The sequence below is a fragment of the Nitrobacter sp. genome, from assembly GCF_051535235.1.
Lineage (GTDB): Bacteria > Pseudomonadota > Alphaproteobacteria > Rhizobiales > Xanthobacteraceae > Nitrobacter.
In genome coordinates this window covers 1-56,242 of record NZ_JBPPLZ010000010.1, presented here as the reverse complement: position 1 = coordinate 56,242, position 56,242 = coordinate 1, and the positions used below count along the sequence as shown (strand labels likewise).

The window sequence follows — 56,242 nt, the reverse complement described above, 5'->3', positions numbered from 1 at the left end:
CGACGGGATCAGTTAGGCGTTGTCGCGATCAGAAGATCGACCATCCGTGGCTTCCCGCCACCGCGCCGAAGACGGTCACCAGACTGAGCCCGAGCAGGATCCAGTGCGCCCGGTGCAGCCTTGCAAAAGCGGCTTCCGGCCGCTCGGTTGCGAACCGATGGAAGTAACGATGCAAGATGAAGGGCTCGCCGATGAAGAGCACGAAGGCGAACAACAGCCAAAGTCCCACCATGGCGTCCATCCACCAGAACGACAGCATCCTGAACCGATCCCAAAGATCGAGCTTCCACGTCATGTAGAAACCGCTCAGGCCAACGATGATGACTGAGGTGCGGGCTTGCCAGATGAAACGGCGCTCGATCGCTTCGAACGCCTTCAGCCGGTTCTGCCCGAGGTCGCCGCGCCGGATCGCCGGCAGCGCCACCGTCGTCGCCATCGAGACGCCGCCGATCCAGACGATCACGGCAAGGACATGGAGCGCACGCGCGACGACGATATCTTCCATGAAGCACCTGCATGCCTTGGCTGTTTGTATTTCCAAGTATAGGGCAGCGCCAATCGATGGGATTGCGCAAACGCAATTCACTATGATTTTCGGCAAGCCGGGATTACTCTCCCACGGATGAGCAAGGCTCCCCCTTTGTCTCGTCAGACTCTTTCAAACCTCGAGCTGTTTCGAGGTTTGCCGACGGCAGCGCTGGACGACGTCCTCGCCTCCGCCACGACGCGTTCCTTTGCCCGCGATTTTCGTGTGTTCAACCAGGGCGAAACGCGCGTGCGCGCGCATGTTCTCCTCAATGGCTGGATCAGGATTTCCCAATCCGGCAGCGACGGAGCACAGATCGTCGTGCGCTTTATCGGCCCCGGCGATATTTTCGGCGCGATCTCCCTGTTCACGGATCGACGCTATCCGGCCGATGCCGATACGTTGACGGAGGCAACCGAGGTCAGCTGGAGCGACAGAGCCTTGCTCGATCTGATGAACAACCATCCCCAGATCGCCATCAACGCCGTCCGCATCGTTGGCCAGCGGCTTCAGGAGGCGCAGCACCGGGTTCGCGAACTTGCCACCCAGCGCGCCGAGCGGCGCGTGGCTCATGCGTTATTGCGACTGCTGCGCCAGGTCGGCACCATGACGTCCCGAGGCATCGTCATCCGCTTTCCGCTTCGGCGAAGGGATGTCGCCGATATCGCCGGAACGACGCTTTATTCCGCGAGCCGCATCCTGAGCGCCTGGGAAAGAGCGGGCTGGCTGAAGACGCTCGACCGGCGCATTGCGGTCGAAAGTCTCTCGGAGCTGATGCGGATTGCCGAGGACGAGAGCGGAAGCGACATCACGCCACTCCCCTGAACAATCGAGGATGTTGTTGCGCCGGCCTGGCGCCGCATGGTCTGCGGACCTTGCCGCCGGCTTCGACGGTTGTGACTCGAAGAAGGTTTGGCCGCACCGGCAGACGTCTGATTTTCCGGAGGAAATGCCATTCTCTTCGACGAAAGTGACATTGACAGACATGTGACGAAGGGGACTTGTAGTGACGGTACCCTGGTCGGCGCCGGTTAACGAGCGCGCGAGCTTGTCTGTCAGATTCGGCGATGAGTTGAGCCTGCACACAACATTTTTGGGAGGAGCATGCCCGATGAAGAAGAATTTTGAGCAGGAATTGAATGCGGCGGTATCGCGCCGCTCCCTGTTGCAGGGCGGCGCGGCCCTGATCGGCGGCGTGATGCTGCCGGGCGGACTGATTGTGCCGGCCTTCGCCGATGACAAGCCGCCGATCGGCACCTGGCCGGCGGGCTCGTCCGGTTCGTCGGTGTCCATCGGCGTTGCGGTGCCGCGCACCGGCACCTACGCCGTGCAGGGTGAGGACGAACTCAAGGGCTGGGAGCTCGCGGTCGAGCATCTCAATTCCGGCCACGAGTTGATGAAGAAGCTGTCGCCGAAAACCAAGAAGGGCGTGCTCGGCAAGGAAGTGAAGCTGGTGGTCGCCGATTCCGGCGCCAAGCCGAACGAAGCCGTGCAGGCGGAGCAGCGCTTCATCACCGAGAACAAGGTTGTGCTGATGACCGGCTCGACCTCGAGCGCGGTTGCCGTCGCTCTCAACAAGCTGGCGCAGCGCGAGCACGTGCTCTACGTCGCCGGGATCTCCGGCTCCAACGACACCACCGGCAAGGATTGCGTGCGCTACGGATTCCGGCAGGGCTTCTACGGCCAGACGGCGGCCGCCGCCATCGCGCCGGTGCTGATCAAGCAGTTCGGCAAGAATAAAAAAGTCGCCTACATGACGCCGGACTACACCTACGGTCACACCGTGACCAAGTCGATGCAGGACATGACCAAGGATGCCGGCTGGACCACCGTGACCAACCAGGTCTCGCCGCTTGGTGCGCCGGACTATTCGTCCTACCTGCTCAACGTCGCCAACTCGGGCGCGGACCTTCTGATCAACGTCAACTGGGGCCATGATGCCGTGCTGTCGATCCAGCAGGCCAAGCAGTTCGGTGTGCTCGACAAGATGAAGCTCGTGGTTCCCTACCAGGTGCCGTTCCTGGCGCGCGAAGTCGGCGGCGGTCTGATGGCCGGCGTCTATGCCGCGACCGACTATTGGTGGACGGTCGAGGACAAGTATCCGCTGGCCAAGATGTTCAACGAATCGTTTAACAAGAAATACGGCTACAATCCGGAGTGGGGCGCGGAAAACGCCTATGTCAGCTTCGCGCACTGGGCGCGCATGGTCGAGGAGGCCGGCACCTTCTATCCGCCTGATGTCATCAAGACCTGGGAGAAGGGCGAAACCATTCCCTCCCTTCTCGGCGACGTCCACTACCGGGCGGAAGACCATCAGTGCGTTCGCCCCGTCATCATCGTCAAGGGCAAGGATCCCAAGGCGATGAAGAACAAGGAAGACTACTACGACATCGTCGAGATCGTCCCGGGCGAGGGCATCATCCAGAAGCCGGACGCCTTCGGCTGCAAGCTCGGCGACTACACCTGATCGAAGACAGACGACGGCGCCGCGGATGGTCACGCACCGCCCGCGGCGCCGGTTTCGCATCCCTGATGCGTCTCCGTGAATAGTTCCTTTCCAACCGTTTTTGGCGACAGCGCCGCATGATCAACTGGCCAAATTTCGTCTCGCAACTTTTCAACGGGCTGGCGCTCGGCGCCTTGCTGGCGCTGATCAGTTCGGGTCTGACCATCATCTACGGGACGCTCGGCGTGCTGAACCTCGCGCACGGCGCCATGTTCATGCTCGGCGGCTATGCCGGTTATGTCGCGTACACCTATACCGACTCGTTTATTGTCGCCGTTATCGGAGGGTCGCTCTTCGTCATGATCCTCGGTATCGTGATGGAGCGGGTGATCATCCGGCATTTCTATAACCGACCCCATGAGGATCAGCTTCTGGTGACGTTCGGTCTCGGTATCTGTTTCGTCGAAATCGTCCGGTTCATTTTTTCAAGCCAGTCGCTGGTCGTGCCCCCGCCGCCGCTGCTCCAGGGCATCACCTCGCTCGGATTCATGTTCTATCCGACCTATCGCCTGGCGGTCGTCGGCATCGTCGCCGTCGCGCTGGCCGCCCTGTTCATCGTGCTCTATCGCACGCGGCTGGGTATGATCGTGCGGGCCGGCATTGAAGATTCCGTCATGGTGGATTCGCTCGGGATCAACGTCTACCGGGTGTTCATGATCGTGTTCGGGATCGGCGCGATGGCGGCTGGCTTCGCCGGCATCATCAATGCGCCGGTGGTGTCGCTGACGCCCGGCATCGGCGACGACATCCTGGTCCAGACATTCGTGGTGGTGGTGATTGGCGGCGTCGGATCGTTTCCAGGCGCCATTCTGGGCGGGCTGATCGCCGGCGAGATCATCAGCATCACCTCGATGATCAATCCCGGTTATGCCTACGTCATGCTGTTTGTCGCCATGACGCTCGTGCTGGTGTTGCGCCCCCATGGCCTGCTCGGCGCCCAAGGACGCGATTGACCGCGATGTTGAAGCAACGTCGTTTTCTGATTGAAATCCTGACGGCGATCGGACTGATCGCCGCGCCGTTCGTGCTGCCGCATCTCGGCTTCGCGCCCAACACGGTGAACCGCATCCTGGTTTGGGGCCTGTTCGGCCTCGGCTTCGACATCCTGTTCGGGTTTACCGGCCTGCTGTCGTTCGGGCAGTCGGCATTCTACGGCACCGGCGGCTTCGTGGCGGCCTACCTGCTGACCCGGGCCGGATTCCCGAATGTCTTTCTTGCGCTGGTGATCGGCATGATCGCGGCTGCCGTGACCGGCTATTTCATCGGCCTGATCGCGCTGCGCAGGACCGGTATCTATTTCGCCATGATCACGGTGGCGATCGCGGAAGTCTTCTACTTCGTCGAGTTCAATCCGTTGGCGGAATGGACCGGCGGCGAGAACGGATTGCCCGGCGTTCCGACACCGAGCTTCAATCTCGGCTTCACCACGCTCCATTTCACCACCGGCTGGTCGCTCTACCAGTTTCTGGCGGCGTGTTATTTCGTCGGGGTGGTGATTGCGCTGCGGATCGTGCGCTCGCCGGTCGGCGCGATCTTCTCCGCGATCCGCGACAATCCGCTGCGCGCCACCGCGGTCGGCCACAATATTCACGGATATAAGCTGACCGCGTTCGTCATCGCCGCCGCCTATGCCGGTTTTGCCGGCGGGCTGCTCGGCGTGATGCAGGCGTTCATGCCGCCGGACGCGTTCATGTTCGAGACGTCCGGTCAACTTATCATGCAGACCGCGATCGGTGGTCCCGGAACGCTGTTCGGCCCGCTGGTCGGCGCTGCGGTCTGGCTGTTTCTGCAGGATTTCCTGCAGTCGGCTCTTGGTCTTGGGGCTGCGTGGAAACTGGTGCTCGGCGCCGTGTTCGTGTTGCTCGTCTGCTTCCTGCGGCGAGGCATCATCGGCGGCCTCGTCGATCTTTACCACTTTGCCTTCGGTAAGCGCGGTCATCGGGAACCGGCTGCAACGTCAGCGAAGGCTTTGACCGCCGAGGAAGAACAAGCGATTGCGGAGGCTACCGTCGCAAAGCAGCCGGATCCGCCGCCGATGGCCCCGCTGAATCGAGCGGGCGACGGTTATGCCGGTCCGATCCTGCAGGCGACCGGGCTGACCAAGCGTTACGGCGGTCTCCTGGCCAATAGCGATATCGATTTCACCGTCAACCATGGCGAACTGCGCGGCATCATCGGCCCCAACGGTGCCGGCAAGTCGACGTTTTTCAAGATGCTGACCTGCGAGGTCAAGCCGACATCGGGCAAGATCGTGTTCGAGGGGCTCGATATCACCGGCATGAACGTCACCGACGTCTGCCAACTCGGCCTGACCAAGAGCTATCAGGTCAATCAGTTGTTTTCGGGATTGACCGTGCGCGAGAACCTGACCATCGCGGCGCTCTCGGAACTGCGCGGCAAGTTCCGCCTCGACATGTTCCGCAGCCTTCAAAGCATTCCGGGTTTGTCGGAGCAGGTCGAGCGCACGCTGGAACTCGTCAATCTGACCTCGCGGCCGGACACGCCGGTGTCCGAGCTTGCCTACGGCGAAAAGCGAAGGCTGGAAATCGGGCTGGCGCTGGCGACCTCGCCGAGCCTGCTGCTGCTCGACGAGCCGCTCGCCGGCATGAGCCCGCGCGAGCGCGTGGAAACGGTCAAATTGCTGAAGTCTATCAGCAAGGGCCGTACCATGATCATCATCGACCACGACATGGATTCCTTGTTCGAACTCGTCGAGCGCGTCACGGTGCTGCAGGAAGGCCGGGTGCTGGTCGAGGGAACGCCGGACGAGATCAAGAACAACGCCGTGGTCCAGGAAGCCTATCTCGGGGGCGTGCACGGAGTGCTCGACGCATGAGCCTGCTCGAGGTCAAGGGTCTGAACAGCTATTACGGGGATTCCCATATCCTCTTCGACGTCTCGATGCGTGTCGAGCGCAACGAGGTCGTGGCGCTGCTGGGGCGCAACGGCGCCGGCAAGAGCACCACGCTGAAGAGCCTGATGGGCGTGATCACGCCGCGCAGCGGCAGCGTGATCTTCGACGGCACAGATGTCGCGGGCCGCAAGAGCCACAAGATCGCGCAGGCCGGAATGCAGCTCGTACATGAGGAGCGCCGTATCTTCGGCAGCCTCAGCGTCGAGGAAAACATCGTGCTCGCGGGACTGACGGCCTCCAAACGCTGGCCGCTCGGTCGCATCTACGAGATGTTCCCGCGGCTGAAGGAGCGGCGGAATAACCGTGGCAACGAGTTGTCCGGCGGTGAGCAGCAGATGCTGGCGATTGCGCGCGCGCTGATCCGCGACCCCAAGATCGTCCTGCTCGACGAGCCGTTCGAGGGGCTCGCGCCGGTGATCGTGAAAGATCTGATGAAAGCCTGCCGCGACCTGGCCGCCGCCGGCCAGACCATCGTGCTGGTGGAGCAGAACCTTGCGGCGACGCTCGCGCTCGCCCAGCGCATCTATATCATCAACAACGGCCATATCGTGCATGAGGGGCCGGCCCGCGAGCTCAAGGCGCAGCCCGACATCCTGCAACGCTATCTCGGCGTGTAGGGCATTTTCAATTTTGATGGAAATGCTTCTCCCGTGGGGAGAGGGTTGGGGTGAGGGCGTACGGACTCTCGATACTGAAATCGCCGAACAGCGGATTCCGTGCAAATATGAACCGCTCCGAGGCGGCAGGATCGGGAAGCTAGTTGCGTCAGCCGCCGAGCGCAGCGATCAGCCGGGCCGCGTGATCCTCCAACACCTTGACGTCCTCTTTCCGGCTCTGGGGCGGCAGCAATTGGACGCCCGACTTCATCGGCATGACGTGCATATGCAGATGAAACACCACCTGTCCGCTGGCGGCTTCGCTGAACTGCTGGACGATGATGCCGTCCGCATCGAAGGCCTTCATGGCGGCGATCGCGATGGTCTTCGCGGTTCGCGCGACTTCGGCGAAATCGTCCGGTGAAATGTCGAGGATTCCGCGGGCAGGGGCCTTCGGGATCACCAGAGTGTGGCCCGGCACGCGCGGCATGATGTCGAGAAAGGCGAATGTGCGCGCGTTTTCGTAGACCTTGAAGCACGGTATCTCGCCGCGCAGGATTTTCGCGAAAATATTCTGATCGTCGTAGACCGGCACTTCCACCATCCTCTCCGTTTCGCGACGCTACTCCCCGCCGCGGGACCGCTCCGGCTTCGTGGTCAGGCCTAGCTGGCTGATCCGTTCGCGCGTGAGCTGGTCCCGCGCGCCTTCCTCGATCAGCAGGTCAATGAACGCCCGCCGCTTCGATTCGTCCGTCGCCTCGGCCAGCAGATCCCGATAGCGCTTGTAGTCGTATCCCTTGTTCGGCTTGTCCATCTATGCGTCTCGCGGCCTTTCCGTCATTGCGGCTATTCTACGTGGAGGTTCGCAATCGCGCCACGTGTCATACATGGGGGTTCGGGTGGCCAGCGCCGTCAGTCGCAGGGATGTCTCCGGCCATCCTGTCCCCGATAGGAGGCGGCGCTCTGCTTGCAGCGCACGGCCGCCGGTCCGTCGTAATAGACGAAGGGCTGGTCAGGCGTGATCGCGGGCCCGTAGTTGTGAAGGTAGATATCGGTCTCGGTGGAGTGATGTCGGTCATAACCATGGTGATAATGGTGCCGGTGGTGATGAGACCGCGCCAGCGCGGGCACCGAGAGGGCCATCGATGCCGCCGCGGCCGCTGCGAGTATCCTGAACGTTATCATCGGGCCGATCTCCTGTGTTGCCGGATCGCGTGGCGGGTAGCCTTGCGTGTGAATTGATCCGGAACTGCGGTGGGTTCGTTCCATGTTCGGGCGGGCTCCGGCCGCTGTCAATGGCTGTTGTCAGCCTCCTTTTGATCGCCGGCGTCTTCAGGCGGGGACGCTTTTTGCGTGGGCCAGGCTGTCAAACGCGCTGCCGCTTTGGGGCGGTTGCCGGCAGGGGTATTGCCCGCTTTCTGGAGCATTGACGGATGCGCCAGAGCGCGGGACAAGGCTGCCGGATAATGATATTCGATCCTGCGTTCCGATCGGAAGTTCGTCCCATTTCGTGGCATTTTCCTGCGAGCGGGGGATTTCGAAGGATATCGGCAAGTTCATGATTCGAGTGTGGTTTGGAACAGGTGATCGCTCCGACAGACGTCGAGACGGGAAGCGACTTTCTAAAATCACAGTGACACCACAAGATCCCTCCGGAAAGGACTCCAGATGACGCTGCACACAGGACGGCATTTTCTCCAGATTCCAGGCCCCACCAACGTGCCGGACCGCGTGCTGCGCGCCATCGATATGCCTGTTCTGGATCATCGCGGCCCGGAATTCGCGGTGCTCGGCTTCGAGGTGCTGGCCGCAATCCAGCGGATTTTCCGCACCAAGCAGCCGGTCATCATCTATCCGTCTTCAGGCACCGGCGCCTGGGAAGCCGCGATCGTCAACACGCTGTCGCCGGGCGATAAAGTGCTGATGGCGGAGACCGGCCAGTTCGCGACCTTGTGGCTCGCGATGGCCGGGAAGTTCAAGCTCGATGTCGATGTGCTGCCGACCGACTGGCGCCGCGGCGCGCCTGTGGATCTGATCGAGGAGCGGCTCGAGGCGGACCGGGAGCACAAGATCAAGGCCGTCATGATCGTGCACAACGAAACCTCGACGAGCTGCGTGACCCATCCGCTCGAGGTCCGCAAGGTTCTCGATCGCGCCAAACATCCGGCGCTGCTGATGGTCGATACGATTTCCGGCCTCGGTTCGCTCGAATACGAACACGACGCCTGGGGCATCGACGTGTCGATCGCCGGTTCCCAAAAAGGCATGATGCTGCCGCCCGGTCTCGGTTTCAATGCGTTGTCGGAAAAATCGCTGGCGGCCTCGAAGGCGAATACGTCGACGCGGGCCTACTGGGACTGGCACGCCATGATCGCCAACAACAAGGAAGGCTCGTTTCCGTTCACGCCGGCCACCAATCTCCTTTACGGTTTGAAGGTTGCGATCGAGATGATGGAGGAGGAAGGGCTGGAGAACGTCTGGGCTCGCCACAAGCGTCTCGGCGCTGCGACCCGCGCTGCCGTGAAGGCCTGGGGGCTGGATCTCGTCTGTCAGGATCCGCACGCCTATTCGCCGGCTCTGACCGCCGTGATGGTTCCTGGCGGACACGATGCCGATGCCTTCCGCAAGGTCGTGCTCGACAATTTCGACATGTCGCTCGGCGCAGGCCTCAACAAGATCAAGGGCAAGGCGTTCCGCATCGGACATCTCGGTCATATGAACGATCTGACGCTGATGGGAGCGCTGGCCGGAATCGAGATGAGCCTCGACATCGCCAAGATGCCGCATCGCGCCGGCGGTGTCGCGGCCGCCATGGAGGTGATCAAGGGACGAGACGTTGCCGCAGCGCCCAAGGCCGCGGTCGCCTGAGTTCTGCAAGCGCCGGGACACCGATGAGCCTCACCGAGGCCTGCGAAAGCCGCCTTCAAGTCGGCGCAAGGGAAACACGGGGGCGCAGTTCCATCCGCCGCTTCGCGGCGCCAGTTCAGTCGGAAGGCATGGCAGCCGGCTGCTTGCGGGTCTTCGAAATCATGCCGGCGGCAACGCCGACGCCGATCACGTAGATCCAGCCCTCGACGTAATCGGAGAGGTGCGAATTGAACAGCGAGTCGAAGATATTCTGGCTCACCACGATGATCCCGAGCCAGGATATCCAGCGCGTTTCCGTGAACATCAGAAAATGCGTGATCCACATCGCATAGAGCAGAATCACTCCCAGCACGCCCCATTCGATCGCGAAATAGAGCGTCTGGTTGTGCGGGTTGGCGACGATCTGCTCATCGGTCACGGTCTTGCCAACGGCTTCGCGCTCGAAAAGAGTCTTTATCGAGCCCGTGCCGTGACCGATCAGCGGAGCATCGCTGATGAACTTGCGCGCGTGGGACCAGTATTCGAGCCGAAGACCAACGGAGGTCGTCTGGCTGTTACCCAGCGAGTATTCCTGCTGGATGCTGTCGATGCGCTGCCGCAGGTTGGGCGCAAGGAACCAGGTGAGCACCGCGACAGTGGCGATCGTCAGGTTGAGCGCGATCGCACGACGCCAACCGATATATCTCAAGGTTGAAATCAGCAGGAGGACCGGAAGCGAGACGAGGGATGTCCGTGACGAGGCGACAAACGCCATGTTGAGCAGGAATGCGAATGCGAGCGCGGCGAAGCCCAGCGCGGCATGGCGCCGTTGTTTTCGCCACATGACAACCGCAAGCGCGGCAGCGCCGAAGATGCACAGCACGAATTCGACGCCCTGCGTGATCCAGTTCTTGACGGGGACACCGAGGGGCCGATCCGCAGGCGGCAGCACCGTTTGCGGGTCGAGCCAGTTGAGCCAGGACAACGCAAGCAGCGCCGTACATGATGCGAGGAAACCAAGAAAGATCCTGATCCCGTTCTCCGAGCGTTCGAACTGGTAGATCAACAGCGGAATGGCCAGCAGCTTGGCCATCGTCGCTGCGGCATGAGTCCGGGCTCCCAAAGACGCATCGGCCCACGCCATTCCGGCGACCGCAAGGCAAAACAGGGCGACGGGCAGCCAACTGGAAGGGCGGCGAAGCTGCTTCCCGAACTGGGGGATATCAATCAGGGTCGCCAGGGTGATCAGCCAAAGCGCGGTAAAGACGCCCAGGATGGTGGTCGACCAGGGCAACGATATCGCCATCAACGTCGCGAACTGATCCGCCATCCGGGATCTGCGCGAAACGCTGGCCCAATTGCCCGTGAACCGGTTCACGCCCATCTCTTTTCCTGCCGCGGTATTGGCGTTCCTGATCTCGGTTGCGGCTCGGCCCGTATCATGCCGGCATCGAGGGGCGCGAGGAGGTTCGTCGCCGAGAAGCGCCGCGTCAGCGGTGCAGTGACGGGCGGCGCATCCCGCTACCTCGCGATGCGGTCAGTAGCATCAAATCAACTCAAGCGTGCGCCTGAAGTAGGCGATGGTTTCCTTCAACCCTTCATCGAGCGCAACTTTTGGCTCCCAGTCCAGCAAAGCTTTGGCTTTCGCAAGCTCGGGCCGCCGCTGTTTTGGATCATCCTCAGGCGACGGCTTGAAGACCAGTTGTGAACGTGAATCCGTGAACTTGATGATCTTCTCGGCGAGTTCGCGTATCGTGAATTCGGAACTGTTGCCCACGTTGATCGGACCGGTCACCGTTTCATCGGTCAGCATGAGCTTGGCGATAGCTTCGACGAGATCATCAACATAGCAGAATGAGCGGGTCTGCCTGCCGTCGCCGAACACGGTGATCGGATCACCTTTAAGCGCCTGAACGATAAAGGATGATACTACACGGCCGTCGCCGGGCTGCATCCGCGGGCCATAGGTGTTGAAGATGCGCGCGACCTTGATCGGCAATTGGTGTTGGCGCCAATAATCGAAAAACAGCGTTTCCGCGCAACGCTTGCCTTCGTCATAGCAGGATCGGATTCCGATCGGGTTGACGTTGCCCCAATATTCTTCCGGCTGCGGATGGACCAGCGGATCGCCATAGACCTCGCTGGTGGAAGCCTGAAAAATTCGGGCACCCAGCCGCTTGGCGAGCCCAAGCATGTTGATCGCGCCGTGAACGCTGGTCTTGGTGGTTTGCACGGGATCGCGTTGATAATGGATCGGGGAGGCCGGACAGGCGAGATTAAAAATCGCATCGACCTCGACATAGAGCGGAAACGTCACGTCATGACGCATCGCCTCGAAGAGGGGATTGGACAGCAGGTGGGCGATGTTGCGCCTGCTGCCGGTGAAGTAATTGTCTACGCAAATCACCTCGGCGCCTTCGGCCAACAGCTTCTCGCATAAATGAGAGCCGATGAAACCCGCGCCGCCGGTAACCAGAATCCTGTTGTTCGCGTAGGTTCGCTCAAGGGGCATTGTCGTTTCCAAAACCGTTGTATGGGCCGCCGTGGTGCGACGGATCGCGTTCTGTGGCAACGCCATGGCCGCTGATCGAGATTATTGGAACGGGCGTCCCGATCTTTCCGGCCGCAGCCGCAAGCGAGTCGATGTTTTTGTCACGAGTCGTCCTTGATTGCCATCGGTCTTGGCGCCGGTTCTGCCATTCTTCACAGCCGGACGTGAAATCGTCTGACCCATCAGAGCTATTATCCGGAATTGTTTGAGTTCAAAACTTCCGCCGCTTCAGCCACGCCCGAGCGCTCCAATGGGCAAAGCACCAGGCGGATTTGACCGGCGAAAGCTGTTCCACGTTGCGGTAGATGTGCCAGACCCAACCAGCGGAGCGCAGCGGGCGGCTGGAGACCGAGACGCCCCTGACGCGGTAGCGCGCCAGATCCTCGTTGAGGCCATGGGCGATGTGTCCTGCCTTGAGAATGCTCAGCCACAGGCAGAAATCGTCATAGGGCTCGGTCTTGATGGCGATATTGCCGGCGATGTCGCGGTCAACCAGCGCGGTCAGCGTCGCGATCGACGTGTTCTTCAAAAGCTGTTCGTAGGTGAGGAAGTTCGGCACCGGGATCAGCCGTCCCGTCATCGAGCCGTTTTCGTTGATGCGGCGGAAAGCCGTGAAACTCAGTGCCGCGCGGCGCTCCCGGGCAAAGGCGATCTGCCGCTCCAGCTTTGACGGCAGCCACAAGTCATCGCTGTCCAGAAAAGCAATGAATCGGCCGCCGGCCTGCTCGATCGCAGCCTGACGCGCCAATGCTGGCCCGCCGTTGCGGGGCTGGCGGATCAGTCTGATTCGTGGATCTTTCTGCGCAAAGCTGTCGATCACCGCCGCTGTATTGTCTTTCGAGCAGTCGTCCGCGATCAGAAGCTCCCAGTCGCCGAACGTCTGAGCCTGTACTGACTTGATCGTCTCGCCGATCAGGTTCTCGACATTCCACGACGGGGTGATGATCGAAACCATGGGCATCGGCCGAGTCCTTCAGGATACAGACTGCGGGTCGGCGACCGCCGCAAGCAGCGATGCCGCGAACGTGTCGAGCCGCTGCGGATCGTCGGTATAAAGATCGCCGGGAAACGATCGGCGCCACGCCGTCTCGAAATAGGGCGCGGCCATCGCCGGATCGAAGCCCCGCGAATCCAGCGCCTCGCGCAGCCGCTGCGGCACGTCTTTAAGGCGCTCGGCGGCAAAGACGAGCGGGCAGGAACGATAGAAGGCGTCGCCCATGACAACAACCGGCTTGCCGAGCAGTACTGCCTCCGCGCCGGATTTGCTATTGACGGATACCACGGCATCGGCTCGCGCCAGCACAGCATAATTATTGATCTGCGGCGGCAGCAGGATGAAATTGTCGAAGCGCCGGGCAAGCTCGAACAGCCGGTTGGCCGGAATCGCGCCGATCTGCGCCGGATGCTCCTTCACGACAAGGACATGAGTGTCCGGAATCGTGCGCAGGAGAAAATCGATGGTCGCGACCTGGTCGAGATATTCCGGCGAGCGCAGGGTTAGCGCCATGTCGGCCGGAACGTGAAGCGGGTAGTAGACGAACGAACCGTCCGGCATCGGGCGATAGATTTTTCGCAGCCGCGCGGCACCAAACGCCATGGCGGCATGCATGCGCGCATGCCGGAGGTTATGACCGAACTCCTGATGCTTGCCGAGCGCGAACTGGTCCCAAAGCTTTTCGACCAGACGGCGCGCGTTCCGCGCATTGGCAATCTTCCTGAAGGCCGCCGAATATTGATGTTGGTCTTTCAGGGGGATGACGATAGCGCGCTGGCGCAGCGTGTCATCGAGGTAGGCCCGCACATCGGCCGAAACCGCATCGGCCGGTACAGGCATCGTGTCGGGCGCGCCGAAGCTGTCAGGCGTGTAGTAAAGCCTGCCGCGGAAGAAGGACGGCTCGATGAACCAGTTGCGGACGCCACGCCTTCTTGCTGCGTAGAAGCATGCGATGACGGACAGAAATCCGCCGAGTTCCTGTACCGCTATCACGCGCTTTCCTTCGGCCGTCAACCGGTCGAGCACGGCTTCCATCGCATTGGTGTAGATCATGAACCGCCGCCGCAATACGGCGGTGTCGCGAATGCCGAACGTGACGCGTTCGTGACTGAACAGGAAGTTCGTTCCGTCCAGGCCGTAGCCGGCGACCCGCGCCGCAAAGGCGCGTTCGTCGTCGACAGGCGCGCCGCCCTGCAGGCCGCTGCGGTACATGTTGACGACAGGCACGCCTGCTTTCTCAGCCATCTCCGCGCTGCGGTCGTCGAACGCGAGCAGGTGCACGTCGCGTCCGGCGTTGCCCAGCCGCTGCGCCACAGGGATCCAGAATCGGGTCTGGTATGCCGCGAGCGCCGTGATCAGGATCGTTTCGGACGCGCAGATCATGCGGGCTCGCGGCGTTTTTCGATGGCGATGCTGGCGAGCGGCATGCCGGTGACCTTGCACCGCGCGCGCGTTGCGCAGAACAGCGAAGGGTCGCGCCCGTCGTGAATGGCGATCCGCTTGAGCAGGGCGGCGACGGAAGCGGGCGCGATCCGCTTGTCGCGCCGGGCCGGGCTGCTCAGGGTGCGCAGCTTCTCGGTCACGGCCGATCCCAACAGCAAGCTCGCGGTGCCCTTGGCGATTTGTCCCGGGCTCGGGTTCGGCCGCGTGCCCCGAAGCGCGCTGGAGAGCGAGACAAAGGGATCGCGCGAACGCTCGGCGCCGACCAGAATGTCGGCAATCCGCTCGGCGGCCGCCCCGTCGTTTCGATGAAAGAAAGCATCGACGTTGGCGGCATGAATACCGGCGAAATCGAACTTTGCGGTTTCCGCGTCGAGGTCATCGATTATGGCGAGCAGGTCGTCAAATGACAGCGCGGCGCGGCTTACGCGTGCGGGCAGCCGCGCATGTCCGGCCGTGGTCGGCGTGTTGAGATATTCGAGTTGGATCGGAAGCGTGGCGAGCAGAACCGCCTCGATCGCGGTGCCGCAATTGAGGTGAATGACAGCCGCGGCGTTTTGAATCATATCAAGCACGCTGCCGGTGCCGTCGATAATGACATTGGAATGCCGGCCGAGCGCGTCTCGGTAGACCTCCTCGCTCTCGAAAGGGTGGGGCCGCACCAGGATCGTGCGATCCGGTCGCGCGGCCGCAAGGCGGCCGACCTCGACGAGATAGTTGGCGAAGACGATCTTGAGATCGGCCAGGAAGCGGTCGAGGTAAGCGCCATCCCATCCGGCACGGACCATGGCCTCACGCTCGGCGCCCGGAGTGCTGGAAAAGCGGGAGTTCACCAGCGGGAAATTGGCGTTGACGAGGAGATAGCCGCGTCGTTTGCCGTCGAGCAGCGCCCGCCAGCGCGGGGCGGCGAAGTCGAAACGCGGGCATCCGGTGAGGTGAAGCTGTTCGGGCTTCATGGTTTCGTTGTCGTTGAACGCCTGGTGCAGCTTCCCGCCCCAAAAGAAGTATCCCGACAGGATATCCGCGTAACCGCTGTTGCGGATATGGGCGGCCATCGCCGGCGGCGAATTGCCGCCCTTTTCCGCCAGCACGCCGCCTTCGGTGTCGAGGACATAGAGCGCAAGACCTGCTTTGGCAAAACTCCGCATCAGGTCGAGATTGGCGGCGCGCGCGTAATTGGCCACCAGCGCATCCAGTCCGAGCCGCGGCACGTCGACGCCCTGTTCATACATCGGTACGATCACGACCGACGCGCCGCGCAACGCCAGTTGATAGGCAGCCAGAACGCTTCCGGCCAAGTCACGCTTGGGGTGATCCACCACCCATCCGATACGCACGATCTTCGGCTCCCCGGAATTCCGGTTCAGAGGCGCATGACGGCGCGTTCGATATCGCTCAAGGGTCCGGTGGTCCGGAAACGGGCGGGCGGTTCCGGATACATCCGCGGCGGCTGGATATAGGTGGCCGTGTAGAGCAGGCGGGTGCGATCGGACTGGATGCGGCTGCCCATATGCAGGCAGCGCGCCGTATTGACGATGAACGACGACAGCTTCGGCGCGATGATTTCCTTGACGGCGGACCGATCCACTTTGGTGAAAACCTTGTCGTCGGTCATGTGGCTCTTGATGGTGTTGCGGAACGGCTTCGACGACGGGGCCGGGATGAACGTCAGCGGGCCGTCCTTGGTGTCGCGCACGTCAGTCAGATAGATGAAAAGCTTGCAGACCCGTTTGTCGTCATGATCGAGGTGCCACAGTTGAGAATAGCTCAATGGCTTGTTCTCGCTGGGCAACGACTGCGTCAAAAGAACGTCCGACAATTGCGGAAGCTCGTGCATGAAGTCACCCAGGATCCGCAGGATGCCCGGCTGCAACGCATAGCGCACGAAGGGATGATCGGTTGCGAAGGCGCCGTCTACCAAATCCTCGTCAAGCAGGCTCACCCAAAATGACTTGTGACCGAGCTGCTGCTTGCCTTTGAGTTCGGCAAGCCGTCTGACCTTGTCGTCACCGACCGCGGCGACGGCTTGCGCGAGGCTACGATCGACGATCGATGTCACATCGACATACCCATCGTCGCGGAGCTTGCGGCTGGCTTCGCTCCATTCCGGTGCGACCGGAAGCGTATTGAGTATTTCGATCCGCTTGGCGCGGGCGCCCAGTTGCATGCCGGTCAGGGCTGTCTTCGTCACCCAGCCCAGATCGGTTCTGTTCACGTGCCAAAGCAGGCGACGAAACTGGCTGATTCTCGGTTTCCTGGTGGCTGGCGCGGCGGGTGCGCTGTTGGTCATGGTCATATCGGCTCCCAGCAATACAGAAACCCGTCATTGTTGATCGTCGGCGCAAACGGCATGCGTTCGCGCGCGATGATGCGAATCCTTTTTTCGCGTTCGAGCTGGTCGAGGATCGAGAACAGCTGCGTCTGGTAATCCACCGAACGGATGTAGACGAGACTGACGAGATCGCGGGGATGGGTCAGGTCGAGCAGCTCGGTCGTCGGCTCGATGTTGATGACGCGCTTTGGTTTGGCGGCGATGATATTTTCCACCACCTTCCGCACGTCGTACGGAATCTGTTCGATGCAGAAATAGGTGAAGGCGGTCTGGCCCGCGATGGCGGAAAGGTTAGGGTCGTCGGCTTTGGTCAGGTCGATTCGGTCCAGCGAAATCTTGTCAGACAGGCCGAAATGGTCGGCAATCTCGCGTCCGGTGGCGATGCCATTCGGAGCGATATCGAAGCCCTTGAAGGTAAGGTCAGGGTGGTGCAGGTGAAGCGAAAACAGATTGTACCCATAGCCGCAGCCCAGTTCCACGATCTGCCGCGCGTCGCCCGCGTGGCGCATGATCAATTGGCTCAACGCGGCGGTGCGATACCGGCAATAGCGCTGGCCGTCGATCCGCAAAATTTTGTTGTCGACCTTGCGCAGGCTTTCGGTCGAGTCGATCGGCGCGAGGAATTCAGCGAGATCAGTTGCGCTGAGCCAGTTCTTGCTGGCGAGTATTTTCTGCCAGGTCTGCTGGTTGTATTCCGTGTCCACGACATCGGCGGTGCGTTTCACCCGGACCACCATCAGGCGGTACAGGCTTTTTGCCAGGACGACGCTATAGGTGATCGCACGGTCCGCCAGCGATGCCGGAGAAATCGATTCCAACATGTCGTTCGCGCCGGTCGTATTCATTCCCTAGATCCAGTCAGCGTTCGGTGAGTTGCTTTTTGGGCGTCAGCCCCATCAAGCGGCCGATTGCGGGAAAAACGGCGCGATGCCTTTCGTCCAGGACGAGGAAATACTGCGCAACCCAGCTGGTAAGGCAGAACGTTGCTGCTACCAAAGCCAATTTTACCAGACTGTCAACCCGGATGTAACGGGCAGAAATCCACAGCAGAATACTGCCGATCATCAGGATCGCGGCCTGGGTTCCTATAGCTTTCAGGAAGCTTTCGGGCTTCAAATTCAGGGCGCGGCGTAGCGTTCCGATCTGCCACGGCAGCACCAGAAGGCTTCCGAAAACCTGGCCGAGAATGAATGCGCGCTCGGCAAAAACAGACACCGTTGCGGCGGAGAGACCTGCCCAGATCAGCAGTTGCATGCCCATCAGCAAGTTGAGCCGTGCCTGGATCTCGGTGCGTGTCAGGAATATGATGTTGCCGATCGCCAAGTATTGCGTACACATCGGAATCACAAAGCTGAGGCCCATCCAGAAGGCATAGGGTGCGAGAAGCGGACCGATCCACAGTTGCATGATCTCGGGCGAGAGGATTGCAGCCGCGGCGAACGGCGGCATCGTGAACATCGGCAGCATGATGAGACCGAGTTCTCCGAGACGCTGGAATGTCGTCGAACTGCCGCGCTCGTCCAGACGGCTGGCAACCGGCAGCAGGGCCGATGTGAGGAGGCTGACCACGATCTTGGATACGCGCGCCAGCCGGACCAGCGTATCGTAAATGCCAACGGCGGTCGGTCCAAACAGAAGTCCGACCAGGAAGGGCTGAATAGGCCCCGTGATGCCGCCGATCAGCTTGCCCTGCAGCAGCAGCAGGCAGCGATACGATAATTCCCGACGAATGGGCGCGGTCCATGCCCCGAATTTTGCGCGCTTCTTTATCAGCGCCGCGGTCGCGGCGACCAGTACCGCCAGCGCCCGCGCCACCAGAGTGGCGAGATAGATATAGGCGACGATTTCGAACGAGACGGCGGCCGTGGATGCCCAAACAGTCAGGCCCACATAGGCCAGCGTCGACGTGAACTCGGACAGGCGCAGAAGGTTATAGCGCTCGAACCCCTTGACCGTTCCTTCCCAGACCAGCGCCGGAACCAGCACGACATTCGCCAGCGCCGTATAATGCAAAATGTCGATGAAGCGATCGACATGGACGGCGTCGACCTTCATGATGACGGTGAGGTAAGGCGCGCCCAGCCAGATCGAAACGCTCAACGCTAGCGCCAGCAGGATCGATACGGCAGTCAGAAACGAAAGCTGGCGGCCGACGCGGTCCCAGTCGCGATGTTCCCTGGCGCGTGCCACCACCTGGGTCGCGACCTCCGACAGGCCGAAGTCCAGCACGGCCATCATGCCGGACGGCAGCAGCAGTCGCGTGATGACGATGAGGCCGAACTCCGTCACGCCCCAGGTCCGGATGATCACCGGGATAACGATCAGGCCAAGAATTGCGGCGGCGCCAAACGCGACGGTCGAAATGACCGTGTTCTGGATCAGTCGCTTGATCATGGAAATCGCGTCACCACGCGCTCAGGCCGCCGTCGACGACGATATTCTGTCCGGTGACATAGGATGCGGCATCGGACACGAGGAACAGCATCGCGCCGACCATTTCGTCCGCGCGCGCCATCCGCCCGAGCGGAACACGCGCACCATAGCGCTGCTTGAACGTATCGTTCTGCCCGCTCTCGATGCCGCCCGGGGTCAGAGTGTTGACGCGAACGCCCTGTGCGCCCCAATAGGTCGCAAGGTGCTTGGTCAGCCCGATCACGCCGGCCTTTGACGCGGTGTAGACGGCGGGCGTGTTGATCGCGCGTCCGAGATATTCCGAACCCTCATAAATGCGCTGGTCCGGCGCCATCAGGCCGTAGATCGACGCGGTCTGCACGATGCTGCCGTAGCCGCGTTCGGCCATAAGGGTTCCAAACACCTGGGCGACATTGAACATGCCGTCGAGATTGACGGCCATGATCTCGCGCCAGGTTTCCAGGGAGAATGACTCAACCGGTGCGAAGAATGCGTCGATGTCGCGGGTCTTGCTTGCGGCATTGTTGAGCAGGATTGAGACCGGACCAAGGTCGGCTTCGACCAGATCGGCCACGCGGCGAACGGACTCAGGTTGCGTGACGTCGCAGACATAACCCTTTGCCAGACTCGCATGGCGTGAGGATAGTTCGGACGCAGCCGCTTGCGTGGCCTGCTGGTCGAGATCGAGCAACGCCACTTTGGCGCCAAATTCGGCGAGGCCGTCGCTGAAGCGACGCCCTAGAATTCCGCATCCCCCTGTAATAACCGCGGTGCGGCCGCTGAGATCAAACAGGTCCCTGAATCCCGTCATGAACCTGTTCCCACCGACTGCCGCTTTTGCAGCAAAAGTTCCACCAATGCGTAGTCAAGTTCAGAATCGATATCGACGGAACGTTCTTGCGGCATCTCGAACAGTCGCGTGTCGGGATAGAACACCGATGGATTTTCCAGAAACGCGGCGACGCGCCAGACATAGATCGACGCATTCATATCGAAACAGGGCGGCGCATCCTGTCGCCGCACGATCGGCGGCTCTGCGATTTTCGACAGGCCGACAGTACCGTCAGGACGCGCTTCGACCAAGTTAAAGTAGGGCGAGCGATGCGCGGGCGCACCGGTGATGACGTTGCGGGCGCCCGATCTTCTCAGCAATGCAACCGCATCCGAAATGTCCGACGGCAACCGCAACGGCGAAGTCACGTCCAGATCGACAAAAACATCAGGCGTGGTTCCGGTGCGGGCAATGGCCTGTTCGAGACAGTGACGTATCGCTGGCAGCTTCGGCGCGACATCGGTCGCCATCTCGTCCGGCCGCTTGACGGTAATATCCGCGCCCGCCTTAAGAGCATGTTCCAGCAGTTGATCGGAATCGCTGCTGAAGGCGATCGCAGCAAACAGGCGTGTCGCTCGGGCCTGCTCGATGGTCCACGCCAATAGCGGTTTGCCGAGCAGATCGCGGCTATTTTTGCCTGCCACGCCCTTGGAGCCGCCGCGCGCGCAAATCGTGCAGATCAGGGACATGCCGATATCCAGCCCCGCGATTGCAAGGCGCGCTCGCTGGCCTCGATCAGGTTCATCACGGCGAGGCCCTCTCGCAGGGTGCAGATCGGGTCCCAGCCTTCGATCGCGGCAAGATGCATCGCCTTGTAGCTTCGATCGCGTTCATTCGCATAAGTGCTGCTTTCGCGATTGATGCTGAAGTGTCCGCCCATGAGATCGGCTTCGAGCGTCTCGTCCTCCAGATTGATTCGTATTTTGCGTATTCCCGGCCTGTCCAGATAATCCATGTGAACCTGCACGGCCTTGGACCTGTCCATCTCCAGAAGCAGGCTGATGTGATCGTCCACGTCGATTTCTCGGGTCCCGGACGCCCCCCCCAACGCGGCCACGCGGTGCCACGGGCCGAACAGCCATAGCAGATAATCCAGTTCATGGCTGAGGTCGCGCAGCACGCCCCCTCCGGCGTCCCTGGTCGCGGATGCAGTGGCGCGATGGTCCCGTCCCGGGCGCCAGTCACGGATGTCCTGGCCGACATAGGCTGAGACCGTGATCGCCTGCCGTCCTTGCATCCTGTCGGCAAGCGCCGTCATGACGGGATGAAAGCGCAGATTATAACCGACCGAGAGCCGGGCAAAGGGATAATCGATACGGGGTTCGACGCGCGCGAAAATCGGCTTCTCAACCAGGACCGATCCGCGGAAGCCGGCATCGGCAAGTTCCCGCAGAGAAGCTGCATGGGCAGCCGTCTCGGTCGCGATAACCGCATAGTCCGGATGCGCATGCGCAAATGCGCTTGCAATTGTCGTGTAATCACCGCCGCCACGACGACTCACGGTGAAAGTGCGGCAGCCCAGCTCCTGCAAGACGCGCGCATGCCGTTGCCCGATCGAGCCGAGACCGACGACCATTGCATCCGGCAGCGTCACGAGAAGACCTCGTTGAATTCCGCATGGGCCTGTTCGAAATCCTCCATCCGGCCAATATCAAGCCAGTATTCGCGGATCGGATAAACCGCGACGCGGCCCTTGTCGGCGACGATACGCTCCAGCACCGTTGGCATATCGACGGGCTCGCCGCGCTTGATGTGCTCGAATGCGGGACGTCCGACCACATAGATGCCAGCACTCACGAACCAGGATTCCGTCGGCTTTTCACGGATTGCCTGCAGATACCCTTCCGACTCCGTGATGACGCCGTAGGGCACATGCACCTTGTGTTCGCGCACCGTCATCGTAGCGTCGGCAGGCGTGCCATTGTGGAAATCGAGCAGCGCGCCGTAATTGATGGTCGTGAGGATGTCGCCATTCGTGACGATCACCGGCAGATCGGGAGGCCCCGGCAGCAGCCCCAGTGCACCCGCCGTTCCCAACCGCTCCGTCTCATGAATATACTGGATTGCGGCGCCGATCGCCGCGCCATCGCCGAAATGATCGAAGATCATCTCCGCCTTGTAGTTCACCGAGATGAAGATATTCTTGAATCCCTGCTGCACGACGTTGCGGATGATCGTTTCGAGCAGCGGCCGTCCTCCGACATTCAGCATCGGCTTCGGCCGGTCTCGCGTCAACGCGCCGAGCCGTTCACCAAGTCCGCCTGCCATGATGAGGACGGGATTGGGGTAAGCGGGAGCTTCGATCAACTCATCGAAGGTTTCGATCCCGACAAGCTGACCGGCATCATCGAGCAACGGAAGCTGCTTGACGACCTTTTGCCGCATCAAATGCAGCCGCTCTTCGCGCGGCAAGGTCGCGGATACGGCAACAGGATTTGAACTCATCAGATCGGTGGCAAGTCCGGAAAGGGCAATGCCGCGCAGCAGGCCTCGCCTGATGTCGCCATCGGTAACGACGCCAAGTAGCCGATTGGAGGCATCCACCACGAGAGCGATCTGAATGCTGCCGTTTTCGATCGCAGCAATGGCTTCGCCCACAGTCGCCTGCGTCCCGATGACGGCTTTGCGCCAGGATTTCATGGTTGTTTCGCCCCGTGTTCGCTACTCAGGCGCTCGACGGTTGAATCGGCTGTATCGCGGCTGCAAGACACGGCGTCAATCCCCGCCCGGGCAGACGCCGAGCCGGGATTCCAGCACCGCAATTCGGGCCTCGGCCCGTGCGAGCAAGGCCCGCAGGTTTCGCCCGAGTCGCTGACCGCGTAACGCATTTGGAATCACGGCCGCGCCCAATGACCCATCGGGTTGAACCGGCGCCCAAAGGGTCAGCCGGATGAAGGTGTCGCCGGACTTGACCAGGATCCCGCCGCTATCCCGGCCTACAACTTCGCCGGGAACCCCGGTATAGGGCTTCGTCCCATCGATCTTTTCGGCGGCAAGGATAGCGTAGGGAGAATCCTTCCAGCTCGTCCGCGCGCCGGGGCCCGGAACAACCAGCGCACGGACGAACCGTTCGATGCTGTTGGTGTCGGACGTCCAGTCGATCTCTTCATCACCCTCGCGGCGCCGGCAGCAGTACATGCCGACCGGATCGATCGTCATCTGTGCGATGCGCTTGTCCGTTTTTTGATAGATATCCGAAATGGCGCGGACCAGTGCGCTGGCGCAGAGTTCTTCGGCAGACGCCAGCAGGGTGGCGTAAGTGTCGGTGGGACGTATCGGTGCCTTGATCTGGAGTACGATGTCGCCCGTATCGATCCCGAGGTCCACCCAGTGTACGGTGACACCGAATTCTGCTTCGCCGTTGATGATCGCCCATGTCAGCGGATTGCGTCCGCGATAGAAGGGCAAGGCCCCGGCGTGGCAGTTCAACGTCCCCCGCGGGGGCAGGCTCAGGATCTTCTCACGAAGAATCTGGTCGTACGACATCGAGACATGGAGATCGGCGCCGAATTTGCCGATCGTCGCCACGCTGTCATTGGAATTGACGGAGGCTGGGCAAAGCACCGGGATGCCACGGGCTTGCGCGATCTCGATCAGTTTCTGATCCGGTTTCGAGGCGCGCACCGCGACGAAGACGATTGTGTAACGGGAATCCTCAAGCAGCGGCAGCAGAGCGCGTTCCGCCCATGGCCCATCCCCGAAAAAGCCGATCTTCATAGCGGCTCTTCCTCGGCATAGGGACGAGACGTTCGGGTCCCGACAAGCGACCAGTATTCGATCGGCGAGCGGCCCGAGCCTGGCCGCTTCGCGGTGATGTCGGCGGGGCCGATGATCTCACCCGCCTGGAGCGGTCGAGCCGCGACCACGCTCTTGCGCGCAACCGGTATATTCCGGACCTCGGAATCTTTCGGCGTTTTGATGCCGTCGCCGATCGCACCCTCGATGTTGCGGATGGCCGCTACCATGCGGGTGAAATCATCGGGCTCGAGCGAGGCCGCATGGTCCGGGCCTTCGGCATCGCGGTCAAGCGTGAGATGCTTCTCGATGATGTCGGCGCCGAGCGCGACGGCAGCCAGCGATATTTCAAAGCCGTCGGTGTGATCGGAATATCCCACCGGAAGGCCGAATGCGGCGCGCATCGCTGCCATCGCCGCGAGATTGACGTCAACGGACGGGCAGGGATACTCGGTCGTGCAGTGAAGCAGGCTGACTTTCCCGGCGAGATGTTGCCGCGCGCCGGGATCTCGCCATGCCGCGCGGAAAGCCGCGACCCCAGGTGCATCGCTGCTGCCGGAATAGCCGTGCGCCAGCACACCCAACGCTTCTTCGACCTCTCCGAGGGTCGCCATGCCGGTCGACAGGATCAGCGTCGCCCCAGCCTTGGCGACCGCATGGAGCAGCGGCGCATTGGTCAGGTCGCCTGAACCGATCTTGATGCGGGGCAGCTTCAGGGACAGCAGAAATTCAAGCGATTGATGATCGAACGGCGTCGAGAGGAACGCGATGCCGCGCGTCTTCGCGTGTGCGATTAACGTATGATGGGCCGGTTGCGGCAGTTCCAGCCGTTGCAACATCGTAAGCTGGCTTTCGGACGCGTCGGTCGTGCGCTGCTGATAATCGGCCTTGCGCGCGGAGCGTCCGGCCAGTGAACTGGCGTTGAAGGTCTGGAATTTGACGATGTCGGCCCCCGCATCCGCAGCCGCATCGACCAGCGCCAGCGCGGTTTCGAGGCTGCCCGAATGATTGACGCCTGCCTCGGCAATGATGAGCGTGCGATTCTTTGTCACTTGGCCGCTCCGCCTGAGGGAACGTCGTGGAAGCCCTTTTTGAGCAACGCGGGAAAGTTCGGAATGCTGGCGATGACATCGGCGACCCGGCGACTGGTTTCGCCGTCGCCATAGGGGTTGACGGTTGGCTGTCGCCCGCGCGCCAATGCCTGTGCAATGGCCGCGGCTATCGAATCGCGTTCGGGCGCGGCATGGAACACGGACGCGGCGCGTTGGCGTCCCTTCTGCCGGTCGCCGATGTCGACTGTCGGAACGTCGAGCGAGGGCGCTTCATAGATACCGCTCGACGAATTGCCGACGACGGCGTCAACCTGGTTCATCAGGCTGATGTAACGAAGTTGCCCAAGGGAGGAGACCGCGATGGAATGGGGTCTGCCGGACACGAAGGTCTTGACGCGTTGGTTCAGCGCGCGGCCCTCCGCGTCGGCATTGGCGAGCGTAAAGAAAAAACGAAACTCCGGGTCGAGGCCGGAAAGCGCGGCAAATAGCTCGTCGAGCGCGCCGACGGAGTGGTCGGTCTCCACCGTCACCGGATGGAACGTAATGAGGATGTTGCGCCGGCCGAGCGCCATCCCGACCTCGCGTCCGATGGTCTCGCGGTCCATCAGTTTCAGCCGCTTGATCGAATCGATACCGGGCGATCCAACCGTGAAGATGCGCGATGGATCTTCGCCGAGCTGCGCCAGCCGCCGCGCCGAGTCGCTGTTGGTCGTGAAATGCAGGTGGGACATCTTGCTGATAGCGTGACGAATGGATTCATCGATCGCGCCCTCGGTGACGTCGCCGCCGAACAGATGCGCCATCGGCAGCCGCAAGAACATCGCCGCCTGGGCGGCGGCCAATGTTTCATAGCGGTCACCGAGCACCACGACGAGATCAGGTTTCAGCCGCGCGAACGCATCGGCGAAGCCGATCACGCCGAGTCCCACGGATTTGGCGACGCCGACACCGGAATCGCTGCTCAGCAAGGTCTCCACGGTTTCATCGACATTGAAGCCTTCGTCCCGGATATTGGTGACGGTGTAGCCAAATTCGGGTGACAAGTGCATGCCGGTAGCTACGAGCTGCAATGTCAGCCCGGGCGTCGCCTGAATGGCTCGCATCGGCCAGATCAGCAGGCCGAAATCAGCGCGGCTGCCGGTGACGAAGCATACTTTGCGGGACACGTCATTCATCGCGAGCCTGAATGCTGGCGCTGCTGGGCAGGTTGATCAGCCGTCGTTCGATGGATTCAGCGACCCTGAGGTCGCCGCGCGGGCTGCCGGCGTACATCGGCAGCCGGTGCATCAGCGTCCAGACCGGACGCGCACCGAAGCCGGCATCATTGAGCGCGGTCAATAATTCATCGCGCGAGGAAGCATGCGCTTCATCGAGCAGTATCGCGTTCAGCCAATAATTGCTTGTGGTTCCCGCAGGCTCGCATGCGAATCTTACGCCGGGAACATCGGCGAAAACGCGGTCGTAGGCTGCTGCCAGCAGACGCTTGTTTTTCAGGAAGCCATCGAGCTGTTCGAGTTGCGCGCAGCCGAGCGCGGAATTCAAGTTCGGCAGCCGGTAATTGAAACCGATCTCATCGTGGACGAAAGCCCACTTGTGCGGCAGCTTGGCCGTGGTCGTGATATGCTTGGCGCGGTTGCCGATGTCCTCATCGTTTGTGAGGATCGCACCGCCGCCGCCGGTGGTCACGATCTTGTTGCCGTTGAAACTCAATGCGGCAAACCGCGCCCGCGAGCCCACGGCATGTCCCTTGTAAGTCGAGCCGAGGGATTCCGCGGCGTCTTCGACGACGGGAATTCCCCAGTCGCGCGCGACCGCGGCGATGCCGTCCATATCAACGGGATGGCCGAACGTGTGCATCGGAACGATGGCGGCTATCCGCCGGCCGGTCTCGCGATTGACTGTGCCGCCGGGCGTTTGCCGTGCGATCGCCTCGAGGCGCGTGCGCAGCGCCTGTGTATCCATGCCAAGCGTCACGAACGAACTGTCAACGAAATGTGGGCTGGCCCCGCAATAGGCGATCGCGTTGGTGGTTGCGATAAAGGTCAGCGCCGGCGATATGACCTCGTCGCCCGGTTCGACGCCGGCGAGCTTGAAGCACGTATGCAATGCGGCGGTGCCGTTGACCACCGCGATGGCGCGCTTGGCGCCGGTATAGGCTGCGAGCATGTCCTCGAAGCGGTCGACGAACTTTCCGACGGACGAAACAAAGGTGCTCCTGATGCATTCTTCGAGATAGACGAGTTCGTTTCCGCCAAACATCGGCTCATGCAAGCTAAGCACGCCGTCCGGTGTGCCAACCGCGCGCTGGACCGCAGCAACGATCGTTCGCACATCAAGGCGATCAGCTTTCGTTGCAGGAATACTCAACGTATCCTCATACATTGTAGATATCGGTCTTGTAGCGTGCGAGATTCGCCGGGTCCATAAACCATTGCGCGGTCTTTTCCAGTCCCCGGCGCAGGCCGTCGAGGCCGCCGAATTCTGGCGACCAGCCCAGTTGCTGGCGCGCCCTGGAATTATCGGCCCAAAGCCGCTCGACTTCACTGTTGGCGGGCCGCAGCCGCGCTTCGTCGGTCTCGATCTCGAGTTCGGTTCCCATCACGTCGGCGATCATTCTCGCGGTATCACCGACCGATATCTCGAAGCCGCTGCCGAGATTGATGGTCTGGCCGACCGTCTGCTCCGCAGGCGCCGTGAGGCCGGAGATCAGGCCGCGCGCGGTGTCAAGCGCGAACGAAAAGTCGCGCGTCGGGCTGACTGCGCCAAGGCGGATCTTGCGCTTGCCGGAGGCAAGCTGGCCGATGATGGTGGGAATGACGGCGCGCGCCGATTGCCGTGGTCCGTAGGTGTTGAACGGCCTGATGACGACGACCGGCATGTTGAAAGAGGCATGAAACGACAGTGCCATCTGATCCGCTGCGATCTTGGACGCGGAGTAGGGCGATTGCCCGGCCAGCGGGTGGCTTTCCCTGATCGGCACGAATTGCGCGGTGCCATAGACCTCGCTGGTCGATGTTTGCACAAAGCGGCGCACGCCGGCGTGGCGAGCCGCCTGCAATACATTCACCGTGCCGCGGACATTGGTCTCGACATAGGAGTCCGGCGCGACGTAGGAGAAGGGAATCGCTATCAGCGCGGCCAGATGCATGACATCGGTGCATCCCGCTGCCACTGCAATCATGAAATGCGGATCGCGGATGTCCCCGGCGACCACCTCCACCGACTTCATGACGTCAGCGGAAACGGTATCGAGCCAACCCCAGGAGTTGAACGAATTGTAATAGGCGACCGCCTTGACGTTTGCTCCCGACCTGACCAGTTCCTCGACCACGTGCGAGCCGATGAAACCGTCGCTGCCGGTGACGAGAACGCGGGCGCCCTTCAGATCATTCATGCCGGATCCCAAAAGGCGATCATCCAGTCTTTGGAAGGCGGTTGCGCTATGGCACACCGGCCGCCGGATGCAACGCCTCCTGCTTGAATGATTGAAAATTAGCGCGTTTGCAAGGCTTTATCCCGGATATCAACGGCTCGGCGAAGAGTGAAGCCGGGCTCGGTTCAGTGCGATGGAGCAGCCTTCTGAAACAAGTATTGTTTCACAAAAGCTTCAAGGTTGCCGCCGGAAAAGAGATGGCCGCTAATGCCGGCCGCCCGCGCGGCTTCCAGATCGTGCTCCTTGTCACCGATCAAAAGGCTGCGAGCGGTATCGACCGGAAAGCGGCTGAGCAGATCGAGGAGCATCCCGGGTGCGGGTTTGCGCCGCTCGCTGACGCGCCGGTATCGCTCGATCTTTCCATCGGGATGGTCAGGGCAATATTCGAATGCGTCGATATGCGCGCCGATGAGCGCCATCTCATCGGCCATCCAGCGATGCAGGGCATGCACGTGGCTTTCCTCATAGAAGCCCCGGGCCACGCCTGACTGGTTGGTGGCGACAAAAGCAAAATAGCCGGCGTCGTTGACTGCTTTTACGGCTTCCATCGCGCCATCGATCCATTGCAGAGTGCCGGGTTCGAAGGTGTAGCCCGCATCATGGTTGAGGACGCCGTCGCGGTCGAAAAACACTGCTGGCCGCCGCAGCCGCTCGTTCAGTTCGCGGTCGGCACGGGCGAGATCCTCGGGAATACCGATATCGATGAAGTAGCCACGATAGGCCGTTCCGCTCATCGTCCCCCGAGCGGCAAGTTCAGGAAAAACGTCCTGCTCAAGCGACGAGGGCAGGTGGCTGATCCCCGCGATGATCGACCGGTCGACCACATAGACCCCGGCGTTGACCGGTCCGGGCGCGCCATGTCCCGGTGCGATAAACGACCGGACCAGGTCGCCGTCGAGTACGACGCGGCCATAGCGGTCGCCGACGACATCGGCGCGCAGCGCCATATGGACGGCGCCGGATTTCGCGCGCGAAATCAGATCGAGGACATTGAAGTCAAAGAAGGAGTCGCCGTTGAGCAGCAGGAAGCGCTCCTGCAACCGATCTCCGGCATGAACGAGCGCGCCCGCAGTGCCAAGCGGCGCCTGCTCCAGCGAGACCGCAAGACGAGCGCGCCCGCGAACCGCTCCGTCGTATCTTTGTTGGATGCTCTCCGCCCTGTAGCCGGCCAGCAGCAGGATCTCATCGAATGCGTCATAGCGTGCGAGTTCATCGATCAGCATATCGAGAAATGGCCGCCCGCCGACTTCAAGCATCGGCTTGGGTACAGTCCTGGTGCGTTCGCCGAGCCGGGTGCCGAGACCGCCGACCAGGATGGCGGCTTGCCTTAGCACAGCGCTTCCTCGACGAAGCCGCGCAGCATGAGGCGCGCAACCAACGCGCCAGAGGGTGAAGGGGCTCCGTCGGGCGCCGTCATCCGGTCGTTTCCTATTGCCTGCGGTAGCTTGCGGAGATGCCTGGAGCCTTTTCCGTTCGGATCGAATCGGAGCGCGGCTCCAGTTTCTTGTTTTGACGCGTTTTCTTGGCGCGAACCGGTTTCAACTTCGCCGGAAAGCGCTTCAGTACTGATATCCGACATGTTCAGGTTGATCCCGGAACGGATCGATGCAGATACCCGCATTCGTGCTCAGCAGGTTTCGGCTACGGGCAAAATGCGGACGCCAGGGGATGTCCGAGGGAATCAATACGAACGTGACGACGTCGCGGTGGTCGCGCTGCGGTGACGTTGCCTTGTGGATGCAGGCCCCATTCTCGAACAGCAGCCGGGTTCCGGTGGGGCCCTCGAGAACGCGCGTGGTGCCGGTGTCGCCCAGGCGGTCGACAAATCGGTTGATGCGGCGCCGATCGAAGAAGCCTTCCTTGCGCAGGCCGTCGCTGAACGGTTTGTCCTTGACGCTGAGCGCGCCGGTCTCGGCGACGACGTCGTCCAGATACACCATCAGCTTGATTTCCTGCTTCGGGCAATTATCGAGATGCCACAGGAAGCTTGAGTCCGGCTTGTCCGGCGTCGGCAGGGTGCGATAGAAAGAGACCGCGAATATCTTGAAATGACTGCCGTAATAATTCTCGATAATGGCTTCCAGGTCGTCATCGATGAAATCGATGACTTCGGGGATCAGTTCGATCCCGTCGATCATCCGGAACATGCCGTAGTTGACGACGTATCCGTTGTTCTGCTCCTCGAAGCGGCGATCAACCGCTTGCTTGATGGCCAACAACTTCTCGGCCGTCATCCGCGTCGGAGGCGGGATCGCGGCGAAGCCGTCGGCCTTGAAACGGTCGGCTGCGGCGAGTTGATCGGCGGTCGGCTTGATGCGGGGCTTCCAGTTGCGGCGCGCCGTGCCCTCATAGGCCGCATACTTCATGTTCACTTTGAGGGAATGATTGTTGCCAAACAATGCAACTCGAGTCCGCATACGTGCCTGCGACGCGATCTTGCGCAGCGATTGCATTTTCGGATCTCCGGTTCCGACTACTGGGGCTGGCGTTTGGTCAGACGGAAGACGACGGAGGAAGTGTAGCTTCCCGCGCTTTCGAAATCTTCCTTCCAGAACACGTGCCCGACACTGGCGCCAAACATTGCAAGCAGGTCGTCAGGACCATTGCTCAGATTGTTCTTTCCAAAGCGATTGCCTGCGCCGGCCGCAAGATGCTCGTATGCGAAAACGATCAGCGCATTGTCTTTGGCGACGCGGATGGTCTCCGCAACGGCTCTCGGGATGTCGTCGCTGTAGGTGATGACGAACGCGCTGTAGACGGCATCGAAGGAGGCGTCCGCAAACTTCAGTTCATGCATATCCATCAACCGCACGGCCGGCGAATACGAGAACAGGTCGATGGCGGTAAGCTTCTTCGGATCGAAGCCGTACGACGACAGCAGCAGCAGCTCGGCTTCGTTGCGCGGGCCGACCACCAGCGTGTTCAGCGCGTGGAGCTTGAGTCCGCGAATCGAACGAAGGATAGCGATGACGCGCTCCGTTCGGCCCCTGTTGATGATGTTGATGTTGCCGAGGTTGTAAGGCAGCACCTGTTCGGCGACAAAGCTGCTCTCCACGCCACCCCCCTTGACCAACTGGCGCAGGTGATGACCTGTAAGACGCCAGTACAGCCGGCGCGAATGGAACCGCAATGCGAATATCGGCGGCAGGAGAAGGAAATAATTCCAAACCGAGAGCAGCACCGGGGATCTCGGAATCAGCGATCGGCCGACGAAATCCCTGAACCTCCTCGTGGGCGCAGGCACCTCGACCGCACCATCGGCCCTGTCCATTGACGTACCCATGCTGGCTTGGCCCTGCCCCCAAATTCTTCCGTCTCTTAACGGCATTTGGGCCGATCCGCAAGGATTGGAGACTGATACCCGGTTCCGATCCACTGTACTCCCGCTGCACAAAATCCAAGGGTTGTATCCGCATCCGGTCGGTCGAACTTGCGGCTGCGAAAGCGGAAAAAGAACCTGAAGCGCGCGCCGCTACCAGTTATGGTCCTTCCATCAAAACGTTTCCCGATTCGTGGGCAGACATGACCAGCCGCCTGATCAATCTATTTGAGATCGTCCTCTCCCTGGCGCTCTTGTACGGTATAAATCTGTACTTTTCGGCAAATGAAAACATCAACAATCCGGTGGTTCCCGTAGCGTGGCCCGTGACCAAGGATGCGTTCCTTGTGCTCGTTTTCGGCCTCTTCTTTTTTAGGCTGCGTGGACATCTTCGCAGGTTATCGCTGCCCTTAATTTTGGTTGTCGCCTTTTCCGTCACCTGCGCGGCTCTGAGCATTTTGTTTTTTGGCTATTCGAGAGAATCCCTGTCGTTCAGCAAGAACATCCTGCTTTATTTTGCGGGCGGCGCAGTTATCGGAACACTGATTGCCGGTGCATGCTCCCCGTCAGAGATTGGTCTGCGCATGTCCCGCGCGGTCTTGTTATCTGTTCTGGTGGGTTTTGCCTGCTTGTTGCTGCCGGTGCAATCGACCGACGGTCGGCTTTACGGAACCTACGGCAACCCCAGTTCCTTCGGCTTCGCCGTGTTTCTTGCCTTCGCCCTGAGCGCCGCATTTCGTCCCGCTCTTGAATCGGTCTTCTTCGCAGTGCTGCTTGGGCTTATGTTTGTCGTCACCGGCTCCATGTCGATCCTCCTTGCGGCGGGAGCCTTCATCGTCATCTTCTCGGTGCTTGAAATATTCAGTAAACGGGAGATAAAGCTGCAGGTCGTGCACCTTGTTGTCATCATCCTCTCCACAGCTCTCATCGGAAAACTGCTGAGCTATTCGAAGGGACCCGATCTCGGCTATGAACGACTGGTGGAGATTGCCAACGCCGTTTTTAATTCCGATGTTTTCACCTCCGATTCCGTAACGATAAGGCTGAAAGCGTTCGTTCTCCCTGTCGAGGGCACTTACCAGCGATATGACAGTTTTTTTCTTGGCCTCTACAAGAACTTCGGATGGGCACCCTTGCTGGTGTATTTCGTCCTGATTGTCTCTCTCGTTGCAGAGTACGCGCGCTCGGCGCAAACAAAGCAGCAGAATGCGGTTGCAGCCTGCATTTTCTGCATCTTTATCATCAACCCGTTACTGCAACATCAGCTCGAGATATTTCCGACGAATCTGCTCTTTGGCTTGTTTCTAGGCTGCGCCATTTGCTGGCTTGGTCTCGATCAGAAGGAGCAAGTTGCCTACACGGTGGCGAATGAATCTCCGACGCCATCGAACGGTCCGGCTTGACCTTGTCAGCAGAAGTCAGGACTTCGCATTTTACGGCGGAGTGGAGAGGTCCGCGCTACCAGACGCTCCGTCCGCCGTCCATGACGAGATTCTGTCCCGTCATGTAACTCGATGCGTCCGAGCAGAGGAACTGAACGGCGGAGCGATATTCGTCGACCTTCGCCATCCGGCCCATTGGGATCAGGCGAGTCAGTCTTTCGACGAAAGCCGGATCCTGGTTGTTGAAAACGCCGCCCGGCGAGATCGCATTGACGCGCACACCGCGATCGGCCCAATAGGTCGCGAGATATTTTGTCAGCCCGATCAGGCCGTGCTTGATCACCGAATAGGTCACGGGTTTGACAGGCTGCTCCTCATCGCGGCCGACGCCGGGCTGCCGGTATATTCTCTGGTCGGGCGCGATCACGCCGAGATCGGAGGCGATGTTCAGGATCACGCCGCGTCCGCGCTGGGCCATTGGAGTGCCGAAGACCTGAGCGCACAACATCGCGCCGGTGAGGCCGACCGCAATCTCCGTCTGCCATTGCGCAACCGGAAAGGCCTCGAAGCGTGACGAGTGCATGACACCCGGCGTCGACATCACCTTGGGATCGATCGCGGCATTATTGACGAGAATATCGATCTCCACGCCGCGGCTCGACAGATCGATCGCTGCAGCTTGGATCGACTCCTGGGACGTGACATCGAGTGCGAAGGGAACGAGGTCGGCTTTTGGCGCGATTTCCCTGATGGTCGCGATCGCCGTCTCGCATGGCGCAAGCCCGATATCGGTAACCACGACGCGCGCGCCGGCCTCGACCAGGGCCGTCGTGTGCTGCCTTCCGAGCAGGCCGCCGGCGCCGGTGACCAGTGCGGTGCGGCCGGACAGGTCGTAGCGAGCGGAAGGGGCTGTCATGGAATATTCCTTTTCAGGCACGCAACTGGCCGCCATCGGCCACGACCACCGTTCCCGTTATGAAGGCGGCGCGAGGCGAAGCCAGGAAGCTGACGACATCGGCAATCTCTGCCGGCGTACCGAACCGGCGCAGCGGGACTTCGCGCGCCAGCATGTTTTCGACGCCAGCTTTGTTTTCCGCCAGCTTGCGTGACCACGTCCCGCCTTCGAATAGGATATTGCCGGGCGCGACCGCATTGATGCGAATGCCGTCGGCGGCGAGCGGGCGCGCCAGTCCGCGCACCGTGGCATTGAGCGCGGCCTTGGCTGCGGAATAGGTCACGGGCGCGCCGAGCGCGGCTAAACCGCAAATCGAGGAGATGCAGACGATCGCGCGATCGCCCGTGCCTCGCTGCATGATCGGCCGCACCGCCTCGATCATATTGGTGGCCGCGAACAGATTGAGATCGAGAACGCGCCGCCACTCCGCTGACGTCTCATGTCCCGGCGGTACGGATGTGCCGCTGCCGACATTGCAGATCAAAATGTCGATTCGGCCGTGTCGCATTTCCACTTCGCCCGCCAGTGCGAGCGCGGCGTTCGGGTCGGCGACGTCGGCGGGATGGGAGGATGCGTGGCCGCCGATATCAGCACAAGCCTGCTCAAGGCTGTCCCGACCTCGCGCCACCAGCGCCAGCTCTGCGCCTTCCGCCTTGAGCGCATGCGCGATGGCAAGACCGATGCCACGGCTGGCGCCGGCGAGGAGCGCAACGCGGCCCTCCAACTCCAGCTTCATTGATTGATATCCTCAATCCATCGCACCGTCATGTCGCGATAGCGCCGCAGCGGGGTTGAATGATCGTCATCGCTCGCGCGCGCCGTTTGCAGGATATACTGACCGGAATATCCCGACTTCTCGATCAGTCCGATCGCCCTGGCCAGTTCGGCTGCGCCGGTTCCCAGCGGCACGGTGGTCCCGCCGCGCAGACGGTCCTTCACATGGACGTTGAGAATGCGCGGCGCGTAGGCGGCGATTTCCTCGACGCAGTCGTAACCGAGCGCGGCGCTGTTGCCGATGTCGTAGTTGATGCCGAAATTCTCGGCCGGAAGCCTGGCGATGAAAGCAGCAAGTTCGGCCGGCGGCAGATCGGATTCAAAGACGATCTTCACATTCTGCTTCGACAACGATTCCGCTCGCGCGAGCAGGGCGCCGAGGAGCACCTGGATTTGATCGGGCGTCTCGAGCTTTCCGTTATCGACCAGCGGGATCACCGCGAATTCGATGCCAAGCGCAGAACATGAAGCGAGCACCAGATCGAGATCGGCCAGCAGCGCCTCGCGCGTCTGGCCGGTCGCTTTCCAGAATGGCGCCTGCATGAAGCAGTCGCCGGTCAGGCTCCGGATGCGCAGCGAATGCTCGTGGATCAGGCGCTCGATTTCGCTCCGGCCGGCCTCGGTCGTCAGCGGATTTTCGCGTAAGCGATCCTGATCGATGGTCCATTCCATCCGGGAAAGGCCGAGCGCCCTGGCGCGCGGAAACTCTTCACGCCATTCGCTCCAGGGGAACGCCTGGATCTTGCCGTTGACCAGCGCCGACAACCGTCCCTGCATGAAGCCGATCCGTTCGCCCGTTGCCGTCATGGCTTTCCATCCGTGCTGACGGCCAGCCCCTTGGCGGTCCAGCCTCCGTCCACGAAAATCTCCTGGCCGGTCATGTAGTCTGAGGCGGGCGAGGCGAGAAAAATCGCAGCCCCGATCATGTCGTCGGCATCGCCCCAGCGACCGAGCATGGTATGGCGCCGGCGTTCCGCGTGCATGGTCGGATCGGCGAAGCTTGCGGCTGTCATGGCGGTCGCGACATAGCCCGGCGCAAGCGCGTTGACGCGAATGCCGTCGGCGGCGAAGTCCGCGGCCAGCGCCCGGGTCAAGCCGGCAAGCCCTGCCTTGGCCGCGACATAGCCGGGATTGCCGGGGAAGCCGCGCACCGAATTGATGCTGGTCACATTGATGACCGAGCTGTCGCCGGCTGCTTTGAGCAGGGGAAAGGCGGCGAGGATGGTTGCATAAACGCCGGTCAAATCGGTCGCGATCGTCTGCCGGAACCGGTCAAGCTCGTCGGCAGTGCCGAGCGCCGGCAGGCTGATGCCGGCCGCGTTGACCAGCACGTCCAGTCTGGCGCCGTGTTTCGCAAAATCGTCCAGCGCCCGGCGGATGGTCGCGTCGTCGGACAAGTCGCAGGTGATCGCTTGCACGCCGGCCGGTGCCGTGCCTGAGCGGCTGAAGCCGAACACTTCCGCGCCCGCATCCAGAAGGCCCGCCGCGATCGCCGCGCCAATCCCGCGGGAGGCGCCGGTGACGATCGCACGACGCCCCGCGAGCGAGAACCGGTCGAGGCTATGCATAGCCATAGCTTCGCATGATGGCGGCACACAGCCTGACGTCTTCAGGACGATCAATCTGGAACATCTTGTGGCGTTCCATCACATGAAAACCGATCCTGCCGCCGAGCCGGTTCTTCTTCTCGCGCAGCAGGCTTGGAATGAACACGTAAAACGAGCCGTTCTCGAGATATCGCTTCTCGATCTGCTGGCGCATGCGCCGGTCGCGATAGTCGTAATTGATCGACTCCGGGCCATCCTTGCCGATCCGCCAGTTGAAATAATCCTCGACTTCGCAGACCGAGAGCAGGCTGTCCAGCTTGTCGCGCTCGAAAGTCGCGAGCGCGTCGTCAATGTCGCTGGCTTCGCGAATCGGCGATGTCGCCTGCAGGGCGACGATGCGGCTGAACGGGCCGAGCTTGCCATCGATCTGGTCGAGCGCGTGGAGCCACGCAGATTCGGACGAGGCGAGATCGCCTGAAATCTCGGTCGGGCGCCGCACGCCGACGGCGCCGGCGGCTTCGGCCGCCGCGAGAATCGCGTCGCTGTCGGAAGAGACCGCCACGACGTTGACGCCGCTGGCCGCAGCCGCCTGGAGTACGGTCCAGGCGATCAGCGGCTTGCCGCAGATGTCGATCAGGTTCTTGTGCGGAATGCCCTTGGAGCCGCCGCGTGCGGCGACGATGGCCAGCGTCCTTCCAGACGCCTGTCCGCTCATATGCGGCCCTCGAGGCGCTCCAGCGCCGTCCAAAAGCCTTCACCCATGTTCTTGTGGCCCTGCCAGATCTCGGGGATAAAGGATGCCTCCGGCGCGTGCTGGCGCAGCACGGTGCCGATTTGGTCGAAGTCGATCTCTCCCTCACCGACTTGCAGGCCCTCACCATCAAGGCCCCTGGCGTCTCCGAAATGCAGATGCGCCGTATGCGGTCCCAGTTGTGCCAGCCCTTCGGCGAAGTCGAAGCCGAAATGGTTGGCGGCAAGCTTGGTATGGGAGATATCGACGCACATCCGCAAATCGTGCTTGGCGCAGAATGCCGCCGACTCCTTCGGGAAGATGAAGATGTTCTGGTGGCGCTGGCCGCCGAAGTGCCAGGGGAAGGGTGCCATGGTCTGCGGGATCAGTTCGATGCCGTCGAGATCGAGTTCGCCAAGGCTGGCGGCGAAGATCTCGTAGCGCTCGGCTTTCTGCTCCGGCGGCAGCGGCTCGTCCATGGTGAAGCCGCCGATATTGGCGACGATCGGAGGACGCTTCGTCTTCGGAAAAAACTTCTTCAGGCCCCGCGTGATGTCGATCACGGCCTGGGTCTGCTCCAGCGAATAGCGGCGCAAGGCTTCATCCGGCGTCGCCAGATCCATCAGCTTGCTGCCGGCAAAAAGCTCCGGCGCGTGGACCACGAAGTCGAGATCGTAAGTTCCCGATAGATAAGCCGCCGGATCGCGCTCCATGTCGTTGTAACTGAGGTGAAACTCGATGAGATCGGGCTGGCAGATCGCGAGGAAGCGTTCGGTGTCATGATAGCGCACCGGCACGCCCCACGGCCGGCCAAAGCGATAGCGCCGCGCCTTTGCCGTGCCCTCGCTGAGATCGCTGGGAAAGAAGTAATCGTCCGTCGCCATCGCGCGGGTGATCCGCTGGCCGATCAGTGCTCGCATCCTGAGGGGCGAGAGACCTTGCCCGGGGCTCCTGACGGCGAGGTCCTCCTCGGTCACGACGCTGCCTGCCGCGATCGGACGCGCGGCTACGAGACTTTTCGCAAGGTTTTCCCGGTTGATCAGTTCGCCCTGGCTGAGCGCACGTTCCGCCAGCGGCTCGCCGCGCGCGGCCTCCACTTCGCGGATGCCATTGACCAACGCCCTGAACTCCTCCGGCTCGAGGCTCGCAGCGTGGTCCGGGCCTTCCATCTCGCGATCGAGCGTGATGTGGCGCTCGATCACGACCGCGCCGAGCGCGACCGCGCCGATCGAAACCGCGATGCCGCGCTCATGACCGGAATAGCCGACCAGCGGATGAATCGCGCGCAGCGTTTCCATGAATCTGAGATGGATATTGTGCAGCGCTGCGGGATACGTGCTCTGGCAATGCAGCAGCACGTAGGGAACCGAACGCTCGTCGAGGAATTTCGCGGCGAGCCTGATTTCCTCGGTCGTGCTCATGCCGGTCGAGACGATCAGCGTCTTCTTGGTGGCAGCAAGCCTGCCAAGCAGGGGCAGGTTGGTCAGATCGGCGGAAGCGACCTTGTAGGCGTCAACGCCGAAGGTTTCGAGCGTTGCGACGCTCGACGCGTCCCAGGGCGTGCAGAGATATCGAATGCCCTTCGAGGCGCAATAAGCCGCGATGCGGCGCTGCTGCTCGGTGGACAATTCGAAGCGGCGCAGGAGATCGAGCGTATATTCGACGGCGAGGTCGTCGTCCTTTCCGGACAGGCTGGAGGCGCGATAGACCTCGTCCAGCTTGCGCATCTGGAATTTGGCGCAATCGGCGCCGGCAGTGACGGCGGCATCGACCAGCGCGATCGCGCGGTCATAATCGCCATTGTGGTTGTTGCCGACTTCGGCAATGACGAAGCAGGGCTGTCCGTCGCCGAGCATGCGGTCGCCGATCCTCAGCGGCTGCGAACCGCCTGCGAAAGCTTCGTTCATTGCGTCAGCATGCCTTCTGTCTGATTTTGCCGATGCTTCACGGCGTAGACGTTGTGTCCAAGCAAGGATATCCTGGCAACTTCGAGCACCGCGCGCGGGAAATACCGATAGTCGCGGACTGACAACGCATGGAATCCAAACGGCTTTGCTTGCAGGCCGCAACTGACAAACATGCGTTCGACATCCACCCTGGAGAAGTAGTTGATGTGATCAGGAGGAATCCAGTGCCGCGCGTGGCGCCAGCTCGGCACAATCTGCCGCAGGTCGTCGCGGTTCGGAACAATAACGATGGCGAGCCCATCGCCGCGGAGAGTCGCGATCGCGTCGGCCAGCAGGCCCTGCGGGTCGAGCACATGTTCCAGGACGTTGTCGATGACGACGGCGTCGGCCCGTGGCGCCGTCTCGCTCCTGAAGATAGCCTGCACGATGTTGACGCCGTGCTGTTGGCCGAAGTGGGACAAGCCGCTGGCCGGTTCGTAACCTGTATAGATATAGGGATCGTCTTTCATGATGTAGCCGAGTTCTCCTCGACCGCACCCAATCTCGACCACTTGTGAGCCCGGCTTCAGATGCGTGTGGATCAGCCGTCTGATCTGATGATGACGGCTGCGGAAGCGCCAATAGAGTTTGGAGATATCCCCGTGATCGGCGGTATCTGCACGCGCCGTTACGGCATAGACAAATTCGCACCCTGAACATTTCACCAATTCGTGGCGCGATCCACCGCGCTCGACGGTGCGAAACGGGCTTCGATCTGTTGATCTGCAAAGCGGACACGCGTCGCGGAAAATCAGTTCGCCACCGGGGCTGGTGGTTTCAGTTTCCAATGAAGGTCGAATGTTATTTTGCATCGCCAGCCCCCGAGCAACTCGTAATGCGCGACTTCCAGGTCCGCAGGCCATTTTCCTCGAAAGTGATGCGCGAGCAGCGCAAGCCCTTGTCTTCCAGGGCCGTGATCAGGGGGTAGCGCTCGAACGGGCGGACAAAAAAGATGAAATAGCCGCCGCCGCCAGCCCCCAGCAGCTTGCCGCCAACCGCGCCGTTGGCCTTGGCATGATCGTAAATCGCATCCAGTTCGGCTGAACTGATCTTCGAGCTCAGCCTGCGCTTGGCGTGCCAGGCTTCGTCGATCAAGCGGCCGCAATCGAGCAGATGTCCGCGCAGAAGATGATGCCGGATCTCTCGCGTCACCTCCTTCTGCCGCGCCGCCGCTGCGACCGCATCGCTGCCCTGATGCTGAGCTTTCTGGTCCCGATGCACGTCGCCGGAGTCATGATTGAAGCCGGAGTAGCACAGCACCAGGCTTTCCTCGAGTTCGGCGATGATGTTCGGATCGAGCCGAAGCGGAACGATGGTGTTCTGTTCGGACGAGAATTCCATATGGTTGAAGCCCCCGAACACGGTGGCGTACTGGTCCTGCCAGCCGCCGGGGATGTTCAGCATCAATCGCTCGGCCTGAAACGCCATTTCCGCGATCTCGTGCCGGTCCCATTGATCGGACCGGAACTCGTTGAAGCAGCCGATGATTGCGGACGACACGACAGCCGAACCACCAAGACCGGAACCGACCGGAAAGTCCGCGGAGACGTCGAGGTCGAAACCATAGGTCGGCTTGATCAGCCGGATGACGGACTTGATCAAAGCCAGTTCGCCGCCGCCGTCCAGCGCCGCCAGATCCTCGGCCTCGACCGTGCAACGGAAGTCATGCGAATAGATCTTGATCCGGCAGTCGCTCCGCCGCCGCAGGGTCGCATGCGCATACATCGCGATCGTTGCGTTGATGACGGCCCCGCCATTATCGACGAAGTAGTGCGTGAGATCGGTGCCGCCGCCGGAAAAGCTGATCCGCACCGGAGAGCGCGCCCTGGCGTAGACTTCGCTTTCTTCGCTCAGGTTGAATAAGTCGCGGCTGAAAATGTCGACCAGACGGCGCTCGGGATCGAGGATCGGGACGACATGGACGCGCTGATCGAGGAGCTTGAGAATCTGTTCGCGAGGCGCGCCGGCATTGGCCCAGACAAAGTTTCGGTTCACGCAGGTGGCCACCGGCTGGTGGATCGAAACGCCGTCGAGCAGCTTCCTGCGGATGTCGCCGTCGGTGACCGCTCCGACCACACGCCGGGCGGCATCCTCGGCAAACAGGATTCCGAGCATGTTGACATTGAGCCGCCGAAACGCTTCTTCAATGGTGTCGGTCTCGGCAATGGAAACGAGTGTGCGATCCAGCAATTTTTTCGGGTCCAAAGAGCGCGATCCGACCGCGGTTTGACGATGTCGCTGCATAGTAAAGCGATGGGCCGCCGATCACCTAGAGCATGACCCCGAAAAAGCCTGCCCCGGACTTGATCCGGGACGGAACCGGTTTTCGGACAAAAACATGCTCGATCAGAAGGACAGGATTAGAGTCCGATTCCACGCAGTTGAATCAGACCCCAGCAGCTAGATACGGCAGCCGTCAGGGGGGCGCAAGTTGCAGCAGCGCCTCATTTATAACCGGAACATCGGGTTTAGCCTGATCACCCTCTGTTTGAGTTAGGGAAAAGTACCTTCGATGCTTTGCAAAACGGATTAAAATGGCGTCCAAAGTCATAGGTCCGAAGCTTTGGCTCAGATGAATGATCAAATCCGTGTGCTGGTGACGGGCTCAGATGGGTTTCTCGGGCGGCATCTGGTGCCTTATCTGGCGCGGCGAGGCTACCGGGTGATTGCGGCCTCAAGATCGGCGCGCAGGTCCGAGGATCCGAACGTCGTCGGTGCCAGGCTTTCCGATCTGTCCCAGCCGTTCGACTGGGAGCCATTGCTGCGGAAATGCGATGTTGTGATCCATCTCGCCGGCGTTGCACACAAGCTCGTTGCGGAAAATCTATGGGACCGCATCAATCATCGGGCGACCGCGGAACTCAGCCTCGCCGCGTCCAGTTGCGGCATCAAGCACCTGATTTTGGTTTCATCGATTGCGGCCCAATCCGGTTCATCTTCGGCCACCCAATTGAGCGAGAATGACCCGCCCAAGCCCAGCAACGCCTACGGCAGATCGAAACTTGCCGCCGAACGGGCTGTCCTCGCCTCGGGGATTCCGTTTACGATCCTGCGTCCTGTCGTGATTTACGGTCCGGGGGAAAAGGGCAATTTCGCGGTCTTCCACAGGATCGCGCGACTGCCGATCCCGCTTCCGTTCGGCGCCTTGACCGCGCAACGCTCGGTGCTGTCGATCGAAAACTTCAATTCAGCCGTCGAGACCGCGCTCGTCAATCCCCGTGCGCGCAATGAAACATTCATCGTCTCGGATCCGACACCTGTCAATGTCGCCGACCTCATTCGCCGCTACCGTAACAGCCTCGGCAGGCGATCGTGGCTGGTACCGATACCGGAGAAGTGGGTTGAAGCTCTTCTCAAGGCCGCCGGGCAGGACTCGATGTGGGAACGGCTAGGCTGTCCTCTGGTTGCGTTGCCTACGAAGCTACTCGCGATCGGCTGGAATCCGACCGAGCCGGCTCCAGTTCGTTCATGCCCGGGTTGAGCGGCTACGGATTGGCTCGTCTCCCTCATTCGCAGAAACATAAATTTGCAGAGATATCGTGCGCTCCCCAGAATTCCCGATGCGTTAATCCACAGAGCCTTGAATGAAACTCTCGTAACGGAGTATCTGGCTCGCAGCCGCCGACAAGCCGGTGCGGGCAGGTCCAGTCGATTTTCGGAGCCTTCCAGGAAATAGCCAAGAGAACCTAATGGCTGGAATAGATGCTGCCGCGGTAACAAACGGGTCCGATTCCGACGATATCGTCGCGAAGCTGAAGACCCGCCTCATCGATCATTCGTTTCCGCTTTGGTCGACGGAAGGGTGGGATCGCGCCACCGGCGGCTTTATCGACCGGCTCACGTCGGATGGCCGCGCCGATCGCCTCGCGCCGCGCCGGGTTTTCGTTCAAGCCCGGCAGATCTATTGCTTCGCCAGGGCGGCCAAGATCGGCTGGTACCCGCAGGGGCGTGAGATCGCGCTGAAGGCGCTGGAGTATCTCCTGACCAAAGCAAAAAGCCCCGATGGCAAGCCTGGGTTTGTGCATGTTCTGGCGCATGACGGATCGGCTCTCGATCCGTTGCGCGACAGTTACGACCACGCCTTTATCCTGCTCGCACTGGCGACGGTTTACTCTCTCGATCGCGATGCGGAGGTTCGCGCCGAGATCGACATGCTGTGTGAATACCTTGACAGTCAGTTACGTTCGCCGCACGGCGGTGTTCTGGAAGGACGGCCGCCATCGATGCCGCGTCGGCAAAATCCGCAGATGCATCTGTTTGAGGCGATGATCGCCGCCTTCGACGCAACCCACGACACGGTGTTCCTGAATTGGGCTCAGGATTTCTTCGCGCTGTTCATGGCGCACCTTTACGACAAGAAGAAAAAGGTGCTCGGCGAATATTTTGAGGCGGACTGGTCGCGAATCGAGCCGGTGAGTGTCGAGCCCGGCCACCAGGCGGAATGGGTCTGGCTGTTGAAGGGGTTTGAGCGCATCACGGGTTGTCCGACCGGGCGCTTCCGTGCCGAGCTTTTGGCGTCGGCGCTGCGCTATCGGGACGATGTCACCGGTTGCCTCGTCGACGAGGGCAATGCGGCTGGCGAAATCAAGCGGCACAGCCAGCGCTGTTGGCCGCAGACCGAAATCGCCAAGGCGTGGATCGCGCAAGCCGAGTCCGGTGAAGCGGGGGCCGCAGACGAGGCGCGCGCAGCATTGTCGCGCCTGGAGCGGTATTATCTCAGTCATCCCGTTGCGGGAGGATGGTACGATCAGTTTGATCGCGAGGGCAACTTGCTGATCCCGACCATTCCGGCGTCGTCATTCTACCACGTACTCTGCGCGGTCGTTGAAGCGGACGCGGTGTTGAGGTGAAGCGGCCATCAGAATTCCGAGGCGTCCTGCGGGAGTGGAGCGGGACAAACGCATGACCTTCTCAAAGTTGTTAACTATGCGATGTAGCATACCGATTTTGAATAGAGCGTTTTTCGGCAAGTGAATGTCACGATTTCCATGATGCCGCCCCCGAAACTGCTCCTGTCGCTTTTTTCGCTGCTTGCATCTGGGATGCTTTCGGCTGCGATGATATGGGCGATCCGGCCACTCATGTTGCGCCATGTCCTGGCACAGCCGAATGTGCGCTCATCGCACCGCATTCCGACGCCCCAAGGAGCGGGAATTGCGGTCATCACAGCAACGCTGCTGGTAGCCGGAATCATGGCGGGTGCCGGCTCAACCGACCTGAAAATCCCGATCGCGGTCTTTACCGCGTCCGTGTTCATCGCTGTGGTTGGTTTCGCCGACGACATCAAATCCATCGCCGTGCTGCCGCGGCTGTTGCTACAAGGCGCGGCCGTGGCGGCCGTCATCTTCTCGGCGTCGGGCGAACTCCAGATCGTTCCTGCCTGCCCGCTTTGGATCGAGCGCACCTTGCTGTTACTGGCAGGGCTTTGGTTCGTTAATCTCGTCAACTTCATGGACGGATTGGACTGGATGACCGTCGTCGAGGTCGTCCCGGTCACCGTCGCGTTGATGATACTTGGAGCGCTTGGCGAATTTCCAACTGCCCCAACCTTCGTTGCCGCAGCGCTGTGCGGCGCGATGCTCGGCTTTGCACCCTTCAACCGACCAGTTGCGAAGATCTTTCTTGGTGACGCGGGCAGCCTGCCGATCGGCCTTCTGTTAGGCTGGTGCCTTTTGCAGCTCGGCTACGACAGGCAATACGCAGCGGCACTCCTGTTGCCAATGTATTATTTTTTCGATGCCACGGCGACCTTGTTGCGCCGCATGGCGCGAGGCGAACCATTCTGGTCGGCGCACCGCTCGCATTTCTACCAGCGAGCAACCGACAATGGATACGTTGTATGGCGCGTCGTAGGGGAAGTGTTTGCGCTCAATTTAGTGCTCGCCGCGCTTGCAATCGCATCGGTCTTGACGCAATCGATCGTCATGAAAATTGCGTTGCTCACAAGCGGGTGCGCTGCGACCGTGTTCACGTTATTCCGGTTTGCGCGTTCGTGCCCTGCGAAGAAAGTTTGACGTCGGTTCGTGATATGTGAGGCGGATCGCTTGCGGTTAACGCCCCGCCGGGGAGAGTGGTGCAAGACCGATGCAGGTGATAGAGCAAAATTCCATCCCGATCGCTCAATAAGCGTCATTCGCCGCCATGCCCCATCATCAATATGTGCTGACACTCTCCTGTCCGGACCGGCCGGGAATCGTGGCCGCGGTATCGACGTTCCTGGCCGAGAGCGGCCAGAACATCATCGATGCCCAGCAATTCGACGACGCCGAGACCGGCCGCTTCTTTATGCGGGTGGTGTTCAATGCCGCCGATCTCGCGGTGACGCTTTCGGTATTACAAATCGGTTTTGCCGCGATCGCCGAACGTTTCGCCATGACCTGGCAGATGCGCGATCGAGCCGCGTGGCGAAAGGTAATGCTGCTGGTGTCGAAGTCCGATCATTGCCTGGTCGACATTCTGTACCGTTGGCGCACCGGCGAGCTTGCGATGATCCCGACCGCCATCGTGTCCAATCATCCGCGCGAAATCTATGCGCATCTCGATTTCGGCGACATTCCGTTTCACCACTTGCCGGTGACGAGGGAGACCAGACGCGAACAGGAAGCGGCCATCTTCGAACTGATCTCGCAGACCGGCACCGATCTGCTGGTGCTTGCGCGCTACATGCAGATCCTGTCGAACGAGATGAGCTCAAAACTTTCGGGGCGATGCATCAACATCCATCATTCCTTTCTGCCGGGATTCAAGGGCGCCAGGCCCTACCATCAAGCCCATGAGCACGGCGTCAAGCTGATCGGCGCGACCGCGCATTACGTCACCAGCGACCTCGACGAGGGGCCGATCATCGATCAGGACGTCGAGCGCATCAGCCATCGCGATACGCCCGACGCGCTGATCCGCAAGGGGCGCGACATCGAGCGGCGGGTGCTGGCGCGCGCGATTCGGCATCACCTGGAGGACCGCGTGATCCTCAATGGCCGCAAGACCGTGGTGTTCATGGATTGAGTGGCGCGGCGAGCCGCATGTCAGTGGCGAGCCGCCTGTCAGTGGATCGGGCTCATCGCGTTATTGTTCGACGGCTGAGCGGCGGCGTCTTTCGTCTTCGGGGTCAGGCGCTCGCGTTCGCGCTCTTTCATCATCTCGTCGTATTTCGCCGTGCCGGGTCGTGGCGGCGCGTCGGCGGGAAGTCCGCCGGCCCATTGCGGAATCGCGTCGCCCATTCCGGCCGCCAGATGCGAATTGATGCTGCCGCAGCCTCCCAGGCTGCACACAAGCGACAGGGCGCAAAGCAGGATCGGAATTCGGCGCGCTGTATGGGGCATGGCTCGATGGATAAAATCCCGGTGTGGAAATTGCGAGGCAGCGTCGCCTTCGGTGGATGTCCGGCTCAACCGGATCATTGAATGGTTAACCTTCCCAAAAGATGAGCGGCTGAGGGCCTCCGCGCGATTGAGGTAATTCAGTACCGTATGGTGTAACCATCTGGCGCGGCCGGTGGCAAGCTCGCGCAGAGCAGGGCTGTCGTCGACGTCGCGCGCCGCTGATCTTGACCCTCGCTATCGTCTGACGGTCACCGTGACGCACCCGAACAACCTCTGATGAGTGGTTGTCCGATCGGCCATTCGCTATATTCAAGTCGATACAACTGATAGGGGCAGGCATGCACAGGATCATGGTGCGAGGTTTGGCATTGGGGACTTTGGCATTGGTCGCGGTTGCGAACCAGCCTGCCGAGGCGCAGGAAGCCGCAGCGCCAGCCTGCGCCGCACCGGTCGCGCCCACCGGAGAGCTCGCGCCCTGGACCGCGCCATCGCAATTGCAGGCGGCAGGGAATGAGGCGGATACCTCACACGCGCGCCTGCCGGTCGGCCAGGCTGCCCGTCTCACGCTGCTGCAGACGCCAGAGGTGCGCTATCCGCTCCGCCCGGAGAAGCCGGGGGGCTCGGTCAGCTATGGCGGCCTGCTGCAGATTGACGTGCCCAAGGCCGGTACCTATCGGGTGGCGCTCGATTCGGCCGCCTGGATCGATCTCGTGCGCGATGAGCAGGCCGTGAAATCGACCGCTCACGGGCACGGGCCACACTGCACCGGAATCCGCAAGATGGTGGATTATCCTCTCACCGCCGGCCTTTATACGCTGCAGATTTCGGCCAATGGCCAGCCGCAGATGACGGCGCTGGTCGCGCGCCTGCCGTGATCCCTGTGTCGATCCAGCGATCTTTGATCGCGAGTGGGGATTAATGACTGGGAAAACAAACAGTCAGTCTTAGACCGACGTAATGGATCGGATGGCCTCCCGAGCGCCAACGGATTGTCCGTCAGGTCTAATAAGACATATAGCGAATGATGCGCCAACGTCCGTCGCTCTCCTTTTTAAAGACGTCGAGACCGGTTTCAGTGCTGGTCACATCGCCAGGTGATATCTTCAGGAACCAGTCCAGCCGCACGATGGCGACGGTTTGGGCAATGATGACCTCCTTGATGTTGAGGTCATAATGGAATGATCGCTTCGGATCGTCGAGCGCCTTGCTGATGGTTGCGCAACGCGTTTCGTAGTTCGCTTCACCCTGGCCGCGCACATCGGAGATCAGCGATTTCGAGAACAGGTCGCAAGCGCCAGCTTTGTCCCGGCCGTTGAAGCTGGCAGTCCATTGCTGCAGCCGGGTTCTGATGTCGGTGGCATCGTCTGCGATCGCGCCGGTACAGCAGAATTGCAGCATGAGGAACAGGAAAAGAAGACTGAATCGATGGTGGTTCACGCGTCTGATCCATCCGATGACCGTCCGTGCGCTGCTCCATAGCGGAACATTATGAGTCGGTGAACCCTGAAAGGGTTCGGTTGCCTTTGGTCAAACTTCCTCGAACTTGGAACGATCGCGCGCATCATCTCCGCATCATGGTCGCAGCCTGCCAAAACGCTTTGCCGCGTCCGATATTGTGCGAGTGTCGATTTCATTATATCCGTATAAAAATAACGATGATGAGGACAGGCATGCGCAGCGCGATGGTGTGGGGTCTGGCGTCGGCTGCATTGGCGTCGGTTGGCGCTGCAACCAGCTCTGTCGAAGCGCAGCAAGCCACCGCGCCTGCCAATATCGCTCCGATCGCGTTCGCCGGGCGCCTCGCGCGCTGGACTGGCCCGTCTCAATTTCAGGCGGCCGAGAACGAGGTGAGCACGTCACGCACGCGCTTGCCGTGATCCCATCCATGTCGGCTTGGCGCAAATCGTTGCTGCTGCTGTCGGCCGGACTCCTGCTGATATTGCTGCCATTCATGTTTCCATGGAGAGCGGCGGATCCGGCATGGCGCTGGACGCTGCCTGCCGGGGTTTCGACGCCGCCGATCCCGGCCGACAATCCCATCACCACTGCCAAGGTCGAGCTGGGCCGTCGCCTGTTCTATGACGCCGATCTCTCGGCCAACGGCACCATGTCCTGCGCCACCTGTCACGAGCAGAAGCATGCCTTTGCCGATGGCAACCGCACCCATCCCGGCGTGACCGACGAGCCGGGGCGGCGCAACATTCCCGGGCTCGCCAATGTTGCCTGGTTCACACCGCTGATGTTTGCGGATCCGGCGAACACGACGCTCGAGACGCAGGCGGCGTTACCGGTATTCGGCACCCGTCCCGTCGAGATGGGCATGGCCGGGCGCGAAGCCGAGATCGGCGCGCGGCTCGGGCGCGATGGCTGCTACCGGGCAATGTTCGCGCGCGCCTTTCCTGAAAATGGCGGCCGCATCGACTTCGCCAACGTGGCGCGTGCCCTTGCGAGCTTCGAGCGCACGCTCGTTTCCCATGGCAGCGCATGGGACCGGCAGCAACTCACTCCGGATGCGAAGGCGGGCTCGCTGCTGTTCGCTCGCGATTGCGAGACATGTCATTCGGGGCCACGGTTCACGGACCTGACCATGCATCGGCTGGGGCCGACCGACCCCACGCTTGCCGATCAGGGCCTGTTCGAGAAAACCGGTATAGACGCCGACCGCGGCAAGTTCCGGACGCCCTCGCTGCGCAACGTCACGCTGACGGGTCCCTGGTGGCATGATGGATCGTCGCGGTCGCTTGAGGATGCTATCGCAAGGCACGGCCGGACCTACGAGCCGGCCGCGGTGAATCGTCTGATCGCGTTTCTTGAGTCGCTCGCCGATCCCGAATTTATCAGGCGCAAATCGCTTGCCATGCCTGATGAGGCTTGCGGCAAGCGCCTCTGAAGCGGTTTCCGTTTTGACGGAAACAACCGATCCGTCATGGCCGAGCATAGCCGTTCGAAGAACAGCGTCGTTTATCCCCGCTACAGCGTGGGAGATTGATAGCCTCGTGGGTGATGTCTGGCGTGACTTGGACGGCTTGGCGATTTTTCCTCGATCGCCCAGATGTGGCCGAAGGGATCGAAGAACGCCGCGGCTCGGAATCCGTGAGTGCTGACTTGCAGCTTGTCGCGAACCATGGCCCCAGCGGCAACCGCTCTTTGCAGCACGCCTTCGGCGTCGGCCACTGTCACGCGAAGGATCACGTTGACCGCACCTTTCTCCTTTGGAAAGAATGGCCCGCCCCGGCAGGGCTCCGCCTCACGTCGCGGGTTTGATCCCGCAACCGAAATCACGCTGTCGCCAACTCGCACGTCAAACCCGATCCACTGGTTATCCGGGCTATAGATGGCGATTGAAGACGTGTCGAAAACCGCCTCATAAAATCTGACCGCTTCAGCTTGCCGGCCATGCTCGATGAAGACCGTCAGAGTTAGCGATAAGTCATTTTCGCAGGCGGCTTTCAAAACGTTCCAGTCCGAAAAGCCGGCTTGGCTGGCCACGATTTCAAGACAGGCGCTATGCGGCAGACGTATGTGACGCTTGGCAAGTGCATGACGCATCGCTTTCGCCATGGACTTGTAACGCGTGATACTTTCCATGATCTGTCTCCGTGGTCGGGGCGCATTCGATGTCAGTGCTCGCGTTGCTGACGGCCGCCCAGACAGGGTCAAACCATGTAAAACTTGTGCGTTCACCATTCCGGAAGGAGCGAGCGGCAGGCCGCATAGCCTGACCAGAATAGTAGCAAGTTGCGTGATTCGTTCAATCGTGCCGTTCTATATGGCTGGATAGGAGATAGCGTTTCCGACGCTGCTCCTTCCGCCAGCACTCCAGCATGAGCTTTCGGAGAAAACGATCTACGCTCGGTCCCGGCCGATGCTGCTGTAGGCAAAACCCAGTTCCGCCATCTCGTCCGGCCGGTAGACGTTGCGCAGATCGACCATGACCGGCTGCTTCATGATGCGTTTCAGCCGCGGCAGGTCGAGCGCGCGAAACTGGACCCATTCGGTCACGATCACCAGCGCGTCGGCACCCTCCGCGCAGGCATAGACGTCGTCGCAATACGCGATATCGGGAAGCTCGCGCCGCGCTTCCTTCATGCTTGCGGGGTCGAAGGCGCGCACCTTTGCACCCATGTCGCGGAGGCCGGTGATCAGCGGGATCGATGGCGCCTCGCGCATGTCGTCGGTATCCGGCTTGAACGCCAGCCCCAGCACCGCGATGGTCTTGTTGCGCAGATTGCCGCCGAGCGCCTGCGCGACCTTGCGCGCCATCGCGCGCTTGCGGTTGTCGTTGACGGTGACGACCGACTCCACGATGCGAAGCGGGGTGTCGTGGTCTTCCGCGATCTTCACCAGCGCACGGGTGTCCTTGGGAAAACAGGAGCCGCCGTAGCCGGGGCCGGCGTGCAGGAACTTGGTGCCGATGCGATTGTCGAGGCCGATGCCGCGCGCGACCTCCTGGATGTCGGCGCCGACCTTTTCGGACAGGTCGGCGATTTCGTTGATGAAGGTGATCTTGGTCGCGAGAAAGGCGTTGGCCGCGTATTTGATCAGTTCGGCGGTGCGGCGCGCGGTGAACATCAGCGGCGCCTGATTGAGCGACAGCGGCCGGTAGATGTCGCCGAGCGCCTTGCGGCCGCGTTCGTCGGAGGTCCCGATCACGATGCGGTCGGGAAACTTGAAATCGCGGATCGCGGCGCCCTCGCGCAGGAATTCGGGGTTGGACGCCACCACCACATCTGCCGACGGATTGGCCTCGAAGATCAGCCGCTCCACCTCGTCGCCGGTGCCGACCGGCACGGTCGATTTGGTTACCACCACGGTAAAGCCGCGCACCGCCGCCGCGATTTCGCGTGCCGCGGCATAGACGTAGCTGAGGTCGGCATGACCGTCGCCGCGGCGTGAGGGGGTGCCGACGGCGATGAACACCGCATCCGCCTCGGCCACCGGACCGGCCAGATCGGTGGTGAAATCGAGCCGCGACGCTGCCACGTTGGTCGCGACCAGCGCCTCGAGGCCCGGCTCGAAGATCGGGATCTCGCCGTGGCGCAGCGCCGCGATCTTGTCCGCATCCTTGTCGACGCAGGTGACCTGATGGCCGAAATCGGCAAAGCAGGCTCCGGACACGAGGCCGACATAGCCCGTGCCAATCATGGCAATGTGCATCGAATAAACCTATCGGCATGCGACCGCGGGAGGCGGCTGTCAGGCCCGCGTCTTAGCAGACGGAGCGCGGGGGTCACGAGGTATCTGCCACCTTCCTCGTCTGCGGCTGTGATCCGGAAAGCAAAATCCGGATAAGCGGTTTCAATGGTGGGCAGATCATGATAGGAAAGCAGGCCTTCTTTCTATTGCCCATCTTAATGGCCCATATCAACTGCCGTGACAAACGACCAACTGCTGAGCCAGATATCCGACTATTGCCGCCAGGCCGGGATGGCGGAGTCGACCTTTGGCCGGCGCGCCGTCAATGACGGAAAACTCGTGCAGCGGCTGCGCGAGGGCAAGCGCATCACCATCGATACGCTGAACCGGATCGAGGCCTGTATCGCCTCGGGCTCGCCGGATGGCGCGGCCTCCATCCGCCGGCCGGAGCCGATCGAGCGGCGCGATCCCCGCGCCAATTTCCGTTTCTTCGAGAACCGGCAGAAATATCTGCTGTTCGTCCATACCTGCAGCGAGAAGCGCGTCATCGCCGACCGCGTCGCACTGGAGTTCGGCAGCATTCATCCACGCCCGCCGGCGCTGCGGGTGTTCGACGCGGGCGTCGGCGACGGCACCGTGCTGGCGCGGGTGATGCGCTCCATGCACGTCCGCTTTCCCCACATGCCGTTCTATGTCGCAGGCAAGGAACTCAGCCTCGAGGACATCAAGCTGACGCTCGACAAGGCGCCGGACCGGCTGTTCGAGCATCCGGCGACCGTCATGGTGCTGACCAACATGCACTACGCGGAAGCGCCATGGCTTGCGCCCCGTTCGCCCCAGGCCGCGGCCGGCATGGTTTGGCGCGAGGTGCCGCTGCGGGGGACATCCTCCGGCGAGTTCGAGGCGCAGATCCGGGACCTGTGGCCGGATCTCGAGGAGAACTGGCGGGCGAACGTCAGTCCGGTCACGGGGATGCCGGTCTACGAGCGGCCGGTCGTATTGGTAATCTACCGGGAAGATCACCAATTCCTGCTCGATTCTGTCATCCCGCGCGCCGGACGGGTCGAGGCCAACTTCGATCTGGTGATCGCTTCCCAGCCGTACCGAGCCAGGTCTTCCCTCACGTTCAGGGCCCGGCGGATCATCGCCCCCCTGGCGAAGGCGTTGCGGCCCGGCGGGCGTTTAATAGGAATCCATTCTCATGGCGGCGATCCCGGGCTGGAGATTGTCCAGGCGGTCTGGCCCGGAGAAAACCCTTTCGCCGTGAGCCGTCATGAGCTATTGCGCGCTGTGAAATACGAGCTCGGCTCGGTGGGGCGCGACCTTAATTTCAACGCTTATGCCGACCACCGTTCGATTTTTCGCTATGAAATGGAAGCGCTGCCCAATGAGGTCACGGGATCGATCGGTACCTCGACGGCCTTCGCAGCGTGGAATGCGGCGGTCTACGTCGCTCAAGTCGAAGACGACCGGTTGACGGAAATGACCCAAAGCGGCCGCTATCTGGACGCCACCAGGGAGGTTTTGCGCAAGCACAATGGTCTCTGGTTCTACGACGAATCCTACGTCATCTCGCGGCGCCGCGACTGACATCTGGTGTTCCGGTTCGAACATTCGCATCACTTCGCAGCGAGTTCTTATGCGAATGTTAGAACCATAGGAACACTAGCAAAATAAATATTCTGGTGTGGTTTTGGCTCTGACATTCGCTTGTAGGACTCGCGGCAATACTGAAGCGAATGTCAGAGCCACCACACCAGGTCAACAGCACGAAAGGACCGCCGTCTCAGGCGGATGAAGGGGCGATTGATGCGCGGATCTTATTTGTTCACGAGTGAATCGGTTTCGGAGGGGCATCCCGACAAGGTATGCGACCGAATTTCGGACGAGATCGTCGATCTGTTTTTCAGCGAGGGTCCGAAAGCCGGAATCGATCCGTGGGCGATCCGCGCCGCCTGCGAGACGCTCGCCACCACCAACAAGGTGGTGATCGCCGGAGAAACCCGCGGGCCTGAATCCGTCACCAAGGAGAAGATCGAAAGCGTTGTCCGCGCCGCGATCAAGGACATCGGTTACGAGCAGGATGGTTTTCACTGGAAGACCGCCGACATCGAGATCCTGCTGCATCCGCAGTCGGCCGACATCGCGCAAGGGGTCGATGCCTTGCAGCCCGGCACCAACAAGGAAGAGGGTGCCGGCGACCAGGGGATCATGTTCGGCTACGCCTGCAATGAGACGCCGGACCTGATGCCGGCTCCGATCTTCTACGCCCACAAGATCCTGCGGCTGATCTCCGAGGCTCGCCACTCCGGAAAGGAAAAGGTACTGGGTCCGGACTCCAAAAGCCAGGTCACGGTGCAATACGAGAACGGCAAGCCGGTCGGCGTGCGCGAAATCGTGGTGTCGCACCAGCATCTCGTCGAGGACATGAGCTCCGATCAGGTGCGCGAGCGCGTCGAGCCTTATGTGCGCGAAGCCTTGCCGAAGGGCTGGATCACCGACAAGACCATCTGGCACATCAATCCCACCGGAAAATTCTTCATCGGCGGCCCCGACGGCGACGCCGGCCTGACCGGCCGCAAGATCATCGTCGATACCTATGGCGGCGCGGCGCCGCATGGCGGCGGCGCCTTCTCCGGCAAGGATCCGACCAAGGTCGACCGCTCGGCGGCCTATGCCGCGCGCTACCTCGCCAAGAACATCGTCGCCGCTGGCCTTGCCGACCGCTGCACCTTGCAGCTCGCTTACGCGATCGGCGTGGCGCGTCCGCTGTCGATCTACATCGATACCCACGGCACCGGAAAAGTGCCGGAAGACACGCTGGAGCGGATCGTCTCCGAGGCGATGGACCTGACGCCGCGCGGCATCCGCAAGCATCTCGATCTGAACCGGCCGATCTATGCGCGCACCTCGTCCTACGGCCATTTCGGCCGCACGCCGGACAACGAGGGCGGGTTCTCCTGGGAGAAGACCGACCTCGCCGAGGTGATCAAGCGCGCGGTGTGACAACAAGCAAGACGTCATGCCCGGCCTTGTGCCGGGCATCCATGTCTTTCTTTTTGTCAGCAAGACGTGGATGGCCGGGACGAGCCCGACCATGACGAAGGAAAGATGACGCCGCTTCTTCACTCGCTTGCAGACGGGGAGGGGGAGCCGCAACAAGGGATCCGATCGACATGACCACCGCTACCGCCGCCAAGACGCCCGCAGGTTTCACCGACTACATCGTCAGGGACATCGGCCTTGCCGATTTCGGCCGCAAGGAAATCTCGCTCGCCGAGACCGAGATGCCCGGACTGATGGCGACGCGCGAGGAATACGGCTCAAAGCAGCCCTTGAAGGGTGCGCGCGTCGCAGGCTCCCTGCACATGACGATCCAGACCGCGGTGCTGATCGAAACGCTGAAGGCGCTGGGCGCCGACATCCGCTGGGTCTCCTGCAACATCTATTCGACGCAGGATCACGCCGCCGCCGCGATCGCGGCCGCCGGCATTCCGGTGTTCGCCGTCAAGGGCGAGACCCTGACCGAATACTGGGACTACACCGCAAAACTGTTCGACTGGCACGGCGGCGGGCATCCCAACATGATCCTCGACGACGGCGGCGACGCGACGCTGCTGATCCACCTCGGCGTGCGCGCCGAGAAGGGCGACGTGGCATTTTTGGACAAGCCCGGCGCGGAAGAAGAGGAGGTGCTGTTCGCGCTCATCAAGCGCCTCTTGAAGGAAAAGCCGAAGGGCTGGTTCGGCGAGGTCGCCAAATCCATCAAGGGCGTTTCGGAAGAGACCACCACCGGCGTGCATCGTCTCTACGAGATGCAGAAGGCCGGCACGCTGCTGTGGCCCGCCATCAACGTCAACGACAGCGTCACCAAATCGAAGTTCGACAACCTCTACGGTTGCCGCGAGTCGCTGGTTGACGGCATCCGCCGCGGCACCGATGTGATGATGAGCGGCAAGGTCGCCATGGTCGCGGGCTTCGGCGATGTCGGCAAGGGTTCGGCTGCCTCATTGCGACAGGCCGGCTGCCGCGTCATGGTGTCGGAGATCGATCCGATCTGCGCGCTGCAGGCGGCTATGGAAGGCTACGAGGTCGTGACCATGGAGGACGCAGCACCCCGCGCCGACATTTTCGTCACCGCCACCGGCAACAAGGACATCATCACCGTTGAGCATATGCGGGCGATGAAGGATCGCGCCATCGTTTGCAACATCGGGCATTTCGACAACGAGATCCAGGTCGGCGCGCTGAAGAATTTGAAGTGGGACAACATCAAGCCGCAGGTGGATGAGATCACCTTCCCGGACGGCAAGCGCATGATCCTGTTGTCGGAAGGCCGCCTGGTGAACCTCGGCAACGCCATGGGACATCCGAGCTTCGTGATGTCGGCGTCGTTCACCAACCAGACGCTGGCGCAGATCGAACTGTTCGCCAACAACAAGGACGGCAGGTACAAGAAAGAGGTATACGTGCTGCCCAAGACGCTCGACGAGAAGGTGGCGCGGCTGCATCTGAACAAGATCGGCGTCAGGCTCACCGAATTGCGCAAGGACCAGGCCGACTACATCGGCGTCAAGGTCGAAGGCCCGTTCAAGAGCGATCACTACCGTTACTGAGCGGCCAATTATCCGTCATTCCGGACGGCTTATGGCAAGCCGATCCGGAATCCAGCTTCACGCGATAACCGGATTCCGGAATAGTTGCGACGCGACGCCCACAGGTGCGCAATCGCGTGTCGGGGAGTGACGGAAGGAAACACGAAAGCCCGAAAATACAGAAGCCCCGGAACGATCCGGGGCTGTGTGTTCCTTGTCAATCATAGGCGCCCGGCGGCCACGCAATCCGCCTCACGTCGTCCGGCCGTTGCTCTTTTGGGCCGCGAGAAAATCCGACAGCTTGGCAGTTTGCTTGGGCGCTGCCTTCTTGCCCCGGGCCGGTGTTTTCACCGGCTTCGGCTGCGC

General features: G+C 61.3%; 55 protein-coding genes (1 of these 55 cut by a window edge). 18 read left to right on the top strand and 37 right to left on the bottom strand.

The annotated features are described in order from the left end of the window. On the top strand, nt 1-16 hold the 3' end of the coding sequence (locus ACS3WA_RS13220; protein ID WP_438278981.1) for an adenosylmethionine--8-amino-7-oxononanoate transaminase. Its footprint begins 1,244 nt before the window's first position; 16 of the gene's 1,260 nt are visible here — the last part of the coding sequence; its start codon lies off the left edge, out of view; its stop codon occupies nt 14-16. A 12-nt stretch (nt 17-28) separates the two neighbouring features. Here ACS3WA_RS13220 and ACS3WA_RS13215 read toward each other — a convergent pair whose 3' ends face one another. Then, nucleotides 29-505 (bottom strand): hypothetical protein, encoded by a 477-nt coding sequence (locus ACS3WA_RS13215; RefSeq protein ID WP_438278980.1) that lies wholly within the window; start codon nt 503-505, stop codon nt 29-31. Between the two features lie 117 nt (nt 506-622). Between ACS3WA_RS13215 and ACS3WA_RS13210 the strand changes: the two genes are divergently transcribed. From ACS3WA_RS13210 to ACS3WA_RS13190, 5 genes are all read left to right on the top strand, one after another. Next, on the top strand, nt 623-1,351 hold the full coding sequence (locus tag ACS3WA_RS13210) for a Crp/Fnr family transcriptional regulator (protein ID WP_438278979.1): 729 nt from the start codon (nt 623-625) through the stop codon (nt 1,349-1,351). 286 nt (nt 1,352-1,637) lie between these two features. Next, the gene (locus ACS3WA_RS13205) at nt 1,638-2,993 is read left to right on the top strand and encodes an ABC transporter substrate-binding protein (protein ID WP_438278978.1); all 1,356 of its coding nucleotides are present in this window, start codon (nt 1,638-1,640) and stop codon (nt 2,991-2,993) included. A 116-nt stretch (nt 2,994-3,109) separates the two neighbouring features. Next, entirely contained in the window at nt 3,110-3,985 is an 876-nt protein-coding gene (locus ACS3WA_RS13200; RefSeq protein ID WP_438278977.1) for a branched-chain amino acid ABC transporter permease, read from the top strand. Nucleotides 3,986-3,990: 5 nt separating this feature from the next. Continuing rightward, nucleotides 3,991-5,868 carry a branched-chain amino acid ABC transporter ATP-binding protein/permease gene (locus ACS3WA_RS13195; RefSeq protein WP_438278976.1) on the top strand — a complete coding sequence of 626 codons (1,878 nt, stop codon included), beginning with the start codon at nt 3,991-3,993 and terminating at the stop codon, nt 5,866-5,868. Further along, nucleotides 5,865-6,563, top strand: a complete 699-nt coding sequence (locus tag ACS3WA_RS13190; protein ID WP_438278975.1) for an ABC transporter ATP-binding protein — start codon at nt 5,865-5,867, stop codon at nt 6,561-6,563. Before ACS3WA_RS13195 ends, ACS3WA_RS13190 begins: the two co-directional genes overlap by 4 nt. 148 nt (nt 6,564-6,711) lie before the next feature. On the opposite strand, the gene ACS3WA_RS13185 is transcribed toward ACS3WA_RS13190, so the two are convergent. From ACS3WA_RS13185 to ACS3WA_RS13175, 3 genes are all read right to left on the bottom strand, one after another. Next, on the bottom strand, nt 6,712-7,146 hold the full coding sequence (locus ACS3WA_RS13185; protein WP_438278974.1) for an HIT family protein: 435 nt from the start codon (nt 7,144-7,146) through the stop codon (nt 6,712-6,714). A gap of 18 nt (nt 7,147-7,164) precedes the next feature. Further along, nucleotides 7,165-7,356: a hypothetical protein gene (locus ACS3WA_RS13180; RefSeq protein WP_438278973.1), complete on the bottom strand. Its 192-nt coding sequence runs from the start codon at nt 7,354-7,356 to the stop codon at nt 7,165-7,167. A gap of 98 nt (nt 7,357-7,454) precedes the next feature. Further along, the gene (locus tag ACS3WA_RS13175; RefSeq protein ID WP_438278972.1) at nt 7,455-7,727 is read right to left on the bottom strand and encodes a hypothetical protein; all 273 of its coding nucleotides are present in this window, start codon (nt 7,725-7,727) and stop codon (nt 7,455-7,457) included. Between the two features lie 483 nt (nt 7,728-8,210). Between ACS3WA_RS13175 and ACS3WA_RS13170 the strand changes: the two genes are divergently transcribed. Continuing rightward, on the top strand, nt 8,211-9,410 hold the full coding sequence (locus tag ACS3WA_RS13170; RefSeq protein WP_438278971.1) for a pyridoxal-phosphate-dependent aminotransferase family protein: 1,200 nt from the start codon (nt 8,211-8,213) through the stop codon (nt 9,408-9,410). 115 nt (nt 9,411-9,525) lie between these two features. On the opposite strand, the gene ACS3WA_RS13165 is transcribed toward ACS3WA_RS13170, so the two are convergent. The 21 genes from ACS3WA_RS13165 to ACS3WA_RS13065 all read right to left on the bottom strand — a co-directional run bounded on the left by ACS3WA_RS13165 (nt 9,526) and on the right by ACS3WA_RS13065 (nt 31,546). Next, nucleotides 9,526-10,719 (bottom strand): O-antigen ligase family protein, encoded by a 1,194-nt coding sequence (locus ACS3WA_RS13165; RefSeq protein WP_438278970.1) that lies wholly within the window; start codon nt 10,717-10,719, stop codon nt 9,526-9,528. Nucleotides 10,720-10,935: 216 nt separating this feature from the next. Continuing rightward, nucleotides 10,936-11,901, bottom strand: a complete 966-nt coding sequence (locus ACS3WA_RS13160; protein ID WP_438278969.1) for a UDP-glucuronic acid decarboxylase family protein — start codon at nt 11,899-11,901, stop codon at nt 10,936-10,938. A 250-nt stretch (nt 11,902-12,151) separates the two neighbouring features. After that, nucleotides 12,152-12,901, bottom strand: coding sequence for a glycosyltransferase family 2 protein (locus ACS3WA_RS13155; RefSeq protein ID WP_438278968.1), 750 nt, complete (start codon nt 12,899-12,901; stop codon nt 12,152-12,154). Between the two features lie 12 nt (nt 12,902-12,913). Beyond that, complete coding sequence (locus tag ACS3WA_RS13150; protein WP_438278967.1) at nt 12,914-14,317, bottom strand: capsular polysaccharide export protein, LipB/KpsS family; 1,404 nt, start codon at nt 14,315-14,317, stop codon at nt 12,914-12,916. Then, nucleotides 14,314-15,711, bottom strand: coding sequence for a surface carbohydrate biosynthesis protein (locus ACS3WA_RS13145; RefSeq protein WP_438278966.1), 1,398 nt, complete (start codon nt 15,709-15,711; stop codon nt 14,314-14,316). Before ACS3WA_RS13145 ends, ACS3WA_RS13150 begins: the two co-directional genes overlap by 4 nt. A gap of 26 nt (nt 15,712-15,737) precedes the next feature. Further along, nucleotides 15,738-16,565, bottom strand: a complete 828-nt coding sequence (locus ACS3WA_RS13140; RefSeq protein WP_438278965.1) for a hypothetical protein — start codon at nt 16,563-16,565, stop codon at nt 15,738-15,740. A 101-nt stretch (nt 16,566-16,666) separates the two neighbouring features. Beyond that, the gene (locus ACS3WA_RS13135) at nt 16,667-17,551 is read right to left on the bottom strand and encodes a class I SAM-dependent methyltransferase (protein ID WP_438278964.1); all 885 of its coding nucleotides are present in this window, start codon (nt 17,549-17,551) and stop codon (nt 16,667-16,669) included. A gap of 13 nt (nt 17,552-17,564) precedes the next feature. Continuing rightward, nucleotides 17,565-19,100, bottom strand: a complete 1,536-nt coding sequence (locus ACS3WA_RS13130; protein WP_438278963.1) for a lipopolysaccharide biosynthesis protein — start codon at nt 19,098-19,100, stop codon at nt 17,565-17,567. A 10-nt stretch (nt 19,101-19,110) separates the two neighbouring features. Further along, nucleotides 19,111-19,929 (bottom strand): SDR family oxidoreductase, encoded by an 819-nt coding sequence (locus tag ACS3WA_RS13125; RefSeq protein WP_438278962.1) that lies wholly within the window; start codon nt 19,927-19,929, stop codon nt 19,111-19,113. Then, nucleotides 19,926-20,639 (bottom strand): acylneuraminate cytidylyltransferase family protein, encoded by a 714-nt coding sequence (locus ACS3WA_RS13120; RefSeq protein ID WP_438278961.1) that lies wholly within the window; start codon nt 20,637-20,639, stop codon nt 19,926-19,928. Before ACS3WA_RS13120 ends, ACS3WA_RS13125 begins: the two co-directional genes overlap by 4 nt. Further along, the gene (locus ACS3WA_RS13115; protein WP_438278960.1) at nt 20,630-21,544 is read right to left on the bottom strand and encodes a Gfo/Idh/MocA family protein; all 915 of its coding nucleotides are present in this window, start codon (nt 21,542-21,544) and stop codon (nt 20,630-20,632) included. Before ACS3WA_RS13115 ends, ACS3WA_RS13120 begins: the two co-directional genes overlap by 10 nt. Then, nucleotides 21,541-22,590 (bottom strand): nucleotidyltransferase family protein, encoded by a 1,050-nt coding sequence (locus ACS3WA_RS13110; protein WP_438278959.1) that lies wholly within the window; start codon nt 22,588-22,590, stop codon nt 21,541-21,543. Before ACS3WA_RS13110 ends, ACS3WA_RS13115 begins: the two co-directional genes overlap by 4 nt. A 75-nt stretch (nt 22,591-22,665) precedes the next feature. Then, a complete protein-coding gene (locus tag ACS3WA_RS13105) occupies nt 22,666-23,667 on the bottom strand; it encodes a methionyl-tRNA formyltransferase (protein ID WP_438278958.1) in 1,002 nt (333 codons plus the stop codon). Further along, entirely contained in the window at nt 23,664-24,737 is a 1,074-nt protein-coding gene (neuB, locus tag ACS3WA_RS13100) for an N-acetylneuraminate synthase (RefSeq protein WP_438278957.1), read from the bottom strand. The genes ACS3WA_RS13105 and neuB overlap by 4 nt, the downstream gene beginning before the upstream one ends. Further along, on the bottom strand, nt 24,734-25,912 hold the full coding sequence (neuC, locus tag ACS3WA_RS13095) for a UDP-N-acetylglucosamine 2-epimerase (protein ID WP_438278956.1): 1,179 nt from the start codon (nt 25,910-25,912) through the stop codon (nt 24,734-24,736). Before neuC ends, neuB begins: the two co-directional genes overlap by 4 nt. After that, nucleotides 25,905-27,119 carry a LegC family aminotransferase gene (locus ACS3WA_RS13090; RefSeq protein ID WP_438278955.1) on the bottom strand — a complete coding sequence of 405 codons (1,215 nt, stop codon included), beginning with the start codon at nt 27,117-27,119 and terminating at the stop codon, nt 25,905-25,907. The genes neuC and ACS3WA_RS13090 overlap by 8 nt, the downstream gene beginning before the upstream one ends. Next, nucleotides 27,112-28,131: an NAD-dependent 4,6-dehydratase LegB gene (locus ACS3WA_RS13085; RefSeq protein ID WP_438278954.1), complete on the bottom strand. Its 1,020-nt coding sequence runs from the start codon at nt 28,129-28,131 to the stop codon at nt 27,112-27,114. The genes ACS3WA_RS13090 and ACS3WA_RS13085 overlap by 8 nt, the downstream gene beginning before the upstream one ends. A gap of 164 nt (nt 28,132-28,295) precedes the next feature. Beyond that, nucleotides 28,296-29,504, bottom strand: coding sequence for an HAD-IIIA family hydrolase (locus ACS3WA_RS13080; protein WP_438278953.1), 1,209 nt, complete (start codon nt 29,502-29,504; stop codon nt 28,296-28,298). Continuing rightward, entirely contained in the window at nt 29,498-29,749 is a 252-nt protein-coding gene (locus ACS3WA_RS13075) for a hypothetical protein (protein ID WP_438278952.1), read from the bottom strand. The genes ACS3WA_RS13080 and ACS3WA_RS13075 overlap by 7 nt, the downstream gene beginning before the upstream one ends. After that, a complete protein-coding gene (locus ACS3WA_RS13070; RefSeq protein ID WP_438278951.1) occupies nt 29,730-30,542 on the bottom strand; it encodes a hypothetical protein in 813 nt (270 codons plus the stop codon). The genes ACS3WA_RS13075 and ACS3WA_RS13070 overlap by 20 nt, the downstream gene beginning before the upstream one ends. A gap of 101 nt (nt 30,543-30,643) precedes the next feature. Next, nucleotides 30,644-31,546, bottom strand: a complete 903-nt coding sequence (locus ACS3WA_RS13065) for a methyltransferase domain-containing protein (protein ID WP_438278950.1) — start codon at nt 31,544-31,546, stop codon at nt 30,644-30,646. 146 nt (nt 31,547-31,692) lie between these two features. Between ACS3WA_RS13065 and ACS3WA_RS13060 the strand changes: the two genes are divergently transcribed. Then, a complete protein-coding gene (locus ACS3WA_RS13060) occupies nt 31,693-32,892 on the top strand; it encodes a hypothetical protein (RefSeq protein WP_438278949.1) in 1,200 nt (399 codons plus the stop codon). A 55-nt stretch (nt 32,893-32,947) separates the two neighbouring features. Here ACS3WA_RS13060 and ACS3WA_RS13055 read toward each other — a convergent pair whose 3' ends face one another. Genes ACS3WA_RS13055 through ACS3WA_RS13020 form a run of 8 tightly spaced genes read right to left on the bottom strand, consistent with a single transcriptional unit; the run spans nt 32,948 to nt 41,013 of the window. After that, complete coding sequence (locus tag ACS3WA_RS13055) at nt 32,948-33,787, bottom strand: SDR family oxidoreductase (RefSeq protein ID WP_438278948.1); 840 nt, start codon at nt 33,785-33,787, stop codon at nt 32,948-32,950. Nucleotides 33,788-33,800: 13 nt separating this feature from the next. Continuing rightward, entirely contained in the window at nt 33,801-34,562 is a 762-nt protein-coding gene (locus tag ACS3WA_RS13050) for an SDR family NAD(P)-dependent oxidoreductase (RefSeq protein WP_438278947.1), read from the bottom strand. Continuing rightward, complete coding sequence (locus tag ACS3WA_RS13045) at nt 34,559-35,407, bottom strand: sugar phosphate isomerase/epimerase family protein (RefSeq protein ID WP_438278946.1); 849 nt, start codon at nt 35,405-35,407, stop codon at nt 34,559-34,561. The genes ACS3WA_RS13050 and ACS3WA_RS13045 overlap by 4 nt, the downstream gene beginning before the upstream one ends. After that, nucleotides 35,404-36,174, bottom strand: a complete 771-nt coding sequence (locus ACS3WA_RS13040) for an SDR family oxidoreductase (protein WP_438278945.1) — start codon at nt 36,172-36,174, stop codon at nt 35,404-35,406. Before ACS3WA_RS13040 ends, ACS3WA_RS13045 begins: the two co-directional genes overlap by 4 nt. Beyond that, nucleotides 36,161-36,862, bottom strand: coding sequence for an acylneuraminate cytidylyltransferase family protein (locus tag ACS3WA_RS13035; protein WP_438278944.1), 702 nt, complete (start codon nt 36,860-36,862; stop codon nt 36,161-36,163). Before ACS3WA_RS13035 ends, ACS3WA_RS13040 begins: the two co-directional genes overlap by 14 nt. Next, nucleotides 36,859-38,784, bottom strand: coding sequence for an N-acetylneuraminate synthase family protein (locus ACS3WA_RS13030; RefSeq protein WP_438278943.1), 1,926 nt, complete (start codon nt 38,782-38,784; stop codon nt 36,859-36,861). Before ACS3WA_RS13030 ends, ACS3WA_RS13035 begins: the two co-directional genes overlap by 4 nt. Beyond that, a complete protein-coding gene (locus ACS3WA_RS13025; protein WP_438278942.1) occupies nt 38,781-39,635 on the bottom strand; it encodes a class I SAM-dependent methyltransferase in 855 nt (284 codons plus the stop codon). The genes ACS3WA_RS13030 and ACS3WA_RS13025 overlap by 4 nt, the downstream gene beginning before the upstream one ends. Further along, nucleotides 39,625-41,013, bottom strand: coding sequence for a GHMP family kinase ATP-binding protein (locus tag ACS3WA_RS13020; RefSeq protein WP_438278941.1), 1,389 nt, complete (start codon nt 41,011-41,013; stop codon nt 39,625-39,627). The genes ACS3WA_RS13025 and ACS3WA_RS13020 overlap by 11 nt, the downstream gene beginning before the upstream one ends. A gap of 382 nt (nt 41,014-41,395) precedes the next feature. Between ACS3WA_RS13020 and ACS3WA_RS13015 the strand changes: the two genes are divergently transcribed. The 4 genes from ACS3WA_RS13015 to purU all read left to right on the top strand — a co-directional run bounded on the left by ACS3WA_RS13015 (nt 41,396) and on the right by purU (nt 45,828). After that, entirely contained in the window at nt 41,396-42,304 is a 909-nt protein-coding gene (locus tag ACS3WA_RS13015; protein ID WP_438278940.1) for an NAD-dependent epimerase/dehydratase family protein, read from the top strand. 208 nt (nt 42,305-42,512) lie between these two features. Further along, nucleotides 42,513-43,673: an AGE family epimerase/isomerase gene (locus ACS3WA_RS13010; protein WP_438278939.1), complete on the top strand. Its 1,161-nt coding sequence runs from the start codon at nt 42,513-42,515 to the stop codon at nt 43,671-43,673. Nucleotides 43,674-43,811: 138 nt separating this feature from the next. Further along, a complete protein-coding gene (locus ACS3WA_RS13005; protein WP_438279011.1) occupies nt 43,812-44,837 on the top strand; it encodes an MraY family glycosyltransferase in 1,026 nt (341 codons plus the stop codon). 127 nt (nt 44,838-44,964) lie between these two features. Next, entirely contained in the window at nt 44,965-45,828 is an 864-nt protein-coding gene (gene purU / locus ACS3WA_RS13000; RefSeq protein WP_438278938.1) for a formyltetrahydrofolate deformylase, read from the top strand. A 38-nt stretch (nt 45,829-45,866) separates the two neighbouring features. Here the strand turns inward: purU and ACS3WA_RS12995 are convergent, their stop codons facing one another. After that, nucleotides 45,867-46,145: a hypothetical protein gene (locus tag ACS3WA_RS12995; RefSeq protein WP_438278937.1), complete on the bottom strand. Its 279-nt coding sequence runs from the start codon at nt 46,143-46,145 to the stop codon at nt 45,867-45,869. 338 nt (nt 46,146-46,483) lie between these two features. Here ACS3WA_RS12995 and ACS3WA_RS12990 point away from each other — a divergent pair, with 338 nt between their 5' ends. Continuing rightward, nucleotides 46,484-47,020, top strand: a complete 537-nt coding sequence (locus ACS3WA_RS12990; protein ID WP_438278936.1) for a hypothetical protein — start codon at nt 46,484-46,486, stop codon at nt 47,018-47,020. Between the two features lie 127 nt (nt 47,021-47,147). Here ACS3WA_RS12990 and ACS3WA_RS12985 read toward each other — a convergent pair whose 3' ends face one another. Then, a complete protein-coding gene (locus ACS3WA_RS12985; protein WP_438278935.1) occupies nt 47,148-47,582 on the bottom strand; it encodes a YybH family protein in 435 nt (144 codons plus the stop codon). 233 nt (nt 47,583-47,815) lie between these two features. On the opposite strand from ACS3WA_RS12985, the gene ACS3WA_RS12980 reads away from it, so the two are divergent. After that, complete coding sequence (locus ACS3WA_RS12980) at nt 47,816-48,022, top strand: hypothetical protein (RefSeq protein WP_438278934.1); 207 nt, start codon at nt 47,816-47,818, stop codon at nt 48,020-48,022. A gap of 8 nt (nt 48,023-48,030) precedes the next feature. Beyond that, entirely contained in the window at nt 48,031-49,035 is a 1,005-nt protein-coding gene (locus tag ACS3WA_RS12975) for a cytochrome-c peroxidase (RefSeq protein ID WP_438278933.1), read from the top strand. 80 nt (nt 49,036-49,115) lie between these two features. Here the strand turns inward: ACS3WA_RS12975 and ACS3WA_RS12970 are convergent, their stop codons facing one another. After that, on the bottom strand, nt 49,116-49,733 hold the full coding sequence (locus tag ACS3WA_RS12970) for a glyoxalase superfamily protein (RefSeq protein WP_438278932.1): 618 nt from the start codon (nt 49,731-49,733) through the stop codon (nt 49,116-49,118). A gap of 258 nt (nt 49,734-49,991) precedes the next feature. Beyond that, on the bottom strand, nt 49,992-51,302 hold the full coding sequence (locus ACS3WA_RS12965; RefSeq protein WP_438278931.1) for a UDP-glucose dehydrogenase family protein: 1,311 nt from the start codon (nt 51,300-51,302) through the stop codon (nt 49,992-49,994). Nucleotides 51,303-51,518: 216 nt separating this feature from the next. On the opposite strand from ACS3WA_RS12965, the gene ACS3WA_RS12960 reads away from it, so the two are divergent. The 3 genes from ACS3WA_RS12960 to ahcY all read left to right on the top strand — a co-directional run bounded on the left by ACS3WA_RS12960 (nt 51,519) and on the right by ahcY (nt 55,897). Further along, the gene (locus ACS3WA_RS12960) at nt 51,519-52,871 is read left to right on the top strand and encodes a hypothetical protein (RefSeq protein WP_438278930.1); all 1,353 of its coding nucleotides are present in this window, start codon (nt 51,519-51,521) and stop codon (nt 52,869-52,871) included. A 219-nt stretch (nt 52,872-53,090) separates the two neighbouring features. After that, a complete protein-coding gene (metK, locus tag ACS3WA_RS12955; RefSeq protein WP_438278929.1) occupies nt 53,091-54,287 on the top strand; it encodes a methionine adenosyltransferase in 1,197 nt (398 codons plus the stop codon). Nucleotides 54,288-54,457: 170 nt separating this feature from the next. Beyond that, nucleotides 54,458-55,897 carry an adenosylhomocysteinase gene (gene ahcY / locus ACS3WA_RS12950; protein WP_438278928.1) on the top strand — a complete coding sequence of 480 codons (1,440 nt, stop codon included), beginning with the start codon at nt 54,458-54,460 and terminating at the stop codon, nt 55,895-55,897. Nucleotides 55,898-56,242: the final 345 nt, after the last annotated feature.

What these genes read in the sequence shown, in the direction of transcription:
- ACS3WA_RS13185 (WP_438278974.1), bottom strand. Translation starts at nt 7,146, where the DNA reads ATGGTGGAAGTGCCGGTCTACGACGATCAGAATATTTTCGCGAAAATC.
- neuC (WP_438278956.1), bottom strand. Translation starts at nt 25,912, where the DNA reads ATGAATGACGTGTCCCGCAAAGTATGCTTCGTCACCGGCAGCCGCGCT.
- ACS3WA_RS13180 (WP_438278973.1), bottom strand. Translation starts at nt 7,356, where the DNA reads ATGGACAAGCCGAACAAGGGATACGACTACAAGCGCTATCGGGATCTG.
- ACS3WA_RS13125 (WP_438278962.1), bottom strand. Translation starts at nt 19,929, where the DNA reads ATGACGGGATTCAGGGACCTGTTTGATCTCAGCGGCCGCACCGCGGTT.
- ACS3WA_RS13005 (WP_438279011.1), top strand. Translation starts at nt 43,812, where the DNA reads ATGATGCCGCCCCCGAAACTGCTCCTGTCGCTTTTTTCGCTGCTTGCA.
- ACS3WA_RS12970 (WP_438278932.1), bottom strand. Translation starts at nt 49,733, where the DNA reads ATGGAAAGTATCACGCGTTACAAGTCCATGGCGAAAGCGATGCGTCAT.
- ACS3WA_RS13045 (WP_438278946.1), bottom strand. Translation starts at nt 35,407, where the DNA reads ATGACGGCAACGGGCGAACGGATCGGCTTCATGCAGGGACGGTTGTCG.
- ACS3WA_RS13110 (WP_438278959.1), bottom strand. Translation starts at nt 22,590, where the DNA reads ATGAAATCCTGGCGCAAAGCCGTCATCGGGACGCAGGCGACTGTGGGC.
- ACS3WA_RS12990 (WP_438278936.1), top strand. Translation starts at nt 46,484, where the DNA reads ATGCACAGGATCATGGTGCGAGGTTTGGCATTGGGGACTTTGGCATTG.
- ACS3WA_RS13025 (WP_438278942.1), bottom strand. Translation starts at nt 39,635, where the DNA reads ATGCAAAATAACATTCGACCTTCATTGGAAACTGAAACCACCAGCCCC.
- ACS3WA_RS13010 (WP_438278939.1), top strand. Translation starts at nt 42,513, where the DNA reads ATGGCTGGAATAGATGCTGCCGCGGTAACAAACGGGTCCGATTCCGAC.
- ACS3WA_RS13015 (WP_438278940.1), top strand. Translation starts at nt 41,396, where the DNA reads ATGAATGATCAAATCCGTGTGCTGGTGACGGGCTCAGATGGGTTTCTC.
- ACS3WA_RS13190 (WP_438278975.1), top strand. Translation starts at nt 5,865, where the DNA reads ATGAGCCTGCTCGAGGTCAAGGGTCTGAACAGCTATTACGGGGATTCC.
- ACS3WA_RS13195 (WP_438278976.1), top strand. Translation starts at nt 3,991, where the DNA reads ATGTTGAAGCAACGTCGTTTTCTGATTGAAATCCTGACGGCGATCGGA.
- ACS3WA_RS13215 (WP_438278980.1), bottom strand. Translation starts at nt 505, where the DNA reads ATGGAAGATATCGTCGTCGCGCGTGCGCTCCATGTCCTTGCCGTGATC.
- purU (WP_438278938.1), top strand. Translation starts at nt 44,965, where the DNA reads ATGCCCCATCATCAATATGTGCTGACACTCTCCTGTCCGGACCGGCCG.
- ACS3WA_RS13105 (WP_438278958.1), bottom strand. Translation starts at nt 23,667, where the DNA reads ATGAAGATCGGCTTTTTCGGGGATGGGCCATGGGCGGAACGCGCTCTG.
- ACS3WA_RS13060 (WP_438278949.1), top strand. Translation starts at nt 31,693, where the DNA reads ATGACCAGCCGCCTGATCAATCTATTTGAGATCGTCCTCTCCCTGGCG.
- ACS3WA_RS13175 (WP_438278972.1), bottom strand. Translation starts at nt 7,727, where the DNA reads ATGATAACGTTCAGGATACTCGCAGCGGCCGCGGCGGCATCGATGGCC.
- ACS3WA_RS13040 (WP_438278945.1), bottom strand. Translation starts at nt 36,174, where the DNA reads ATGGCTATGCATAGCCTCGACCGGTTCTCGCTCGCGGGGCGTCGTGCG.
- ACS3WA_RS13165 (WP_438278970.1), bottom strand. Translation starts at nt 10,719, where the DNA reads ATGGCGGATCAGTTCGCGACGTTGATGGCGATATCGTTGCCCTGGTCG.
- ACS3WA_RS13200 (WP_438278977.1), top strand. Translation starts at nt 3,110, where the DNA reads ATGATCAACTGGCCAAATTTCGTCTCGCAACTTTTCAACGGGCTGGCG.
- ahcY (WP_438278928.1), top strand. Translation starts at nt 54,458, where the DNA reads ATGACCACCGCTACCGCCGCCAAGACGCCCGCAGGTTTCACCGACTAC.
- ACS3WA_RS13160 (WP_438278969.1), bottom strand. Translation starts at nt 11,901, where the DNA reads ATGCCCCTTGAGCGAACCTACGCGAACAACAGGATTCTGGTTACCGGC.
- ACS3WA_RS13050 (WP_438278947.1), bottom strand. Translation starts at nt 34,562, where the DNA reads ATGAAGCTGGAGTTGGAGGGCCGCGTTGCGCTCCTCGCCGGCGCCAGC.
- ACS3WA_RS12980 (WP_438278934.1), top strand. Translation starts at nt 47,816, where the DNA reads ATGCGCAGCGCGATGGTGTGGGGTCTGGCGTCGGCTGCATTGGCGTCG.
- ACS3WA_RS12965 (WP_438278931.1), bottom strand. Translation starts at nt 51,302, where the DNA reads ATGCACATTGCCATGATTGGCACGGGCTATGTCGGCCTCGTGTCCGGA.
- ACS3WA_RS13130 (WP_438278963.1), bottom strand. Translation starts at nt 19,100, where the DNA reads ATGATCAAGCGACTGATCCAGAACACGGTCATTTCGACCGTCGCGTTT.
- ACS3WA_RS13090 (WP_438278955.1), bottom strand. Translation starts at nt 27,119, where the DNA reads ATGTATGAGGATACGTTGAGTATTCCTGCAACGAAAGCTGATCGCCTT.
- ACS3WA_RS13205 (WP_438278978.1), top strand. Translation starts at nt 1,638, where the DNA reads ATGAAGAAGAATTTTGAGCAGGAATTGAATGCGGCGGTATCGCGCCGC.
- ACS3WA_RS13085 (WP_438278954.1), bottom strand. Translation starts at nt 28,131, where the DNA reads ATGAATGATCTGAAGGGCGCCCGCGTTCTCGTCACCGGCAGCGACGGT.
- ACS3WA_RS13155 (WP_438278968.1), bottom strand. Translation starts at nt 12,901, where the DNA reads ATGCCCATGGTTTCGATCATCACCCCGTCGTGGAATGTCGAGAACCTG.
- metK (WP_438278929.1), top strand. Translation starts at nt 53,091, where the DNA reads ATGCGCGGATCTTATTTGTTCACGAGTGAATCGGTTTCGGAGGGGCAT.
- ACS3WA_RS12995 (WP_438278937.1), bottom strand. Translation starts at nt 46,145, where the DNA reads ATGCCCCATACAGCGCGCCGAATTCCGATCCTGCTTTGCGCCCTGTCG.
- ACS3WA_RS13120 (WP_438278961.1), bottom strand. Translation starts at nt 20,639, where the DNA reads ATGTCCCTGATCTGCACGATTTGCGCGCGCGGCGGCTCCAAGGGCGTG.
- ACS3WA_RS13210 (WP_438278979.1), top strand. Translation starts at nt 623, where the DNA reads ATGAGCAAGGCTCCCCCTTTGTCTCGTCAGACTCTTTCAAACCTCGAG.
- ACS3WA_RS13055 (WP_438278948.1), bottom strand. Translation starts at nt 33,787, where the DNA reads ATGACAGCCCCTTCCGCTCGCTACGACCTGTCCGGCCGCACCGCACTG.
- ACS3WA_RS13035 (WP_438278944.1), bottom strand. Translation starts at nt 36,862, where the DNA reads ATGAGCGGACAGGCGTCTGGAAGGACGCTGGCCATCGTCGCCGCACGC.
- ACS3WA_RS13030 (WP_438278943.1), bottom strand. Translation starts at nt 38,784, where the DNA reads ATGAACGAAGCTTTCGCAGGCGGTTCGCAGCCGCTGAGGATCGGCGAC.
- ACS3WA_RS13135 (WP_438278964.1), bottom strand. Translation starts at nt 17,551, where the DNA reads ATGAATACGACCGGCGCGAACGACATGTTGGAATCGATTTCTCCGGCA.
- ACS3WA_RS13075 (WP_438278952.1), bottom strand. Translation starts at nt 29,749, where the DNA reads ATGTCGGATATCAGTACTGAAGCGCTTTCCGGCGAAGTTGAAACCGGT.
- ACS3WA_RS13170 (WP_438278971.1), top strand. Translation starts at nt 8,211, where the DNA reads ATGACGCTGCACACAGGACGGCATTTTCTCCAGATTCCAGGCCCCACC.
- ACS3WA_RS12975 (WP_438278933.1), top strand. Translation starts at nt 48,031, where the DNA reads ATGTCGGCTTGGCGCAAATCGTTGCTGCTGCTGTCGGCCGGACTCCTG.
- ACS3WA_RS13150 (WP_438278967.1), bottom strand. Translation starts at nt 14,317, where the DNA reads ATGATCTGCGCGTCCGAAACGATCCTGATCACGGCGCTCGCGGCATAC.